Below are 55897 nucleotides of genomic sequence, written 5' to 3'. Positions count from 1 at the left end.
AGCTCCACGTCCTCCAGGGCGACCCGGGGAATGCCGACGCCCTTGCGGAACGGGATGAAGCGCAGCAGCTCCTCCATGGCCTGCGGGAGCATCTCGGGGCGGTCGTGCAGCATCGCGAGCTCGTCGGGCCTGGTGAGCAGCGTGTAGGCGATGTTCCCGATCTCGTACGTGGTGGTGTCCTGGCCCGTGATGAGCAGCACCATGGCCATCACGGTCAGTTCCTGCTCGTTGAGGATCTCGTCCCCGTCGCGAGCCGTGGCCAGCGCGCTGATCAGGTCGTCGCCCGGGTTCGCGCGCCGCTCGGCCGTCAACTTCTGGAAGTAGGCGCGGAGATCGGCCTTGGCGCGTACCGCGGCGTCCTTGTTCTCGACGGTGGTGTCCATCATGGTCCGGGCGTGGGCGCGCAGCTGTGCGCGGTCGGCCTCGGGAATGTCGAGGACCTCACAGATGGTGGTCAGAGGCAGCGGGGCCGCCAGATGCGCGAAGAGATCGGCGGGGGCTCCGTGCTCCTCCATCCGGTCCAGCAGCTCGTCCACGACATGCTGGGTACGCACCTTCATGCGCTCCATGTGACGAGGCGCGAAGCCCTTGGAGATCAGACTGCGCAGGCGGCTGCTGCCCGGCGGGTCCATCACGTTGATCGCTTCGTCCTGAACGATCGGCTCAGGGGTCATGCGCGGGAAGTTCCGGCCGATGATGGCGCTCCGGCTGAAGCGCCGGTCGGTGGTCACCGTGCGCACGTCGTCGTAGCCGGTGACGAGCCATGCCTCGCCGTCGCCGTGCGGCAGCCGGATGCGGGAGACGGGTTCTTCGGTCATCAAGTGCCTGAGCACCGGGTCGAATTCGAGGGCCTCGGCATAGTCGAACGGGCAGTACCGTGCGCCGGCGGCTGGTTCCATACGGAGCTCCAGAGGGGGATCTGACGGGTGGTTCGAGGAATCTGCGGGCTGGACGGGTCATGGGTGCCCGGTCACCCGCACAGGCACGCGCCACTCCGGGCCGATTGGTCCATATGCAGAACGGATTCGAGCGCCGGGGTCGCTGGACCGGCGCAATCGGTCCAGCGACCGCGTCCGGCCCGTCCGGCAGGTTCGGCGCGTTCGCCGGGATCGGAGTGAAGGGCCGGTCTCAGCCGGAAGGTACGACGTTGGTGGCGTCCACCGCGGGGCGCACCGCACGGGCGAGCTCGACGCCGTCGCCCACGGCCCAGAAGTGGGTGAAGAACAGGCGGGGGTCCTCCGCCAGGTGATGGTTGTGCAGTTCGACGAGCTTGATCCCGCCGCGCCGCAGTGCCTTCAGTACGTTCTGCACCTCATGGGCGAGCATGGCGCAGTCACCGCTGAGCGCGGCCCGGCCGCCGCCCAGCGGCTGGAAGTTGAACGCGCTGGTCGATCCCAGGCCGGCCGGCAGGATCAGATGGCCGTCCGCGATGGTCTCGCGGCGGACGAAGACGTTCTTGTAGATCCCGTCCTCGACGGAACCCTTGGCGCCCAGCTCCGCCTCCATTCCGGCGATGTCCAGGTCGACCGGGGTCGGCGGGCCCGGCGGCAGGGCGGGCGGGGTTCCGGTGCGGTCGAATCCGGCGCGCAGACCGCGGGCCAGGGCAACCGCGTCGTGACCGTGTGCGTGGACGTGGGTCCACCAGATGTCGGGGGTCTGGGCGAGCAGGTGCTTGTGGAGCGCGGTCTGCTCGATTCCGTGCGCCTGCCAGGCATCGGTCACCCACTGCAGTTCGTCCTCGGTGACCACCACGTCGCCCATCAGCATCGTGCTGCCGTCGGCGTAACGGACGAAGGCCACATGTGTGCCCAGCGCGAGCCCCGCTGTGACGACCACGCCGTCGGAGACCACGTGAAGGTCCCTCCGGGGGAAGCCCGTGTGGTAGGTCGTTCCGCGCAGCATGTTGCCGGTGCGGCCCAGCGCTCTCGCCACGCCCGCCCAGTCCGCCAGTCCGGTCGGCACCGGCCTGACCCGCCTGCCGTGCTTCGGCCCGGGCATCCCGTGGGGCACGGCGCGAGCGGCGGCCGGCCCTGCGGCGGTCAGCATCGGTGCGAGCGCGGCCGCGGCCAGTACGCGTCGCCGCGACGTGATCGCCCGTGTGTTCGTGCCCTGCTGTCGGTCTCCAGTCATCACTTGTTCGCCTCCATGGCGAGATGAAACCATGCGAAACATGGATGAAAGGATAAAAGCGGATACATCGTCAGCGGGTGGGGCTGGATGGACTAAGCGCGCTGTCCGGCCCGGTTCCGTACGGCCCGGCCGGATCTTCGGTGCACCGGCATCGAGCGGCGCCGCACTGCTCTCGGCAACAGTGCTGCCCCGACCGCGACCACCGCGCACACCCCGGCCGCCCCGAACGTCAGCGGCCACTGCACCGACATCGCCACCGGTGCGGACAGCGAGGCCAACGCGGCGGCGAGGCCCGCCAGGTTGACCGCGGTCACGGCCAGTCCGAGCAGCGTCCCGAGCCCGACCGCGAACAGGGTCTCCCCGGCCACCACCGCGAGGACCCGCGGCCGGGAGGCCCCGGCCAGCCGGAGCGCGTGCAGTTCCGAGGACCGTACGGACCCCGCCATCAGCATCGTGTTCGCGAGGGCGATCGCCGTGTACACCAGCGCGATCCCCAGGATCACGATCAGGCCGAGCCGGGTCTGCGCACTCGTACGCGGGTGTGTCGCGACCAGCCACTGCTCCGTCGACCGCACCTCGCCGCCGGTGTCGCGCAACTGTGCTGCGACAGCGGCCCGGTTCGCGCCCGGCGAGAGGCGTACGTCGATCCGGTCCACCGGAGCCGTCGGCGCGTTCGCCTTCGTGACATAGGCCCCGTTGTTCCCCGTCCCGCGCGCCAGCACCGCCGCGATCCGCAGCGCGACCGGCCGTCCGTCGCCGAGCCACACCCGTACCGTCGAGCCCACCGTGTGCTGTTCCCACTCCTCGTTCACCACGATCGAGCGGTCGTCAAGATCCCGGATGTCGCCCGCCACCACCGGCAGCCGCTCAACTGTCGCGAGGGCCTTCGCGTCGTCCACCGCCCGCGCCTCGGAAGTGATGAGGGCGGTGCCCTCCTCGCGTACGTAGACGGCTGTCGAGGCGGACGCGGACAGCGTTGCGCCACGCACCGGCCGTACTTTCAACTCCTTGCCCGTCACGACCAGATCGGCCCGGGTGTGCTCGCGCGCCTCGGCCGCCTTCGCCGCTGTCACCGTCATCGCGGAGCCGGCCAACGAACCCGCCAGCGCCACGGTGATCAGCACCGGAGCGGCCACCGCCGCCGTACGCCGCAGTGACGCCGACGTGTTCGCGGTCACGAGCATTCCGGTCGCCCCGGGCAGCCGGATCAGCCGGACCAATGGGCGTACCAGCAGCGGCGCGAGCAGGGCGGCGGCCGTGATCAGGAGCATCGGCTGAGTGGTGTACGTCTTCCGCTTCAGCAGCGCGGACGGGTCCGTGGCGAGGGACTTCGCCATGAGGAACGCGGCTCCCGCAAGCAGGGCGAGGCCCAGCAGACGACGGGCCGACGGCAGCACGCCCGCATCGACATCGGCCTCGCGCAGCGCCTCGGCCGGGCCGGTTCCGCCCGCCCGCCGCGAGGCCACCCAGACCCCCGCGAACGCCACGGCCAGGCCGGTCCAAAAAGCGGCGTGCAGCGGCCAGGCAACCGGGCGGATGGTGAACCAGGACGGCGCCATCCCTTCGTCGGCCAGCAGCCCGGCCGACAGTGGCGCGGCCCAGCGACCCAGCGCGCACCCGGCAGCCGAGGCGAGCGTGCCGACCACGGCCGCCTCCGTCAGCAGCAGTCGCCGCAGCTGGCCCGGTGTGGCGCCGGCCGTGCGCAGCAGCCCGAACTCGCGCCGACGCAGCGCCACCGCGAAGGCGAACGTCGATGCGACGACGAAGACCGAGACGAAGGCGGTGACGCCGCCCGCCGTGCCGAGCAGGGCGTTCACGGTCACCAGCCCCTCGGCGTCCCGCTCCGTGGCCGGGTCGGCGCGGCGGCGGCCGTCACCGGTGAGGACCAGGGCGCGGTCGCCGACGACGCGGCGCACCTCGGCGACGGGCGCGTCCACGCCTACGGCGTCCGGGCCGCGGTGCGCTCCGTTTCCGTCGTCCCGGGTCACCTGACCGAGCGCCCGGAGGTCGCGCAGGAGTGCGATATCCACAGGGTGTGGATGAGCGAGCCTTCGGCTGACCTTTGCTGTGGACGGCCCGCGCCGCACCTCCACGGTCAAGGTGTCGTCGCCCATCACCACCACCGGCGATCCGGCGAACCGCTGCGGCGCCCGGTCCGGGGCATCGAAGGTCGAGGCGAGGCCGAGGCCCATGGCCGCGACCAGCCCCACGCCCAGCGCGAGCGCGACGAAGGTACCGATGAGCGTGGTCCAGCGGGTACGCAGGGTGGCCAGGGCGACGGTCAGCACGACACCACCTCCGCACGGCCCGCGACGGTCAGCACGATGCCACCCCCGTACGGCCCGCGGCATCTGCCACGGCGGCCGCCGTGCGGCGTGCCGCGGTGCGTCCCGCCGCCATCCAGGCCGCGATCCGCTCGGCCGGCAGCCCGGTCAGATCGTCCGCCACCCGCCCGTCGACCAGGAAGACCACCCGGTCCGCACAGGCCGCGGCCATCGGGTCATGGGTGACCATCACGATCGTCTGTCCCTCCCGGTCCACCAGCTCCCGCAGCATCACCATCACCTCCTGGCTCGTCGCGGTGTCCAGTGCACCGGTCGGCTCGTCGCCGAAGAGCACCGCCGGCCGGGTGATCAGGGCCCGTGCCAGCGCCACCCGCTGCTGCTGTCCGCCGGACATTTCGGCCGGCCGGTGCCCCGCCCGGTCGGCGAGACCGACCCGGGCCAGGGATGCACACACCTCGGTACGGGACGGGCGGCGGCCCGCGAGCCGCAGCGGCAGCGCGACATTCTGGGCGGCGGTCAGCGAAGGGACCAGGTTGAACGCCTGGAAGACGAAGCCGATCCGGTCCCGGCGCAGCAGCGTCAGCCGGCGCTCGCTCAGCCCGGTCAGCTCCACCCCGCCCACCTCGACGGTGCCGGACGTCGGCCGGTCCAGTCCGGCCGCGCAGTGCAGCAGCGTGGACTTGCCGGAGCCGGACGGGCCCATGACGGCGGTGAAGGTGCCGGGGCGGACGGTGAGGTCGATGCCGTCGAGGGCGTCGACCTCACCATAGGTACGGCGTACGGAGCGGAGCCGTACGGCATCGGTGGCACTCGCGGATGCAGCGGACGCATGCGGGGAAGTCATGTCCTCGATCGAACCGTTTCCGCGCTCCGCGATCACGACCACCAGAGCCCGTCCCCGGGGTAGGGCCAGGCATACCCGGCCGCACCGCCCTGCCTACCCTGGCCTCATGGAACCGGTGATCGACCAGGCATTCGCGGCAGCCCTCTACTCCGAGGGCGACGCCGGTCTCGACACCGGAGCCTCCCTTCTGGCCGCCGATCCGACGGCCGACACGGAACTGTTCCGGCGCGGCGAGGAGTTCGTCCGCCGTGCCTGGGAGCGCGGCTGGCAGCCCGCCGATGTCGTACGCGTCGTCCGCCGCGAACTCGACGAGACCGCGGTCGGTCTCGCCGCCGGCCTGATCGCGTCGGAGACCGGACGGTACGAGCGGCTGCCGCCCCGCTGGCGGTCCCAGCTCGACGGGCTTCCCGCCGCGCCGCCCCGGAACCGGCCCGACCGGTTCTCCCACGCCTCCGCGCTCCTCGGCCTGTACCGGCTGCTGCTCGGGCTCCCCGCCATCGAACCGGTCGGTCCGCCGCCCGGCACTTCCCCGCACGGGCTCCACCTGCCGCCCGCGCACGACGAACCCCGGATGCTGACCCGGATCCGTGCCCTGCTCGCCAAGGCGGAGGCGACGGGCTTCCCCGAGGAGGCGGAGGCGCTCACCACCAAGGCGCAGGAGCTGATGGCCCGGCACTCCATCGACGAGGCCCTGCTCGCCGCCCGTACCCACAGCAAGGAGGCGCCGGGAGCGTGCAGGATCGGGGTCGATGCCCCGTACGAGACGGCGAAGGCGATCCTGCTCGACGCGGTCGCCTCCGCGAACCGCTGCCGTGCGGTGTGGAACAGTGACCTCGGCTTCTCCACGGTGGTCGGTTTCGAGCCGGACCTGGAGGCCGTGGAATTGCTGTACACCTCCCTGCTCGTCCAGGGCACGGCGGCGATGACGAAGGCGGAGGCGGGCCAGCGGGCCGGCGGACGCAAGCGGACCAAGACGTTCCGGCAGTCCTTCCTGATGGCGTACGCCCAGCGCCTGGGCAGCCGGCTCGCCGCCGACACCGCCCGCGTCACAGCTGCCGCCGAAGCCGAGACCGAATCCGAAGCCGCAGGGGTGGCGGCGCCCCATCTGCTCCCGGTCCTCGCCGCCCGCGACATGGCCGTCACGGACACCGCCGAGCGGATGTTCCCCGAGACCACGACCACGCGCGTCCGGGGCGCCACGGACCTCGACGGATGGACCCATGGAACGGCTGCCGCGGACCGGGCGAGGATGAGCGGGGCCCGGCCGGAGATCCACGGCAGGCGCGGGAACCGGTAGAAACCTAAGATTCCTTCTGAATTACGGCAACTCGGGCTTATCGGCGATTCCGGTTAGGCTCTGCGCATGGGCTGGCTCCGGGCGCTGAAGGAGACCGCCCGCTCGGGGCTGACGATCGAGCGGCGGCGCCTCGAACCGCTCATCGCGATCCGCGGTGCGGCCGGTCTCGCCCTCGTCATCGGGGTCGGCCTCGCGCTCTTCGGGCCGGTGGTCGCCGCGAGCTCCGCGTTCGGTGCGTTCCAGGCGGCCATCGCCACGTTTCAGCGCAGCTGGCGCCCCCGGCCGGTCCTCGCCCTGGTCTCCGGGGCGAGCCTCGCCGTATCGACATTCCTCGGCTATCTCGCCGGCCCCCGAGTGCCGCTGTTCGTGGCCCTGCTGGTGCTCTGGACGTTCCTCGCGGGCCTGGCCTGGGCGGCGGGACCGACGGGCGGCCTCATCGCGTCGTCCAACGTGGCGATCATGCTGGTGACGGTCACCCTGCCCACCTCCGTCGCGAACTCGGCCGTGCATGTCGTGATGATCCTTTTCGGCGGTGTGGTGCAGGCGGCGCTGATCGTCCTGTTCCCGGTACGGAGATGGGGCGCCCAGCGCGATGCCCTTGCCGACGCCCTGGCCGCCGAGGCCGACTACGCCCGCCGGCTGCGCCAGGACCCGCTCGCCGCCTTCGATCCGGTGCCGCTGATGACGGCCCGCAGCGCGGCCGCGGTCACCCCGCGGCAGGCCCGCCGCCGGCCGCCCGAGCTGCGTGGCTCCCGCGGTGTCGCCGAACGGATCAGACCGGTGCTCGCCTCGCTCGCGGACCCGGCGATGGGCGTCCCGTCCGAGGGGCCGGAGCGGGACCGGGTCCGCGAGCTCCTCACGGCCGCCGGATCCGTGCTCGACTCGGCGGCCCGGGCGATCCGCAACGGCGACCCGGTGAAGCTCTCCCCGCCCGCCGTCGCCGCGCTCAAGACCCCCGACACCGGCACTCTCCTCACCGGCCCGTCCCGCCGCGCCGCCGCCCGGCTCGGCGCGCTGCTCTCCGATGTCATCGAGACGGCCGAGGGCGAGGGGACGAAGGAGGAACGGGCCGAGGCCGAGGAGGCCGCCGAGACCATCAGGGCCGCCGGGGACGGGACCCCCGTCGCTCCGCACCGCCGCCGTCCCACCCTCCTGCGGCTGGTCCCCGTCGTCGGGAGGGCGGTGCGCGCCGAACTGCGTCCCGGTTCACCGATCCTGCGGCACGCCGTGAGGGTCTCCGTCGTCGTCGCCGTCGGCTATGTCATCGGTGCCGCGCTGCCGTTCGGTCACGGCTACTGGGCACCCATGGCGGCCGTCATGGTGATGCGACCGGAGTTCTCCCGGACGTACGGGCGTGCCGTGGCCCGCTTCGGCGGCACGATCGTCGGCGTTTCGCTCGCCACCGCGATCGCTCGGATCACCGACCCCGGTGTGACCTGGTCCGCGCTGCTCTCCGTGCTCTGCGCGCTGCTGATGTATCTGCTGATGCACACGGGGTACGTGGTCGGCCAGGCGTGTGTCTCCGCGTACGTCGTCTTCCTGCTCGCCATGGCGGGCGGCAATTGGTCGCAGACCGTACACGAACGAGTCTTCCTCACCCTTGTCGGCGGCCTCCTCGCGATGATTGCGTACGCCGTCTACCCGGCGTGGGAGACCCCGAGGCTTCGCGGCAGGCTCGGCGACTGGCTGCAGGCGGACGGGCAGTACGCGGCCGCGGTCGTCGGCCAGTACGCCGAACCGGCCGAGCGCGGCCGGGACGACGTCCGTTCCGCCCTGCTCGACACCCGCGAGGCCCGCGTCGCCTGGCAGGAGGCGCTGGCCACCGCTCAGCACGAACCGGTGCGCCACCGCGGTCTCTCCCGCGCCGCCGCCGAGGACACCCAGCACGCCCTCGCCCAGTTCGGCAGGGTCGCGATGCTGCTGGAGGCCCACCTCCCGTGCGGCGGCGCCACCCCCGTACCGGCTGCCGCGCGCCTGGCGCAAGCGCTGCGCCGGACCACCGCACAGGGCGCGAAGGAAGTGCGGGAGCGGCGCGTACCGGACTGGGCCGAGGTGCGCGAGGCGCTGGCGCAGTGGGACGCGCAGCAGCGGACGGGCGAAGGGGAGGCGGACCCGTTCGTACGGAACGGGGCCGGCCTCCTCCTCGAAGCCCTGGAGGAGTTCTCCCGGGGACTGGACGGGACGCCGAAGCCGAAACCTCCGTCGGATCAAGCCGATTGAGGGGACGGAGCGACGGGCCGTCAGGGGGTCGGTAGGTCCGGCAGGCCCGACGGGATCGCACCCGGTTCGGTCTTGGCCAGGGTGTCCTTCGTCCCGCCGTCCCAGGACACGACGACGGTCCTGCCGTCGTTGGACACGATGGACCCCATGGTGCGGTCGGTGTCGTCGTCGGCGCACTTCAGCGCCAGCATCACCTTGCCCATGTCCTTCACGGTGCCTGTGCAGGCACGCTGCTCGGTGACGAGCACGGCCTTCCCGGACGCGACGGACAGGACCACGGCCTTGCCGTCGGTCTTCCCTGCCCAGCCGCCCTCCAGCGCTGCGGCGTCGGCCTCGGGGCCGCCTCCGTCGCCGCCGGGAGCCCGACTGGACTTGGCGGCGTCGGGGCTGCCGTCCGGGTCGCTCTTCCTGCCGTCGCCGCCGCAGCCGGTCAGTGCTGCGGCGGTGACGAGTCCGGCGATGATTACGGCACCGGTACGTACGACTTTTCGCATGTGGAATTCCCCCTTGTCGGCAAAAGACCGCGCCAAGCTACCAGCGCGTGCCACCGGGATGGGCTGCCGAACTCGGGGTAGGCGGAGCCGAACAGGCGTCCTGTACGTCTATCTCTGCGTCCGGAACTGTAATCGTGGGAACACCCCGCGTGCACGTGCATCCGCTCATGCATCTGCTCATGCAGGGATAATTGAACAGAGCTATGATCCGAGACAGTTGACACTTGCACCTTGCAACTCGGGGAGCGTCCTGTGCACCACGTGTACAACGGCATGGCGGCCACAGAGCTTCGCGGAGTCGTCTGGCAGAAGAGCAGACACAGCAACTCCCAGGGATCCTGCGTGGAGTTCGCCAAACTGCCCGACGGAGATGTGGCGATGCGGAATTCACGCCACCCCGACGGGCCGGCCCTCGTCTATACGCCGGCCGAGATAGAGGCGCTGCTGCTCGGGGTGAAGGACGGGGAGTTCGACCACCTCATAGCGGGCGGCTGACCGCGTCCCGCAGGGCGCTGTCCGGCCACCCGTCGGCAGCCCACGCGGCCGCCGCACGGGTCACACGTCGTCGGACAGCCGGAACAGTGCCCAGACCACCTTGCCGCGCGGTGTCGCCGCGGTGTTCGGGTTGTCCGCTCCCAGCGGCGGAGAGGGGTGCCAGCCCCAGGAGTCGCTGAAGGACTCCACCAGGAAGAGGCCGCGGCCCGACTCCGCCGAGTCGGGAGCCTCGGAGGCCATGGGGCTCTCCTGACTGGGGTCGCGTACGGCGCACACCAGACGCGAGCTCCAGCGCATCAAGTGCAGCCGTACGGGAGGTTCCTGAGGCTCCGGTGCGGTGTCCGCGGGCAGGGCGTGCCGCAGCGCATTGGTCACGAGTTCGGAGACGACCAGTGCGACGTCGTCGAAGCGCTCGTCCAGCCCCCAGCCGCTCAGCGTCGCCCTGGTGAACTGCCGTGCCCCGCCTACGGATTCGTAGCGGGCGGGCAGGGTGCAGGTTGCCGATCCGGAGACGGCTGAGGGATCGATGGGGGGAAGCCCCTGCCGTAACGGCTCGAGCATCGTCGATCCATTCGTCCCCATGCGAGGCACTCCCGGGATTCGCGGCTGTATCGGTACTGCGGGGTACAGCGGCACAACACGAACGAGCACGCAGGTGCGCGAGGGCCATGGTTCCGAATGCGCAGGGCAGATGCAAGGGCAGATGCACGTGCACGCGCCTGACCTGTCCGAACCCGTGCCGGTTCTTGGTCATTTCTTCCTGCGTGTATTTTCGTAGCTTTCTGAGGGCCTTCTCATTTCCGTAATCGAATGAGTACGGGCTGAAGCGTTTTGATGGCAGAATCCGGCACTTGGGGTTCAGGGGGAGCCCCGGTGTCCAGGAAGCGATGGGGAGGATCGGACCAGTGGCGGCAGGCGAGTCGAGTGGATCTGTGGTGCGGCGCATCCTGCTGGGCTCGCAGCTCAGGCGGCTGCGCGACTCGCGCGGGATCACCCGCGAGGCGGCCGGCTACTCCATCCGGGCTTCCGAATCGAAGATCAGCCGCATGGAGTTGGGACGGGTGAGCTTCAAGGCCAGGGATGTCGAGGACCTGCTCACGCTCTACGGCGTCACGGACGAGGCGGAGCGCGACGCCCTGCTCGGCCTGGCCCGCGAGGCCAATGTGGCGGGCTGGTGGCACAGTTACGGAGATGTGCTGCCCGGGTGGTTCCAGACGTACATCGGTCTGGAGGGGGCGGCATCGCTCATCCGGGTCTACGAAGTCCAGTTCGTCCATGGCCTGTTGCAGACCGAGTCCTATGCGCACGCGGTCGTCAGCCGGGGCATGGGCGACGCCCCGGCCGTCGAGATCGACCGCCGGGTCGCGCTGCGGCTGGAGCGTCAGAAGGCCCTCGTCTCCGAACGCGCACCCCGTTTCCACGCCGTACTGGACGAGGCGGCGCTGCGCCGGCCGTACGGCGACCGTGAAGTGATGCGCGGACAATTGCGGCATCTGATCGAAATGTCGGAACAGCCCAACATCACTCTTCAAGTCATGCCCTTCAGTTTTGGCGGGCATGCAGGGGAGGGCGGTTCCTTTACGATGCTCCGATTCCCGGAATCCGATCTGTCGGACATTGTCTACCTGGAGCAGCTGACAAGTGCGCTCTATCTGGACAAGGCCGAAGAAGTCGCTCAGTACGAGAAGGCCATGGTGCGACTGCACGAGGACAGCCCCGGCCCCGAGGAGAGCCGCGATCTGCTCCGTGGTCTGCTCCAACTCATCTGATTCATCAGTACGATGACGGTTCGACGGGAGTCTGCACCTGAGTTAAGGGATCGCATGTCCTTCTTCTACGAGCTGGCCGACCAATACATCGACGGTGAGTGGCGGACCGGCACCGGCTCGTGGGACATCATTGATTTCAATCCCTATAACGGGGAGAAACTCGCCGCGATCACCATCGCGACCGCGCAGGAGGTCGACCTGGCCTACCGCGCCGCCGAGCGCGCCCAGCGGTCCTGGGCCACCACCGGCGCGTACGAGCGCCGCAGCGTCCTGGAACGCGCCCTGCGCATCACCGAGGAACTGCACGACGACATCGTCGAGGCGATTGTCGACGAGTTGGGCGGCACCCGCCTCAAGGCGGAGTACGAGGTGCGCGTCGCCAAGGAATTCCTGCGCGACGCGAGCCGGCACGCGCTACGCCCCTGGGGCCGCATCCTGCCCTCCCCGGTGGACGGCAAGGAGAACCGTCTCTTCCGGCAGCCCGTCGGCGTCATAGGGGTGATCAGCCCCTTCAACTTCCCCTTCCTGGTGACGATGAAGTCCGTCGCGCCGGCCCTCGCGCTCGGCAACGCGGTCGTCATCAAGCCCAACCAGAATGCCCCGGTCGTCGGCGGCGGGCTGATTGCCAAGATCTTCGAGGGCGCCGGGCTGCCCGCCGGACTGCTCAACATCCTGATCACCGATGTCGCCGAGATAGGGGACGCGTTCATCGAGCACCCCGTGCCCAAGGTGATCTCCTTCGCGGGCACGGACCGGGTCGGCCGCCACGTGGGCGCGATCGCGGCCGGACACTTCAAGCGGACGATCCTCGAACTCAGCGGCAACAGCGCCCTGGTGGTGATGGAGGACGCCGACATCGACTACGCGGTCGACGCGGCAGTCTTCAGCCGCTTCGTGTACCAGGGGCAGGTCTGCATGGCTGCCAACCGCATCCTGGTGGACCGCCGCGTCGAGCGGGAGTTCACCGAGAAGTTCACCGCCAGGGTGGCCGCGCTGCGCACCGGCGACCCGCGCGACCCGGAGACCCAGATCGGCCCGGTCATCAACACCTTCCAGGCCGACGCCCTGACCGCCCTGGTCGACCAGGCAGTCGCCGAGGGGGCCACCGCGCTCGTACGGGGCCGGACGCGCGGCAGTCTCGTCGAACCGACCGTGCTCACCGGGCTCCCCGAGGATTCCCCGCTGCTGTCCCAGGAGATATTCGGCCCGGTGGCGCTGCTGGTGACGTTCGACGGAGAGGACGATGCCGTACGGATCGCCAACGACACCCCGTACGGACTCAGCGGCGCCGTGCACACCCGCAGCACCGAACGCGGGGTGCGGTTCGCGCAGCGCGTCGTCAGCGGGATGTTCCACGTCAACGACTCCACCGTCCAGGACGATCCGCTGGTCGCCTTCGGGGGCGAGAAGTCCTCCGGGATCGGCCGGCTGAACGGCGAGGCGACCGTGGACGCCTTCACCACCCAGAAGTGGATGTCCATTCAGCACGGCCGGACCGCATTCCCCTTCTGACCACGATGGGTTGAGGACAGGAGCTGACCGCGAGGGTCCGTAGCTTGGTCGGTGTCAGGAAGAAACCGGCACGTTTCCCCAAGGCGGACATCATGGTCACTCACGTTCCCGCAGGAGCCCCCGGCGACGAGCGCGGCGCGCTCCTCTCCTTCGTCGAGGCGCAGCGCGGCGCGATCCGGCGCTCGCTCATCGGCCTGACCGAGGAGCAGGCGGCTAGCCGGCCCAGCGCCAGTGAACTCTCCCTCTCCGGGCTGCTCAAGCACGTCGCCGAGACCGAGCTGAACTGGCTGCGCCTCGCCCAGCAGCGCCCCAACGACAAGGCCCGCACCGAGGAGACCTGGGCGGACAGCTTCCGTCTCGTCGGGGACGAGACCGTCCCGCAGATGCTGGAGTTCTGGGCGAAGGTCGCGGCGGAGACCGAGGAGTTCATCCACTCGGTGGAGAGCATGAACGACACGTTCCCGCTGCCCGAGGCGCCCTGGTTCCCGAAGGACGGGAACTGCTCGATGCGCTGGCTGCTGGTCCATCTCGTCGAGGAGACCGCCCGGCACGCCGGGCACGCCGACATCATCCGGGAGTCCCTGGACGGTCGAACCGCGTTCGAGCTGGTCGCCGAGGCCGGGGGATACTCTAATCAAAGTTGAATAGAAAGGGTGCGTGACATGTCCGCGATCCGGCTGCTGGTCCTCTGCGCCGTGCGTCAGCACGGCCAAGCGCACGGCTATCAGGTCCGTAACGACCTGGAGTACTGGGGCGCTCACGAGTGGTCCAACGCCAAACCCGGGTCGGTGTACCACGCGCTGAAGCAGATGGCGAAGCAAGGGCTGCTGGTCGCCCATGAGACCGCCCCGAGTACGGCGGGCGGCCCGCCTCGTACCGAGTACGAGATCACCGAGCGGGGCAACGAGGAGTACCTCGCTCTGCTGCGCGCGGCGCTGACCTCGTACGACCAGAAGCTGGACGTGCTGTCGGCGGGCCTCGGTGGCATCGTCGACCTGGAGCGGTCCGAGGCGATCGCGCTGCTCAAGGAGCGGGTGGCCGGTCTCACGGCCTGGCGGGCCTCGGTCACCGAGTACTACACGCCGGAGGCCGGGCCCGAGTCGATCGGTCACATCGGCGAAATCATGAACATGTGGGTCCACTCGGCGGATGCCGGGGCCGAGTGGACGCGTGGGCTGATCGCCCGCATCGAGGGCGGGGCGTACGCCTTCGCGGGGGAGGGCGAACCCTTCGTCGGCGTGCTCGCCGAGGGGCAGGAGAACCCGTACGCGACGGGTGTCCACGACCCCGGCGACGACGAGTAATCAAGTTTGACGAATGGGGTCGGGGCGGTTACTTTCGATGCCACTAGTCAAGTTTGACTACGGGAGGGTGTGGCGATTTTGACCGACGCGATCGTTGTCGAAGGTGTGCACAAGCGATACGGGGAGAAGCGTGCCCTGGACGGCCTGGGCCTCACGGTCCGCCGCTCCACCGTCCATGCCGTGCTCGGCCCCAACGGCGCGGGCAAGACCACGGCCGTACGCATCCTGTCGACGCTGCTGCGGCACGACGAGGGGCGGGTCGAGGTGGCGGGGTTCGATGTACGGCAGCGGGCCGGAGAGGTCCGGCGCCGCATCGGGCTGCTCGGGCAGTACGCGGCGGTCGACGAGGAGCTCGGTGGTCGGCAGAACCTGGAGATGTTCGGCCGTCTGTACCACCTGGGCGTACGCCGAGCGGGTGCACGGGCGGACGAACTGCTGGCCCGCTTCGGGCTCGCGGACACCGGCCGCAAGCCGGTCAGGGAGTACAGCGGCGGCATGCGGCGACGGCTCGATCTCGCCGCCTCGCTGATCACCGACCCGGAGGTGCTCTTCCTGGACGAGCCGACCACCGGGCTCGACCCGCGCGGCCGGGCCGAGGTGTGGTCGGCGGTGCGCTCACTGGTGGGCGGCGGCACGACCGTACTGCTGACCACGCAGTATCTGGAGGAGGCCGATCAGTTGGCGGACCGGATCTCGGTGATCGACGCCGGGCGGGTGGCCGCCGAGGGGACGGCCGACGAGCTGAAGGCGATGGTGGCCGGGGACCGCATCGATGTCGTGGTCCGGGACGGTTCGCAACTGGCGGCCGCTGCACTGCTGTTGGGTGACGGCGCGGTCGTCGACGCGGACCGGCGGCTGATCGGGGCGCCGGCACCGGACCGGATGGCGACCCTGACCCGGACCGTGCGGGCGCTGGAGGAGGCGGGCATCGAGGCGGAGGACATCGCGGTGCGGCGCCCGACGCTGGACGAGGTCTTCCTCTCGCTGACCGACCGGAGGCCGGAGCGCGCGGAGGTGGCGGCGTGAGCGCGGTGAGCTGGGCGGTGTCCGACTCCTGGACGATGACGCGACGCGAACTGGCGCACTGGGCACGGCAGCCGGTGCGGATCGTCGTCGGCCTGGTCTTCCCCGTGATGCTGCTGCTGATGTTCAACTATCTGGTCGGCGGCGGGCAGGGCGTCGACGGCGACAACACCGAGTTCCTGGTGCCCGGCATGCTCGCGCTCACCATGGCCTTCGGCCTGGAGTCGACCATGCTCGCGGTCACCCAGGACCTCAACAAGGGCGTCATCGACCGGTTCCGTGCCATGCCGATGGTCTCCGGTTCGGTGCTGGTCGGCCGCAGTGTCGCGGACATGCTCCAGTCGGCCGCCGCGCTCGCGGTGATGACCGGTGTCGGATACGCGGTCGGCTGGCGCTGGCACCACGGCCCTGCCGCGGCGCTGGGGGCGCTGGGGCTGCTTCTGCTGCTGCGCTTCGCGATGCTGTGGATCGGCATCCAGTTGGCGCTGGTGGCCGGGAAGCCGGAGATGGTGCAGGCGGTACAGATCCTGGTCTGGCCGGTCGGCTTCCTCTCCAACGTCTTCGCCACCCCCGAGTCGATGCCGGGATGGCTGGGCGCGGCCGTCGAGTGGAACCCGATGTCGGCCACGGCCACGGCGGTACGCGGCCTGTTCGGCAACCCGGGCGGGCCCGGCGGCACCTGGGCGTCCGACCACGCCGAACTGCTGGCGGTGGCATGGCCGTTGGCATTGATCGCGGTGTTCTTCCCGCTGGCGGTGAGGAGGTTCGCCCGGATCGGCCGTTAGAAGGGTGCCCGCTCTCAGTGGTGGAAGGATGTCGCCGCCTGCTTGTCGTGGCTCAATGGGTGCGGCTGGCGGCGCAGGTCGGGCAGGATCAGCCGGAGGTCCTCGAGCAGCAGTTCGGCGAGGTCCGACGAGAAGCCGTTGCGGCACACCACCCGGAGCACCGACAGGTCCTGCCGGTTGGCGGGGAAGGTGTACGCGGGCACCAGCCAGCCCTGCTCACGCAGCCGGCGGGACACGTCGAAGACGTCGTACGCCTCCACGTCCGGCGCGGTCGTCAGCGCGAAGACGGGCAACTGGTCGCCCTGGGTGAGGAGCTGGAAGTCGCCGAGCTTCCCGATCTGCTGCGCCAGCGCGGTCGCGACGTCCCGGGAGGCCTGCTGAACGGCCCGGTAGCCCTCCCGGCCCAGCCGCAGGAAGGTGTAGTACTGCGCCACCACCTGGGCGCCGGGCCGGGAGAAGTTCAGCGCGAAGGTCGGCATGTCGCCGCCCAGGTAGTTGACCCGGAAGACCAGCTCCTCGGGCAGTTCGGCGGGCGAGCGCCACAGCGCCCAGCCGACCCCCGGGTAGACCAGGCCGTACTTGTGCCCGGAGGTGTTGATCGAGGAGACCCGGGGCAGCCGGAAGTCCCACACCAGGTCCTGGTCCAGGAACGGCGCCACCATCGCACCGGACGCCCCGTCCACATGGACGGGGATGTCCAGGCCGGTGCGCTCCTGAAGGGCGTCCAGGGCCGCGCAGAGCTCCGCGATCGGCTCGTAGGAACCGTCGAAGGTGGAGCCCAGGATGCCGACGACGCCGATGGTGTTCTCGTCGCAGAGATCGGCCGCGGCCTGCGGGTCGAGATGGAAGCGGTCGCCCTCCATCGGGACCAGCCGCGGCTCGACCTCCCAGAAGTTGCAGAACTTGTCCCAGCAGACCTGCACATTGATGCCCATGACCAGGTTCGGCCGGGCGGTCGCCGGGTAGCGGTCGGCGTTCCTGGCCGCCCAACGGCGTTTCAGGGCCAGGCCGGAGAGCATGCAGGCCTCGCTGGAACCGGTCGTCGAACAGCCCACGACGGTCGAGGGGTCGGGGGCGTTCCACAGATCGGCGAGCATCGCCACACACCGCCGCTCCAGCTCGGCGGTGCGCGGGTACTCGTCCTTGTCGATCATGTTCTTGTCGCGGCATTCGCCCATCAGCACCCCGGCCTGGGGCTCCATCCAGGTGGTGACGAAGGTGGCCAGGTTGAGCCGTGCGTTGCCGTCGAGCATCAGCTCGTCATGGACCAGGCCGTAGGCGATGGAGGGCGGCATCGGTCCGTCGGGAAGCCGGTGCCGGGGCGGCGCCGACTCCATTCCGGCGATCGGGTCGGCCTCTCCGTAGAACGGGTTGAGGGCGAGCCTGCGGCGCTTCTCGGACGGCTCCGTACCCTGGGGCGAACCTTTGTGGAGAGGCATCGGCGGACAGCCTTTCTCGGCTCTCGGCGGTCATCGTGACCCGCGACGGTCCTGTCGGTGTGCGGTGGTTCAGTTCTCGGCGGCGAGGCCGTCCTTGATGGCCCGGGTGAACTTCACGACCCGTTCGGCCTGGACCCGGGCGGCGGTCAGGGTCTGCACGCCGACCGGGATGTCGCCCTGCCCCGCGACGTGCGAAGTGCCGTACGGATTGCCGTCGACGAACTTCGACGGGTCCGTGTAGCCGGGGGCGACCAGGATGCCGCCGAAGTGGTGGATCGTGTGGTAGAGCGCGAGCAGCGTGGACTCCTGGCCGCCGTGCGCGGTACTGGTGGAGGTGAAGCCGCTGTAGACCTTGTCGGCGAGACGGCCCGCCTGCCAGAGGCTGCCGAGAGTGTCGATGAACTGTTTGAGCTGGGCGGTGACATTGCCGAACCGGGTCGGCGTACCGAAGATCACGGCGTCCGCCCAGATCATGTCGTCCTTCGACGCCTCGGCGATGTCCGCGGTCGCTTTCGCGTTGGCGGCCCAGGCCGGGTTGGAGTCGATGGCCGCCTGCGGGGCGAGCTCACCGGCCTTGCGCAGCCGCACCTCCGCACCGGCCTTCTCGGCGTCCTGCGCGATGGCCTTGGCCATCGCGGCGACGGTGCCGGTCGAGGAGTAGTAGATGACGGCGACGTTGACGGACGTGGGCATGGCGGAATCCTCCGGCAGGGCCTTACGGGATGTATCCATGTGAATCCATACGGATGTGACGATACGGAAAGCATGGGCATCCGGCGCGTCGAGCGACGGGGAGCGGGGGTCCGGCAAGAGGTCCGGTCCGGGCTCACCTCAGCGGCGTAGCTCACTATAACGATGTAAAAGCCGCATAACCTACCAAATAATGCCGGGGGTGGTGACGTTCGGGGCTTGTACCTCACGTCGCGTCAGGGTTCAGGCTCAGTACGTACCCGGAACGGAGAAGGGAGCGGGGAGTCGTGGACTACTCCGTGGGACAGGTCGCCGGATTCGCCGGAGTCACGGTGCGCACCCTGCATCACTACGACGGCATCGGACTGCTCTCGCCCGGCGGGCGCAGCCACGCGGGTCACCGCCGCTACGACGACGGTGACCTCGACCGGCTGCAGCAGATCCTGTTCTACCGGGAACTCGGTTTCCCGCTCGACGAGATCGCGGTACTGCTCGACGACCCGGACGCGGACCCGCAGGAGCATCTGCGGCGCCAGCACCGGCTGCTGTCCGACCGGATCGCCGAACTGCGAAAGATGGCCGCCGCCGTCGAAACAGCCATGGAGGCACGGAAGATGGGCATCAACCTCACGCCCGAGGAGAAGTTCGAGGTCTTCGGGGGCAAGGACCCCGAGGAGCACGCGGAGGAGGCCGAACGCCGTTGGGGCGGCACTGCCACGTACGCCGAGTCGCAGCGCCGGGTCGCCCGGTACACCAAGGACGACTGGAAGCGGATGCAGGCGGAGGTCGCCGACTGGAGTGCCGCCTACAACGCGCTCATGGAGGCCGGCGAACCGGCCACCGGGGAACGGGCGATGGACCTCGCCGAGGCTCACCGGCTCCACATCACCAAGTGGTTCTACGAGTGCACTCCCGAGATCCACCGGGGACTCGGTGAGATGTATGTGTCCGACCCGCAGTTCCGCGCGTACTACGAGTCGATGCGGCCGGGCCTGGCCGAGCACCTGCGGGACGCGATCGACGCCAACGCGGAGCGCCTGGCGTAGAGCTGTCATGGGGGTGGTGCGCGTCCCACCCCCATGGACCCGTCGCTCAGCTCCTGCTGATCACGGCGGCCGTGCCGTACGCGCACACCTCCGTGCCCACGTCGGCCGCCTCGGTCACATCGAAGCGCATCATCAGCACCGCGTTGGCACCCCGGGCCTTCGCCTGCTCGACGAGCCGTTCCATCGCCTGGTTACGGGTCTCGACGAGGGTCTTGGTCAGCCCCTTCAGTTCGCCGCCGATCATGGACTTCAGCCCGGCGCCGATCTGGCTGCCGAGGTGGCGGGAGCGCACGGTCAGGCCGAACACCTCACCGATCACCTGGGTCACCTGGTAGCCCGGTATGTCGTTCGTGGTGACGACCAGGACATCGGACTGGGCCGGCTGCCCGCCGCCGTATTCTTCAATGCCCATCGTGTGGTACCTCCTGGAGAAAGCTTTTGCCCCGGTTTGCCGGGGCGTACATCCTCGCACGGGCCACTGGAACCCGGGGACGTCATCCTGCGTTGATAGCTTTAGCGGCCACGCAGCCGCCATCGATCGATCCAGGAGCCCGGACCCTTGAATACGCTTGCGCTCGGACCGAGCTGGCTGGACCCGGACTATCTGATCAACACCTTCGGACTTCCCGGCGTCCTCCTCATTGTGTTCGCCGAGTCCGGACTGCTGATCGGTTTCTTCCTTCCCGGCGATTCCCTGTTGTTCACCACGGGTCTGCTGGTGACCACGGGCCAGCTGAAGTCTCCGCTCTGGCTGGTCTGCGTGCTGGTGGCGCTGGCGGCGATCATCGGCGACCAGGCGGGCTACCTCTTCGGCCGCAAGGTCGGGCCGTCGCTCTTCAAGCGCCCGGATTCCCGCCTCTTCAAGCAGGAGAACGTCGAGAAGGCCCACGAGTTCTTCGAGAAGTACGGACCGAAGTCGCTGATCCTGGCCCGCTTCGTGCCCATCGTGCGTACCTTCACGCCGATCATCGCCGGTGTGAGCCGGATGAACTACCGCTCGTTCATCACGTTCAACATCATCGGCGGTGTGCTCTGGGGCGTCGGGGTCACGCTGCTCGGCGCAGCCCTCGGCAAGATCGACTTCGTCCACGAGAACATCGAGGCGATGCTCATCCTGATCGTGCTCATCTCGGTGGTGCCGATCGCGATCGAGTTCCTGCGGGCCCGTTCCAAGTCGAAGAAGGAAGCGGCCGCGGGTGGCGACGAGGGCCATGGCCCGTCCGCCGGCCCGGCCTCCGGCCAGCGCGGCCGCCACGCCAAGCGCTGACCCGGAGCCGTACCGGCGGCAGCCTCAGAAGCCGCGCGTCCGCTTGGCCGCGCGGCGGTTCGCCCCGCCGACCGCCCCCGGCACCCGCATGAACAGCCGGGAGATCTCGCTTCCCAGATTCACCCCGATCGCGATGGCCAGCGCCGTCGCCACCGCGGTCGACAGCGAGGCGAGCCCGGTGTTCACGTTGCCCTGTGCCATGCCGAGCAGACCGAAGTACGTGGCGGAGCCGGGCAGCAGCGGGCCGATCGCCGCCGTGATGAACGGCAGCGACGAGGTGTACCGGTAGCGCGAGAGCAGCTGCCCGAACAGGCCCACCAGACCGGCCGCCGTCGCTGTCGCCGCCACCGGCGAGATGCCGCCGGTCCTGGCCATCGCCCCGTAGATCACCCAGGCCACGGCGCCGTTGAGGGTCACCGCCAGCACCGTGGACCGGTCCTGCTGGAGCAGGATCGCGAAGGCGAAACAGAGCGCCATCGATGCCAGGATCTGCACCACCGGCCGGTCGGGGGCGATGAGCCTGGCCTCGGGGTTCAGCTGGGCGCCCAGCTGAAGTCCCAGATACAGGACCAGCAGCACACCGACGACGATGCCGATGAACAAGTACATGACTTCGAGCAGACGCGCGGCCGCGGTGATGTAGTAACCGGTCAGCCCGTCCTGCACACCCGCGACCAGGGCCCGCCCCGGCAGCAGCGCGAACAGCCCACCGGTGATGACTGCGGACGGCCGTACGTCCGACCAGTGGGTGAGGGTCAGCGCCACGCCCATCGCGGCGGGCGGCATCGCGGCCACCACGAACTGGTAGAACTCCGGCAGTCCCCGCCCGGCGAAGAGCCAGGCGAGCCGGTCACCGAGCATCGCGCCGACCGCCGCCACCAGGAACACCAGCGGACCACCGCCGACCAGCACGGATGCCGCCCCCGCAAGACCGCCACCGGCCAGCGTCAGGACCCAGCCGGAGTACGGATGCCGGTTGCGCCGGATCTCCGCCAGGCGCCGGTAGGCCTCCTCCAGTGAGACCTCGACATCCTCGGTGGTGATGTCGTCGATGAGCCGGAAGACGGCGGCCAGCCGGGTGTAGTCGGTGCCACGACGGCGTACGGTACGGCTCGCCGTCACCGGGTCGTCGACCAGCGACGGCTGGTGCGAGATCGACAGCAGGGTGAAGGTGACCGTGGGCTCGCAGCGGTCCAGACCGTAGCTGCGGGTGACCGCGAACATCGCCGCCTCGACGTCCTCGGCGCCCTCACCACCGGCGAGCAGCAATTCCCCGATACGCAGCGTCAGGTCGAGCACGCGCGGCACCGCGGGCCCCGCCTCGTCGGACTTCTGCACCGGCTCGGGTGCCGGGCGCTCGGCGACCGGCATCCGCAGCATCGTGCGCATCCGGTCCTGCCAAGGGGCCTCCTTGGTCAGCCGGATCATCGGGCTGCCGTGCGCCGGAGTGAACGCGGGCGGCGGATGCTGGGCGCTGTACGTGCGCGGCGGGGCGAAGGCGGAGCCGATCGTCTCCGAGCCGGAGGCCGGACCGGAACCGGGTCCGGAGCCCGAAGCGGAACCTGTCCCCGACCCCTGGGGCTCGGTCGTCAGACCGGTCGGAATGGCGAACTCCGATGTCGGGTGGTCGTCGTCGGAGGCAGACGTGGGCCTCCCCACCCCGGCCGGCGGGACGAAGGCGCTGCGCGCCTCGTCCGACTGGGGCTTCTGGTCCTCCGGACCGCCCGGTTCCGCCACCACTCGACCTCGCTCCTCATCGGCTGCGCGTCTTCGGTTGCGCTTCTGCCCAGTATGGCCACGGGCAAGGGTGCGGATGCGAGGCGGGCGGAACCACGGACCGGACGGACACGCGGGCGGGCATACGAAACGGGCGGCACCCCGTGGGAAGGAGTGCCGCCCGTCTCCGGCACGGAACCGTAAACGGAACCGTGCGATGTACCTCGGCCGGAATCCGGCCGCGACCCTTGGGTCAGTGCGCGCCGCCCTGTGCCTCAAGGCGCTTGTAGGAGGCCTCGATCTCGGCCTCGGCCTCGGCGCGGCCGACCCAGTCGGCGCCCTCGACGGACTTGCCGGGCTCCAGGTCCTTGTAGACCTCGAAGAAGTGCTGGATCTCCAGGCGGTCGAACTCCGACACGTGGTGGATGTCGCGCAGGTGCTCCACCCGGGGGTCGGAAGCCGGCACGCACAGCAGCTTGTCGTCGCCGCCGGCCTCGTCCGTCATCCGGAACATGCCGATGGCGCGGCACTTGATGAGGCAGCCGGGGAAGGTCGGCTCGTCCAGGATGACCAGCGCGTCCAGCGGGTCACCGTCCTCGCCGAGGGTGTTCTCGACGAAGCCGTAGTCCGCCGGGTAGCTGGTCGAGGTGAAGAGTCGACGGTCCAGGCGGATCCGACCGGTCTCGTGGTCCACCTCGTACTTGTTCCGCGAACCCTTCGGGATCTCGATGGTGACGTCGAACTCCACGGGTGGCTCCTCCATGATCAAGACATACGACTGGTGATTAAGTGTCCCCCACGCAGATGTGTGCTCGCGAAAGGGGCTGGTCAACGGTGGACGAGCCGGTGAAAAGACCGTCGGTCAATCCGCTCGACAAGCTGAGCAGACTCGCCCGGCAGGCCAGCGTGATCAGGTTGAAGGGACTGGACGATCGGCAGTTCACGGCTGTCTCCGCCGGCCTCGGCCTGGCGCTCGCAGCCGGCGTCGTCCTTGCCGCCGGCCCCTGGGACTCGGGTCAGCGTAAGGCCGAGCAGGACTGGGCCGCCGCCCGGAGCCGCACAGGTGGCGTACATCACGAACCCGGCGCGCGGTCCGGACCGGAGCCCGCACCCAGCGCCCCGGCCGTCCTCGCGCCCCTCTCCTCCGTCGTCGACAACGCCGCCCCGGACGCCCGAGATGCCTCGGGCGGCGCAGCGGCCGCCCTCCGCGCCACCCTGGGTCCGCTGCTCAAGGCGCCGGCCCTCGGCACCGTGCGTACCGCCGTCGTCATCGACACCGCCACCGGCGAGCGGCTGTACGGCCAGGGTGCCGACACGCCCATGACACCCGCCTCCACCGTCAAGATCGCCACCGCGGTCGCCGCCCTGAGCGCGCTCGGCCCCGATCACCGCATCGCCACGACGGTCCGGGCGTCCCCCGACTCCCGCAGCATCGCCCTGGTCGGCGGCGGCGACCCCACCCTCGACAAGGCCGCCCTGCGCGCACTGGCCGCCGACACCGCCCGCACCCTGAAGCACCGGGGCGTAAGAACGGTCCGCCTCACGTACGACACCTCCCGCTACTCCGGCCCGGCACGGCACCCGATCGGCCCCAACGAGAACATCGCGCCCGTCAGCGCCCTGATGACCGACGAGGGCAGGCTCGACAGCACCGACAGCGGACCTGCCCCACGCAGCGACGACCCCGCCGGTGACGCCGCCCGGATCTTCGGCGAGCTGCTCGACGACGCCGGGATCGCCACCCGGTCCGGCCCGGCGCCCGGTCGGCCGGCCGCCAAGTCCCGGCCGGTCGCCGAACACCTCTCCGCCCCGCTCTCCGCACTGGTCGAACGGGCCCTGACCAACAGCGACAACGACATCGCCGAGGCACTCGCCCGGCAGACCGCCCTGGCCACGGGCGAACGGGCCGACTTCGACGGCGGCCGACGGGCCGTCACCGCACAGCTCAAGAAGCTCCACCTGCCGCTGAAAGGTGCGAACTTCGCCGACGGCAGCGGGCTGAACCGCAAGGACAAGGTCACCGCCGCACTGCTGGCCGGCCTCCTCGCCCGCGCCGCAGACCCGGACCACCCCGAACTGCGCCCCGTCCTCACCGGCCTCCCGGTGGCCGGGTTCAGCGGCACCCTCAGCGGCCGCTACACCCAGAAATCCGCAGGCACCGGCCTGATCCGCGCCAAGACCGGCACCCTCACCGGCGTGAACACCCTCGCCGGGACGGTCGTCGACAGGCAGGGCCGGCTGCTCGCCTTCGCCTTCCTGGCATCCGGTACGACAGCCCCGTCCGAGGCCCAGTCCTCCCTCGACGCCCTCGCCACCAGCCTCGCCGCCCGTACCCGATGAGCCGTTCAACACCACACCGCGGACGCACCCGAGCACGTACGGTTGACGCATGACGAGCATCGGTGGTGCCGAGATGGTCGACTGGAATCTCGCGGTCGCGACCGCGACCCGACTTGTGCGGCCGGGGCCCGAGATCAGCCGCGAGGGCGCCCGCGAGGTCGTCGCGGAGCTGCGCCGGCATGCCAAGGCCGCTGAGGAACACGTCCGTTCCTTCACCCGGATGATCCCCGAGGGGACCGAGCCGGAGGACACCCCGGTCCTGGTCGTGGACCGGGCCGGCTGGATCAAGGCCAATGTCGCGGGCTTCCGCGAACTGCTCCGCCCGCTCCTGGGGAAGATGCAGGACCGGCGGGGCAACGGACCGGGCGGCGCCGTGCTCGGCGCGGTCGGCGGCAAGGTGACCGGCGTCGAGGTGGGGATGCTGCTGTCGTTCCTGGCCTCCCGGGTCCTCGGCCAGTACGAGACGTTCGCCCCCGCCACCCGCGAGCTCCCGGCCTCGGCCGACGGCGGCGGCAGGCTGCTGCTCGTCGCCCCGAACATCGTCCATGTCGAGCGCGAACTCGAGGTCGACCCGCACGACTTCCGGCTCTGGGTCGCCCTCCACGAGGAGACCCATCGCACCCAGTTCACCGGTGTGCCCTGGCTCCGCGACCATCTGCAGGGCGAGATCCAGTCGTTCCTCGAAGAGACCGACGTCGACCCGATGACCGTGCTGGAACGGCTCCGCGAGGCCGCCCAGTCCCTGGCGGGGGGCCGTCCCGAGGGCGAGGACGGCGAGGACGGCGGCCGCAGCCTCGTCGAACTGGTCCAGACACCCGCCCAGCGCGAGATCCTCGGCCGGCTCACCGCCGTGATGTCCCTGCTCGAAGGCCATGCCGACTACGTGATGGACGGCGTCGGCCCCGAGGTCGTCTCCTCCGTCGGCGAGATCCGGGAGAAGTTCCAGCAGCGCAGGGCGCGCGGTGCGAGCCGTCTCGACCAGGCGCTGCGCAAGCTTCTCGGACTCGACGCCAAACTGCGCCAGTACCGCGACGGCGAGCGATTCGTCCGTGCCGTGGTCGACAAGGTCGGCATGGACGGCTTCAACCGGGTCTGGACCTCGCCGAACACCCTCCCGACCAAGGCGGAGATCGCGAAACCGACGGACTGGATCGCGAGGGTGCACCGTAAGGCAGAGTCCTGATCACGACGGGCCCGGCGGCGGACGACAGGACACGAACGCGCCGGTAATCACCCATCCGAGGGACCGTAGAGGCATGGGAAGGCGTGCAATGCTCGATGGACGGCTTGCCTCTGTCACCATCGACGCACTCTGAGTGACGGCACTCTTCCCGTTCCGGCACTCCGAGGCACCTCCCAAAACTTCACGAAGGGCACCGGACATGGGTCCCCATCCTGCGGTCGCGGCGATACGCCTGGCGGTCCGCCGCGTACTCCACGACGTACTCACCGAACACACCCGGAGCGCCGAGCACACCCGGCGCACCCCGCACCCCGAGCTCGCCGAAGCCGGTGCGGGCAGGCAACGCGCCGCACTCCCCGAACGCCCCGATACCCCGCTGGTGCTGGTGGCATGCTCCGGCGGCGCCGATTCCATGGCGCTCGCCTCCGCCCTCGCCTTCGAGGCCCGCAAACTCGACGTCCGGGCCGGCGGCATCACCGTCGACCACGGCCTTCAGGACGGATCCGACACCCGGGCCGCCGAGGTCGTCGACCGCCTCACCGCCATGCGCCTCGACCCGGTCGAGTCCGTCGCCGTGCAGGTCGGCCAGGAAGGCGGCCCGGAGGCCGCGGCCCGCGACGCCCGCTACGCCGCCCTGGACGCGGCGGCCGAGCGGCACGGAGCCGCCGCCGTCCTGCTCGGTCACACCCGTGACGACCAGGCGGAGACGGTGCTGCTGGGCCTCGCCCGCGGCTCCGGCATCCGCTCCCTCTCCGGCATGGCCGCCGCATCCGGCCCGGCCGGCCGCTACCGCCGCCCCTTCCTCCAGCTCGACCGGCAGACCGCCCGCAAGGCCTGCCTCGTCCAGTCCCTGCCCGTCTGGGACGACCCGCACAACATCGACCCCGCCTACACCCGCTCCCGGCTGCGCCACGAGGGCCTGCCCGCCCTGGAGAAGGCGCTGGGCAAAGGGGTCGTCGAGGCCCTGGCCCGTACCGCCCAGCTCTCCCGCGACGACGCAGACGCCCTGGACACCTGGGCCGCCGAGGCCGACCGCGCCGTGCGGGACGACGCGGGGCGGCTGGAGTGCGCCAAGCTGTACGCGCTGCCGCCCGCCGTGCGCCGCCGGGTACTGCGCCGGGCCGCCATGGAGGCGGGCTCCCCGGCCGGTTCGCTCTTCGCCCGGCACATCGAGGAAGTCGACCGTCTGATCACCGGCTGGCGCGGCCAGCGGGCCATCAACCTGCCGGGCCGGGTCGAAGCCATGCGACAGGGTGGCAGACTGGTGATTCGGCAGAGCTGAAGCACGAGCGGCTGACATGCAGGCGAGCGGCCGCGCAGGTCCGGGTCGATACCCCGGATCCGGCAGGCAAAGAAAGAGACGCGGGTGAACGAGAAGGACATGGGCACCGACCTTCAGTCGGTGCTCCTCACCAAGGAAGAGATCGACGCGAAGCTCGTCGAGCTGGCCGCGAAGATCGACGCGGAGTACGCGGGCAAGGACCTGCTCATCGTCGGCGTCCTCAAGGGCGCAGTGATGGTCATGGCGGACCTGGCGCGCGCGCTGTCCACCCCCGTCACCATGGACTGGATGGCCGTCTCGTCGTACGGCGCGGGCACCCAGTCCTCCGGAGTGGTCCGGATCCTCAAGGACCTGGACACTGACATCAAGGGCAAGCACGTCCTGATCGTCGAGGACATCATCGACTCGGGCCTGACGCTGTCCTGGCTGATGTCGAACCTCGGCTCGCGTGAGCCGGCGTCCCTGGAGATCTGCACCCTGCTGCGCAAGCCGGACGCGGCCAAGGTCGCGCTCGACTGCAAGTGGGTCGGCTTCGACATCCCCAACGAGTTCGTCGTCGGATACGGGCTGGATTACGCGGAGAAGTACCGCAATCTGCCCTTCGTCGGCACGCTCGCTCCGCACGTCTACGGGGGCTGACCGCCTCCCGGCACCTCTCGCCCGGCCGGGGTGCCCGGCCCGTCCGGGGCGGACGACGGGAACCTTTCACCGGATTCCCGCCGTTGAGCCTTTGAAGGCGGGTTTTGACAGACGTCCCCGGCAGCCGCAGGCGACAATGCTGGGGTACCGTCCGAAGAACAGTCTTTTCTCACAGCAGCATTTACCTACGGGCAGGAGGGACGGGGCGTCATCGCCCCGTATGGATGGACGTGAAGCGATACTTCCGTGGGCCGGTCATGTGGATCGTGCTGGCCGTCCTCGCCGTGGTCGTGTTGATGCAGGTCGTCGGCTCGTCGGGCGGCTACAAATCGGTGGACACCGGCAAGGTGATCCAGGCGATCAGCAAGGACCAGGTGGCGCAGGCCAAGCTGACCACCGGTGACGAACAGATCATCAAGATCGAGTTGAACAAGGGCCAGAAGCTTTCGGGCGAGTCCGGCAGCAAGTTCCAGGCGAGCTACATCGGCGACCAGGGTGTCCAGCTGGCCGACACGCTGCAGCAGAAGTTCGAGAGCGGCAAGATCGACAAGGGCTACACTGTCTCGCCGTCGAAGCAGTCCCCGTTCATCTCGATCCTCCTCTCGCTGCTGCCCTTCGTCCTGATCGTGGTCGTCTTCCTGTTCCTGATGAATCAGATGCAGGGCGGCGGATCCCGGGTCATGCAGTTCGGGAAGTCCAAGGCGAAGCTGATCACCAAGGACACCCCGAAGACGACGTTCGCCGATGTGGCGGGGTCGGACGAGGCCGTCGAGGAGCTCCAGGAGATCAAGGAGTTCCTCCAGGAGCCGGCGAAGTTCCAGGCCGTCGGCGCCAAGATCCCGAAGGGTGTCCTGCTCTACGGGCCTCCCGGTACGGGCAAGACGCTGCTCGCACGCGCCGTCGCGGGCGAGGCGGGCGTCCCGTTCTACTCGATCTCCGGTTCCGACTTCGTCGAGATGTTCGTCGGTGTCGGTGCCAGCCGGGTCCGTGACCTCTTCGAGCAGGCCAAGGCGAACGCTCCGGCGATCGTTTTCGTCGATGAGATCGACGCCGTCGGCCGGCACCGAGGTGCCGGAATGGGCGGCGGTCACGACGAGCGCGAGCAGACGCTGAACCAGCTGCTTGTCGAGATGGACGGCTTCGACGTGAAGGGCGGCGTCATCCTGATCGCCGCCACGAACCGGCCGGACATCCTCGACCCGGCGCTGCTGCGACCGGGCCGTTTCGACCGGCAGATCGCGGTCGACCGGCCGGACATGCAGGGCCGTCTCGAGATTCTCAAGGTGCACCAGAAGGGCAAGCCGGTCGCAAAGGACGTCGACCTCGGCGCCGTTGCCCGTCGTACGCCAGGCTTCACCGGTGCCGACCTGTCGAACGTGCTGAACGAAGCCGCGCTCCTCACGGCGCGCGGCAACCTGAAGCTGATCGACAACAAGATGCTCGACGAGGCCATCGACCGCGTCGTGGCGGGTCCGCAGAAGCGGACCCGGATCATGTCCGAGAAGGAGAAGAAGATCACCGCGTACCACGAGGGCGGACACGCCCTGGTCGCGGCGGCTTCCCCCCAGTCGGACCCGGTCCACAAGATCACGATCCTCTCCCGCGGCCGCGCCCTCGGTTACACGATGGTGCTCCCGGAGGAGGACAAGTACTCCACGACGCGCAACGAGATGCTCGACCAGCTGGCCTACATGCTGGGCGGGCGCGCGGCCGAGGAGCTGGTCTTCCACGACCCGACCACCGGCGCTGCGAACGACATCGAGAAGGCCACCGCAACGGCCCGCGCGATGGTCACGCAGTACGGCATGACGGAGCGGCTCGGCGCGATCAAGTTCGGCGGCGACAACACCGAGCCCTTCGTGGGCCGGGAGATGGGCCACCAGCGCGACTACTCGGAAGAGGTCGCGGCCCTCGTCGACGAAGAGGTCAAGAAGCTCATCGAGACCGCGCACAACGACGCGTGGGAGATCCTTGTCGAGAACCGCGACGTTCTGGACGCACTGGTTCTCCAGCTCCTCGAGAAGGAGACGCTCGGCAAGGAGGAGATCGCCGAGATCTTCGCCCCGATCGTGAAGCGCCCGTCCCGTCCGGCATGGACCGGTTCCGCCCGACGCACCCCGTCGACGCGGCCGCCGGTGCTCTCGCCGAAGGAGCTCGCCCTCACCAACGGCGCCGCCACGGCGAACGGCTCGGTCGTCCCCACGGACACCGTCCCGGCCACCGAGGTGATCCCGGAGGACCGTCCCGAGAGCTGAGGTCCCGCTACCCCGGTGTGGCACCTGTCACGGGAGCTGCACCGGGCCCGGAATGGATGCCGCGTCCCCGCAGGTTCTAGCCTGTGGGGGCGCGGCTTTTTCGTACGCCCGTGCGGAGGTATGTGCGGGTGACAGCACAGAGGAACGAGGCACAGATGACCGACCCGGTGACGTTGGACGGCCAGGGCTCGATCGGTGAGTTCGACGAGAAGCGGGCCGAGGCGGCCGTACGCGAACTCCTCTTCGCCGTGGGCGAGGATCCGGACCGTGAGGGACTGCGCGAGACGCCGGGGCGGGTGGCACGGGCGTACAAGGAGATATTCGCGGGCCTCTACCAGGAGCCCCAGGATGTGCTGACGACCACGTTCGACCTCGGCCACGACGAGATGGTGCTGGTCAAGGACATCGAGGTGTTCTCCACCTGCGAACACCACCTGGTGCCGTTCCGGGGTGTCGCGCATGTCGGGTACATCCCTGCGACCAGCGGCAAGATCACCGGTCTGTCGAAGCTGGCCCGCCTCGTCGATGTCTTCGCCCGGCGCCCGCAGGTCCAGGAGCGGCTCACCACGCAGATCGCCGATTCGCTCATGGAGATTCTGGAGCCGCGCGGGGTCGTTGTCGTCGTCGAGTGCGAGCACATGTGCATGTCGATGCGCGGTATCCGCAAGCCCGGTGCGAAGACGCTGACCTCGGCGGTACGCGGCCAGCTCCGCGACCCCGCGACGCGCGCCGAGGCCATGAGCCTGATCATGGCGCGCTGAGCTCCGGAGCGGCTGTGAGGGAAGAGCTCGGTGACCGCTACGCGGCCGCCGAGCTCTTGTCGTTGTCCTCGTCCTCCGGGAGCTTGCAGATGCGCTCCAGCCAGAGGGCCGCGGCAACCACCGCGATGCCGGCCAGGACCGCGAAGCCCGCGTAGATCGCCTGGTCGCGGCGGGCCGGGATGTCGAGGGAGCCGAGCAGGAAGACACCCGTGCCGCCGTACATGCCGGAGACCAGGGAGACGACGAGCGCGCTGGCCTGGCCGAAGACGACTGCGCGGGCCGCCATCAGTGGCTCGACGCCCTTGGCTCCCGGCCGGCGCTCACGCTGGGCGCGCAGCCGGGAACGGATGGAGAGCGCCGTCGCGAGCAGGATGGCGGCGATCACAGCGAGCACGATCGGCGCGGCAAGGGGAACGCTCGGCAGACTGCCCAGGGAGTCCCAGAGGCGGGCACCACCCCAGGAGAGCACTCCGGCCGCGGCGAAGAGGCCGACCAGTACCCCGAGCCGTAGTTGCTTCACCGAGTGATCCGCCCTTCGCCGCCGGTGGTGCGTGTCACGGTGGTCCGTGTAGCCACCGTGCAACCAGTGATCCGTTTCCGTTGAGCCTAACGACTATTCGGGCAGACGGAGTTCCAGGTCGGCCCGGGGCAGTACCCCCTCCCGGCCGACACCGGCCAGCAACTCCGCGACCGGGCCGGAGCCGGGCAGCTGGGCCTCGGGGTCGACGTCGTGCCACGGGGCGAGCACGAAGGCGCGCTCATGGGCGCGGGGGTGAGGGAGGGTGAGCGCCGGGTCGTCGGAGACGACATCCGCGTACGCCACGATGTCGACGTCGATGGTGCGCGGGCCCCAGCGTTCCTCACGGACCCGGTCGAAGGCCTCTTCGATGGCCTGGCCGCGTTCCAGGAGGGAGGACGGCGGGAGCGTCGTCTTCACGACGATCACCGCGTTGAAGTACGAGGGCTGGGAGCCGGGAGCGACGCCCCAGGGCTCCGTCTCGTACACCGGGGAGACTGCTTTGACCCGCAGACCGGGGGTGTCCTCCAGGGCGTCTATGGCGCTCTGGAGGGTCTCCAGGCGGTTGCCCAGATTGGAGCCCAGGGAGATCACGGCGCGTTTGGGGTTGGAGAGGGTGATGTCCGCGGCGTCCACCTGCTCGACCACGGAGGCGGGAACCGGCTGTACGGTCGGGTCGCTCTGCCCCTCGGTAGAAAATGCAGTCATACTCGGCTCCGGGTGATGGTGATGGTCACATCGTCGAAGGGGACGGTGATCGGCGCATCCGGCTTGTGCACCACCACCTCCACCTCCTCGACTCCTTCGTGCTTGAGGCACTTCTGGGCGATGCGCTCCGCGAGCGTTTCGATCAGATCGACCGGTTCCCCCTGCACCACGTCGACGACCTCCTCCGCGACGACGCCGTAGTGCACGGTCTTCGTCAGGTCGTCGGCGGCTGCCGCGGGGCGGGTGTCGAGGCCGAGCACCAGGTCCACGATGAACGTCTGGCCCTCTTCCCGTTCTCGAGGGAAGACGCCATGGTGTCCACGGGCCTTGAGGCCGCGCAGCGCGACACGATCCACGCGAATCACTCCTGCTGTCGTTGGGCGTAGAGACACGGGGCCGCGTGCGGACGGCTGGGTGCCCTGTTTCGAATCTACCTGCGAGCACCGACAGTGCCCGCCCGCGGGGGCTATGGACAGGACCTTGCGGGGCTGGTAGCCGCTTCTACCCGCGGTTCCGGATTCCAACCCCCCGTCGGGCGGATGCCCCGGTCAGGGGGATGTGTCCTCCTCCTCGTCCTCATCGGATTCGGTGAGGACGGGCGAGCCGTGGTGGGACCAGAGCTTCCAGCCGTCCGGTGTGCGCCGGAACACATTGGTGGCCACGACGAGTTGGCCGACCAGCGGTCCGAGCGCGTTGCCGTCCTCCGCGGGGCCGCCGCTGAGGATGTTCTCCGTGCAGGTCACCAGGGCCGTGTCGCCGGTCATCGAGACCCCGACATCGGTCAGGAAGAACTGGATGTACTCGGTGTTCGCCATGATCAGGGCGTAACTGCGCAACACCTCGCCGCGGCCGGTGAGCACCGGCCAGCCGGGGTGGACGCAGGAGACGGTGAGGTCCTCGCCCGGCAGCCAGAGCCCGGAGAGGTCGTCGAAGTCGCCGCGCTCCATCGCCTCGTAGAAGGCGGTGTTGGCCTGCTCGACGGCCGCGATGTCGGCGGCCGCCTCCGCGTGCTCGTCGCGGGGCCGGCTCACGCGGCTCCCTCGACGGCGCGGGCGACCCGTACCGCGTCGGCCGTGGCCCGTACCTCGTGGACACGGACGGCCCAGGCACCGGCGCGGGCGGAGAGCGCGGAGATCGCCGCAGTGGCGGCGTCGCGTTCGCGAGCGGGCGGCGGTGCGGCGCCCTCGTCGGCCAGCACATGGCCGAGGAAGCGCTTGCGGGAGGCGGCTACCAGCAGCGGGCGGCCCAGGGCGCGCAGCTCGTCGAGGTGGGCGACCAGCGCGAGGTCGTGGCCGGCGTCCTTGGCGAAGCCGAGCCCGGGGTCGATCACGATCCGTTCCGGGGCGACACCCCCCGCGATCACGGCGTCCATCCGCTCCCGCAGCTCCGCGACGACCTCGGCGACGACGTCCCCGTACACCGCCCGGCTGTTCATGGACTCGCTGAAGCCGCGCCAGTGCATCACGACGAACGGCGTGCCGGCCGCGGCGACGACCTCGACCATGTCCGGGTCGGCGAGGCCGCCGCTCACATCGTTGACCAGGGCGGCTCCGGCCGCGACCGATTCCTCGGCGACACGGGCCCGCATGGTGTCCACGGAGACCGTGACCCCTTCGGACGCCAGGCCCTTGACCACCGGGACCACACGCCGCAGCTCCTCCGACGCGTCCACCCGGCTGGCACCGGGGCGGGTCGACTCACCGCCGACATCGATCAGGTCGGCGCCCTCGGCGACCAGGTCGAGGCCATGTTTGATCGCGGCCGTGGCGTCGAACCAGCGGCCGCCGTCGGAGAAGGAGTCCGGGGTCACATTGACGACACCCATGACCGCACAGCGGTCCCACTCCGGCAGGCCTTGGACCGTGCCTCGTCCACGCAAGGTACTCATGCGACCAGCGTAGGCCCCGTACGGTGTGCTGTTACGCCGCGCGGGCGTGGTGCTCCTGGCCCGGCGCCGGGGTGTGGGCGCAGGGGCGCGGCCGGCGTCGCGGGAATCGGCGGGCGAGGGGGCGGGGCAGCGCGAGGTTCACAAAGCCCTCGGCCTGCATGGCCGCGAAGGAGATGCGCGGCAGGTCACGGGCGGCGCGGTAGACGACGAAGCGGGGCTCCCAGCGGGGCCGGAACTTGGCGTTGAACTTGTACAGAGACTCGATCTGGAACCAGCGCGACAGAAAGATCAGCAGTCCGCGCCAGGTCCGCAGCACTGGTCCCGCACCCAGCTTCTCGCCGCGGGCGAGTGCCGAGCGGAACATCGCGAAGTTCAGCGAGACGCGTTCGACGGAGAGCTGGGAGGCGGCCTGCAGGGCGGCGACGATCAGCAGTTCGTTCATGCCCGGGTCGGCGGAGCGGTCGCGGCGCATCAGATCGAGGGACATGCCGTCCCTGCCCCACGGGACGAAGTGGAGTACGGCCTTCAGGTCGCCGTACGGGGAGTCGGCGGTGTGCTCGTCGGCCTTGTGGGCGGTGGCGATGATGCAGTCCCCGTCGGCCGGGTCACCCATCCGGCCGAGCGCCATGGAGAAGCCGCGCTCGTTGTCGGTGCCGCGCCAGTCGGCGGCGGCCCGCCGGATGCGGGCCAGCTCGGCCTCGCCGATGTCGCGGATGCGCCGGACCTGGGTCTCGTAGCCAAGACGTTCAATGCGCTTCACCATCTGGCGTACGTTGCGCATCGCGCGCCCGGCGAGCGAGAAATCCGCGACATCCACCACCGCCTCGTCGCCGAGTTCCAGTGCGTCGAGTCCGGTCTCGCGGGTCCAGACCTCGCCGCCGGTCTCGCTGCAGCCCATTACGGCGGGGGTCCAGGAGTGGGCCTTGGCCTCGTCCATGAAGCGCTCGATGGCGCCGGGCCAGGCCTCCACGTCGCCTATCGGGTCGCCGCTCGCCAGCATCACCCCGGACACGACGCGGTAGCAGACGGCTGCCTTGCCACTGGGGGAGAAGACGACGCCCTTGTCGCGGCGGAGCGCGAAGTGGCCGAGCGAGTCGCGGCCGCCGTGCTTCTCCAGCAGGGCGCGCAGCCGGGCCTCGTCGTCCTCGGTGAGGCGGGCGGCCGGGTGCTCGGGGCGGAAGGCGAGATAGATGGTGGTGACGGCGGTCAGCAGACCGAGGGCGCCGAGCGAGCACGCCACGGTCCAGGAGGTGACTCCGGCGTACTCGACGGGGCCCTCGAAGCCGAACAGGCCGTACAGCACGTGCTGGAGCCGGTCGGCGATGCTGGGGTTCCCCACGACCCGGCCGGGGTGGACGCTGACGATGATCAGGCCCAGGCCCAGCGAACCCGCTCCGAGGAGCACGAAATTGGCCAGGGCCCGCCAGCGGCTCCTCGGGTCGGGGAGCGCGGCGAATTCACCGCGATGGCGAACCAGCAGCAGGCAGAGCGTCAGCGAGACGAGCGTGCCGATGACCGAGTGCCGGTAGACGAACTGCGCCAGCGCACCGGCGGGCAGCAGCACGACGGCCGCCCGCCAGGCCCGCCGCTTGCGCCGCTTGAGCCCGTGGGCGAGAAGCAGCAGCAGGACGCCCGCACTCAGGGAGAGGGCGGCGGCGAACGGCCCGAGGGCGCCGGGGAGCACCTCGGCGAGCGTGTGCATCCGGCTGTGCCGGAAGCGCGGGAACACGCCCGCGGCGACATCGATCAGGCCGACGACGGCGCAGGCGGTACCGACCAGCGTCGGTACGGATTCGGGACGCGGGCCGCGTACGAACTTACGTACAGGACTCGGAACCGATCCCGATTTATCCCCATCTAGCGTGACAGACATCGCTTCCCGTGGTTCCGCGAGAGATTCTTGAGTCCTTCGGCCGAGGCCTTCCGGACGATGTGCGATCTGTAGGACGAGGCTTCCGAGGTAAGGGTTCACCCGCCTGCCGGAAAATTCCCGACAAGAAAGCTCACCCCCCATGGGTCTTACCAGCAAGACATTTCTGGCCGCGGCGATCGTGCTGGCCGTGGTGTTCTTCGCCGCCACGGTCTGGCTCTGGCCGCGGTTGGCCCGGCGCAGCGTGTCCGCGGTGTTCGGCAGGGTCGGCCTGCTGCTGGCGACTCAGCTGACGGTCTTCGTCTCCGTCGGTCTGGTGGCCAACAACTCGTTCCTCTTCTACGGCTCCTGGGCCGATCTGTTCGGCCAGAAGCAGGATCTGGGCGTGGTCACGGACCGGGCGGCCGGAACGCTGGCATCGAAGAACATCGTGCGGGTCGGGATACAGCGGCCGGACGTGCCGGGTGGTGCGCGGCCCACGATGGGCGGCCGGATCGACAAGGTCGTGATAGCGGGGCGGAAGTCGAAGATCGAGAGTTCGGCGTATGTGTACCTCCCGCCGGAGTACTTCCAGGCGGCGTTCGCCCGCCGGAAGTTCCCCGCGGTCGTCGTCCTCACCGGCTACCCGGGTGTCGCGGAGAACCTGCTGAAGGGCCTTCACTACCCGCGGACGGCGCACGAGCGGGTGAAGGCCGGCCGGGCGCAGCCGATGATCCTGGTGATGCTGCGGCCGACAGTGGCGCCGCCGCGGGACACCGAGTGTGTGGACATAAAAGGCGGACCGAAGACCGAGACGTTCTTCGCCGAGGATCTGCCGCGGGCGATCTCGGATACGTACCGGGTCGGCAAACTGGCCCGTAACTGGGGCATCATGGGCAATTCGACCGGCGGCTACTGTGCGCTGAAGATCGGGCTCCACCATCCGGACCGGTTCGCCGCGAGCGCCGGGCTCTCCGCGTACTACAAGGCGGCCGAGGACCCGACGACCGGCGACCTCTTCCACGGCGACCAGGGGGCGCGCGACCGCTCCGATCTGATGTGGAGCCTGGACAATCTGCCGCAGCCCGACTCGTCCTTCCTCGTCACGACCTCCAAGCGCGGCGAGGGGAACTACCACACCACGCAGCAGTTCATCGCCAAGGTGAAGCCGCCCGCCCAGGTCTCGTCGATCGTGCTCGACAGCGGCGGGCACAACTTCAACACCTGGCGCCGGGAGATCCCTTCGGCGCTGGACTGGATGAGCAGCCGGCTGAGCGAGAACTGAGTCGGGCCCGGTCCGGGGCCCGCTTCCCGGCTCCCGTTCACCGGCTCACCGTGCGACGCTCTCCACCGTCTCGACGGCCACCTCGGCACGCGGGACGTCCTGGGCGTCCGCGTCGATCGAGCGGCGCAGCGCCTCATGGAGCCGGGCCGGGGTGAGTACGCCGAGGAAGCGGCCGTTGCTCTCCTTGTCGATGACGGCGATCCAGCCCGCGTCGTGCTGGAGCATGGTGGCGAACGCCTGCTTGAGCGGGGCGCCGACGGGCAGCCACGCCTCCATCCTGCGGGCGTGGGCGCGCACTGTGTCCTTGGTCCCGGTGGTGAGGCCGTCGGCCGGGATCCAGCCGTGCAGATTGTTCTCTCCGTCCAGCACGACGGCCCAGCGCGCTCCTTCGGCCCGCAGCCGCTCGGTCGCCCTCGTCAGGGAGTCGTCGAGGTGGACGACCGGTGGCTGGTCCAGGTCGCCCTCCTCGATGGGGGTCACGGAGAGCCGCTTGAGGCCCCGGTCGGCGCCGACGAAGTCCGCGACATAGGGGGTGGCGGGGGCGCCCAGTACGGTTGCCGGGGAGTCGAACTGCTCGATGGAGCCCTGTCCGTAGACGGCGATCCGGTCACCGAGCCGGACCGCTTCCTCGATGTCGTGCGTGACGAACAGCACGGTTTTGCGGACCTGTGCCTGGAGTTTCAGGAATTCGTTCTGCAGCCGTTCCCGTACAACTGGGTCGACCGCGCCGAAGGGTTCGTCCATCAGGAGCACCGGCGGATCCGCGGCCAGTGCCCGTGCCACGCCCACGCGTTGACGCTGGCCGCCGGAGAGCTGTTCCGGATAGCGGTCGCCATAAACGGAAGGATCAAGTCCGACAAGGTCGAGGAGTTCCGCCGCGCGCTCACGGCCCTTTCCTCGTTTCCAGCCGAGGAGATGAGGAACGGTCGCCGTGTTATCCAGGACCGTTCGGTGCGGGAAGAGACCCACCTGCTGGATCACATAGCCGATACGGCGGCGCAGCCGGACGGGGTCGATGGCGGATATGTCGTCCCCGTCGAGGAATATCCGGCCCTCGGTCGGTTCGATCAACCGGTTCACCATCTTCATGGTGGTCGTCTTGCCGCAGCCCGACGGTCCGACGAGCGTGACCAGTTCACCCTCGGCGACCTCGAAGGAAAGGTCGTCGACGGCGGTGGTGCCGTCCGCGTACCGCTTGGTGACATGCTCGAAACGGATCATGGTTCCCCATTGTCGCGCGTGTTCTGTGAAGGACATGTTGCTGGAATACAACGGCCTCGGCGATTGTCAGTGGTCGAGGATAGGGTCACTGGAACATCGGTACGAGGCGGTAATCGGAGGGGGGACGGATGGCTGCCGCACAGAACTGCATGGTGACGAACGACTGGATCTGTGGGGAGTATCTCCGTTCCCGCAGCCAGGAGTTGACCGATGCGACGGTCCAGCACATCTGGATCACCGCGGTCTCGGTGCTGATCGGACTCCTGGTGGCCTTTCCGCTGGCGCTGCTCGCCCGCCGCAGCCGCCGCTTCGCCGGACCGGTCCTCGGGCTGACGACGGTGCTCTACACCGTGCCTTCGCTCGCCATGTTCTCGCTGCTGCTGCCACTGTTCGGACTTTCCGCGGCGCTGGTCGTCACCGGCCTGGTGTTGTATTCGCTGACCATTCTCGTACGGAACATCCTGGCGGGCCTCGAAGCGGTCCCGCAGGAGGCGAAGGAGGCGGCCGAGGGATTGGGGTACGGGCCGGTCCGGCTGATGTGGGAGGTCGAACTCCCCCTTGCCCTGCCCGCGGTGATGGCCGGGGTGCGGATCGCGACGGTCTCGACGATCGCACTGACGACGGTCGGATCGATCATCGGCAGAGGCGGCCTCGGCAATCTCATAGGGGACGCTCTGCCCAGCTTCTTCAAGGCCCAGGTGCTCACCGCCTCGGTCCTGTGCGTACTGCTCGCGGTCGTCGCCGATCTGCTGCTGCTGGTCCTCCAGCGGCTGTTGACCCCCTGGACCCGAATACGCACCGCTCACGCAGGCGCGGGTGCGGTCGCGGGCGCCACGGCAAAGGTGGTCTGACCATGGGAGTTCTTGGCGAGGCCTGGACCTGGCTCACCACCGGCGCCAACTGGTCGGGGGAGAACGGGGCGGCCCACCGGCTCGGCGAGCATCTGTACGTCAGCGGCGTCGCGCTCGCCCTGGCCTGCGCCGTGGCCCTGCCGATCGCGCTCTGCCTCGGGCACATCGGGAAGGGGGGCGCGCTGGCCGTCAACATCTCCAATGTGGGGCGGGCGATCCCGGTCTTCGCGGTGCTCGCCCTCTTCATGGTCTCGCCGCTGCGCAATGCCGGATATGTGCCGACGATCACCGCGCTGGTGCTGTTCGCCGTGCCGCCGCTGCTCACCAACGCCTATGTCGGGATGACGGAGGTCGACCGGTCGGTGACCGAGGCGGCGCGGGGCATGGGAATGTCCGGAGGTCAGCTCTTCGTGCGGGTCGAACTCCCGCTGGCCTACCCGATGATCATGACCGGGCTGCGCTCGGCCGCGGTCCAGGTGGTCGCCACGGCGACGATCGCCGCGATGGTCGGCCAAGGCGGTCTCGGCCGGATCATCACCGCCGGGTTCAACACGTACAACACACCGCAGGTGGTCGCGGGGGCGCTGCTGGTCGCCGTGCTCGCCCTGCTGGTGGAGGCGGTGCTGGTGGGCCTGGACCGGATGCTGTCACCGCTGCGCCGCCGCAGGACGGCATGACGGCGCGGTACGACCGCCCGTAGGGCCCACTTCATCGCACCCCCTCGATCCCCGGATCCCATCTCAAACAGATCCTGTTGCTGTGGACGGAGAACAACTCATGAGCAAGACCTCGCGAATAGCGGGCGCAGTCATCGGCATGGTCGCGCTGGCCGGCTCGCTCGCCGCCTGCGGTGGCGACAGCCTGGAGAAGGACAAGGGGGGCTCGGCACCCTCCGGCGGCTCCGGCAAGAAGGGCTCGCTCGTCGTCGGGGCGGCCTCCTTCACCGAGTCCAAGGTGCTCGCGGAGCTGTACGCACAGATCCTGGGCGACGCCGGATACAGCGCCTCGGTCACCACGGTGGCCAACCGGGAACTGTACGAACCGTCCCTGGAGAAGGGGGAGATCGATGTCGTCCCCGAATATGCCGCGACGATCGCCGAATTCCTCAATGCCAAGGTGAACGGGGCGAAGGAGGCCGAGAAGAAGCCGGTCGCCTCCGGTGATGCGGCCGCCACGGTCGCGGCGCTGGAGAAGCTCGCCACCCCGCGCGGGCTGAAGGTACTCCCGGCCGGCGAGGCCGTCGACCAGAACGCCTTCGCGGTGACCAAGGAATTCGCCACCGAGAACAAGCTCAGGACGCTTTCGGATCTCGGCAGGTCGAAGGCCGAAGTGAAGATCGCGGCCGGCGACGAGTGCGAGGTGCGGCCGTTCTGCGCACCGGGTCTGAAGAAGACGTACGGAATCGATGTCACCGGTATCGACCCCAAGGGAGTCGGTACGCCGCAGTCCAAGCAGGCCGTGAAGGACGGCAAGGACCAACTGGTTCTCACCACCACCACGGACGCGGTGCTGGACAGCTACGGCCTGGTGTTCCTGGAGGACGACAAGAAGCTCCAGAACGCGGACAACGTTCTGCCGGTCGTCAATGCCAAGGACGCGGGTTCCCAGGACATTGCCGACGCACTCGGCAAGCTCACCAAGGCCCTCACGACCGAGGATCTGGCGGAACTGAACCGCAAGGTCGACGCCGAGCGCGCAAAGCCCGCCGATGTGGCCAAGGACTATCTGCAGTCGAAGAGCCTCATCAAGAAGTAGGGATTGGGGGGATCGGGGGCCGTCAGGTAACCGGCCGGGAACAGATTGGCGGGCGGCCCCCCAAGCGCCCCGTACGCACTGTAAATTTCAGGCCATGCCACGTGGACGTCATCGCCATTCGCCACCTCTGCACAGAATCCTTCCGTCTTCGGCCGTCGTCGGAGTCTCGGTCGTCTGTGCCGCAGGCGCCTGGCTGCTCGCCGAGCCCCTGATCCTGCGCGGCCTGGTGGCCGCCGCGGCGGCCGCTGCCGTGACCGGCGCGTATCTGATGCGCAGCTGGGACCGGGAAGCGGGCCGTCGTGTCGCGGAGTTGGCGCGTGCCCGTGCCGGCGACGAATGGCGGGCCGAGGAGCGCGTGGCCGAGCTCGAGGCCGACCTGGAGGAGTCGCGGGAGCTGCGTGTACGGCTGGAGACGAAGCTGCGCCGCAAGCGGGTGGAGCTTGCCGGCCTGCGCGGGGAGCACGCCGCGCTGCTGCGGCGGTACGCCAACGCCGAGACCGAGCGGGCCAGCGCGCTGGAGGGCCGCAGGCAACTCGCGCTCGAAGCCGCCGCGCCCCGGGAGCTGCCCGCCGCACGCAGCACACCGACACCGGCCGCCTATCTGCGTGCTGCCCAGGCGCTGGAGGACCTCTCGCGCAACGGGGCGTTTCAGGAGGCGCGCCGTACCGCCGAGCAGGCCAGGAAGCGGGATCTCGCGGAGCGGGCCCGGGAGGCGGAGGAGCGGCAGGGGAAGCACGCGGCGGCCGCGGACGCGTCCGCGGCGCAGCACCTCCGCCCGCCGGCCGTCCTTCCCGCGACCCGGCCGTCTCCCGCGCTGCCCGCGGCGCGCACCGTGCCGGCCGCCAGCGCCGTCGCTCCGTACGCGGCGTCCCGCCGTCATCTGGTGCCGCAGGGCAGCTTCGACTTCTTCGGTACGCAGAAGGCGCGCGCCGCGATCGAGTCGGTGCAGAACGAGGACCTCGCGGACGTGGTGGGCGAGGAGGCACTGGCCGCGCACCGCACCGGCACGGCCGAGAACCGGGCCGTCGGCAAGGTCATCGACCTGACCGCGCACGACGAGACCGAGCAGCTGGACGTGGTGGAGCTGCGCAGCGCGATCTCGTAGGCGCGCGCAGGCGCTGCGCGAGTCGGCCTGGGTGGCGGCCTACTTGTCGATGTCGCCGACGACGAAGAAGAGCGAGCCCAGGATCGCTACCATGTCGGCGACCAGCGTGCCCGGCAGGAGCTCGGTGAGTGCCTGGATGTTGTTGTACGAGGCGGATCGGAGCTTCAGCCGGTACGGGGTCTTCTCGCCCTTGGACACCAGGTAGTAGCCGTTGATGCCGAGCGGGTTCTCGGTCCAGGCGTAGGTGTGGCCCTCGGGGGCCTTCAGCACCTTGGGCAGCCGCTGGTTGATCGGGCCGGGCGCGAGGCCGGCCATCCGGTCCAGGCAGGCGTCCGCCAGATCCAGGGCGTTGTGTGTCTGCTCCAGCAGACATTCGAAGCGGGCCAGGCAGTCGCCCTCGGTGCGGGTGACGACCTTGAGGGTGTCCTGGAGCTCCCCGTACGCGAGATACGGCTCGTCGCGGCGCAGATCGAAGTCGACCCCGGAGGCGCGGGCGATGGGACCGGACACCCCGTACGCGTGCACGGTCTCGGCGGACAGCACGCCGACGCCGCGGGTACGACCCCGGAAGATCTCGTTGCCGAGCACCAGGTCGTCGTACACGTCCATCCGGGACCGGACCGAGGCGACGGCGTCCCGGGCGCGGCCGAGCCAGCCCGCCGGGAGGTCCTCCTTGAGGCCGCCGACCCGGTTGAACATGTAGTGCATCCGGCCGCCGGAGACCTCTTCCATCACGGCCTGGAGCTCCTCGCGCTCGCGGAAGGCGTAGAACACCGGGGTGATCCCGCCGAGTTCGAGCGGGTACGAACCGAGGAACATCAGATGGTTCAGGACCCGGTTCAGCTCGGCGAGCAGGGTGCGCGTCCAGACCGCGCGCTCCGGGACCTCCATGCCGAGCATGCGCTCGACGGCCATCACGACGCCCAGCTCGTTGGAGAACGCCGACAGCCAGTCGTGGCGGTTGGCGAGCATCACGATCTGCCGGTAGTCGCGGGCCTCGAACAGCTTCTCCGCGCCGCGGTGCATGTAACCGATGACCGGTTCGGCGTGCTGGATGCGTTCGCCGTCGAGGACGATGCGCAGACGGAGCACGCCGTGGGTGGAGGGGTGCTGGGGGCCGATGTTGAGCACCATGTCGGTGCTCTCCGCTGCGCCGCCGATGCCGACTGTCGTCTCCGTCATACAGCCAGTATTCCCTGAGCGTCCGGGGCTCCGCCGCGGGCCCCGCGGCTCAAGCGCCGGCGGGGCCGGTCCGACCGGGGCCCTGCCCCGGGCCCGCTCCTCAATCGTCGGCGGGGCTGGATTTCGCTCCGCGCCTCAATCGCCGGCGGGGCCGATTTTTCGGTGCAGCAGCCAGCCGAAGTCGCCCAGGCCGCCCCGGGCCGTCAGTTCCGCTGCCTCGCCCGCCGAGGCGAGGGCCCGTACGTAGCCGGCCGGGTCGGTCGTCGCCAGGGCCAGTGGTGGGCGCTCGCCGTCGATGCCGAGGTGGTGCAAGGCCTCGCGTTGCGTCAGAACCTCGGGCGGTGCGCCGGCCCCGGCGTCCACCGCCGCCGCGCACGCGTCCAGCGCCACGTGCGAGGTGAGGTCGCAGCTGCCGTCCGGCACCGGCCGCACCTCGCGGCCGGACCGGAAGCCGGTCAGCGTGCCGAAGGGAGGCCGTGCCTCCCTCACATGGGCGTAGTCCACCGCCACCGCGAGCCCCCCGGACAGCGTGGACACCGCCCGCGCCCAGGCTTCGTCGCGCGGTCGGCCGATCTCCGCACGGCTGCCCGGTCCGGCCGACGGCCACCAGCGGCGCAGCCACTCGGCGTCCGCCCCGGTCACCGGTTCGCCCAGCCGTTCCGTACCGTCCGCCGTCCGGACGAGGACATACCGGTCGACACCGTCCGCGTCGGTCTCGGCGACGTCGGTCGGGACGTTGTCCAGCCACTCGTTGGCGAAGAGCAGACCGTGCGTCCCCGGCGGTGGTTCGGCGCACCACTGGATCCTCGGGTCCAGAGCGGCCGGGCGGGCGGCGATCTCCACGGCGTACGCCCGTACGGCGAGACCGTCGGCGCCCACGGCCGGGAGCGCCGCCAGCACCCCCGTCAGCAGTTCGCCCCGCCCCGCCCCCAGATCCACCAGGTCGACCGAGTCCGTGCCCAGCTCCCGCGCCGTCCTCACCAGCAGCCGGGCGACGGCGGAGGCGAACAGCGGGGAAACGTGGACGGAGGTACGGAAGTGGCCCGCCGGTCCTTCGGGGCTCCGGTAGAACCCCCCGTCTCCGTACAAAGCGGTCTCTGTCGCCTCCTGCCACCCACGCCACTCATCCGTCACGTTTCCAAGTCTCCACCTTGGGGAGTACGGTCCCAGCAGCTGGATCGGCCCTTCGGCTGACCCATGCACCTCCCGCCTGTCCCTACGCTGGGTTACGTGCAGCGCCTCTACGACTTCATCCGCAGACACCCGACGGGCGTCGACAGCTTCTGGGCTGTCTGCCTCCTCGGGCTCTCCGGCCTGTCCATGGTGGCGCATGCGGACAGCGCCGGTGAGCGGCTCGCCGCCCTGCCGATCGTCGTCGGCCTCTGCACCGTCGTCGCGTTGCGCCGGCACGCGCCGGAGAAGATGCTGCTGCTCACCGTCGCGATGGGCGTCGCGCAACTGGCGCTCGGGGTCAAGCCGGGCATCGCGAACTTCGCGATGCTGGTGATCGTCTTCACCGTGGCCACCCGGGGGGAGCGCTGGGCGTCCCGGCTCGCACTGGTCTGCAGCCTGGGTGCGGCCGGTATCTCCCAACTGCGCTGGCCGCAGGACGTCCCGCAGACCAGTTGGCCCCAGCAGGTCTTCATCGTCATCGTGATGACCGTGCCGTTCGTGCTCGCCTGGGTGCTCGGCGACTCGATGCGGACCCGGCGCGCCTACTTCAGCCAGCTGGAGGAGCGCGCAGCCCGGTTGGAGCGGGAGCGCGAGGCGCAGTCGAAGGTCGCGGTGGCCGCCGAGCGGGCCCGTATCGCCCGCGAACTCCACGACGTCGTCGCGCACAACGTCTCCGTGATGGTGGTGCAGGCCGACGGTGCGGCGTACGTCATGGACGCGGCCCCGGACCAGGCCCGGCAGGCCCTGGAGACCATCTCCAGCACCGGCAGGCAGGCCCTCGCCGAGATGCGGCGGCTGCTCGGGGTGCTGCGGACCGGCGACAGTCAGGAGAGCGGGGAGTACGTCCCGCAGCCCGATGTCGGGCAGATCGAGGACCTGATCGAGCAGGTCAGACAGACCGGACTGGTCGTCGACTTCAAGATCGAGGGCACGCCGCGCCCGCTGCCCAGCGGGGTCGAGCTGACCGCGTACCGCATCGTGCAGGAGGCCCTGACCAACACCCGCAAGCACGGCGGCCCGGACGCCGGGGCCAGTGTGCGGCTGGTCTACTTCGACGACGGGCTCGGGCTGCTGGTCGAGGACGACGGGCGGGGCGCGGCGCACGAGCTGTACGAGGACGGCGGCGCCGACGGCGCGGGCCACGGAATGATCGGTATGCGCGAGAGGGTCGGCATGGTCGGCGGCACGCTGGATGCCGGGCCGCGGCCCGGCGGCGGGTTCCGGATCAGCGCACTGCTGCCGCTCAAGCCGGCCCATTAGGTCTTCGGATTTTTTGCAGGACAGATTTGCAGGACAGATGGGAGACAGGACACCTCATGGCCATCCGCGTGATGCTCGTCGACGACCAGGTGCTGCTGCGCACCGGCTTCCGGATGGTGCTTGCCGCCCAGCCGGACATGGAGGTCGTGGCCGAGGCCGGCGACGGCGCGGAGGCGATCGAGATCCTGCGTTCCACCGCCGTCGATGTGGTGCTGATGGATGTCCGGATGCCGAGGCTGGACGGCGTCGAGGCCACCCGGCGCATCTGTGCGCAGCCGGATGCGCCCAAGGTGCTCATCCTGACCACGTTCGACCTCGACGAGTACGCCTTCTCCGGGCTGAAGGCCGGGGCCAGCGGCTTCATGCTCAAGGACGTGCCGCCCGCCGAACTGCTCGCCGCCATCCGCTCCGTGCACAGCGGCGACGCCGTCGTCGCCCCGTCCACCACCCGTCGGCTGCTCGACCGCTTCTCACCGCTGCTGCCGAGCGGCAACAGCGAACCGCAGCACAAGGGCATCGGCAAGCTCACCGAACGCGAACGCGAAGTGATGCTGCTGGTCGCGCAGGGTCTGTCGAACGGCGAGATCGCGGCCCGCCTGGTGCTCTCCGAGGCGACCGTGAAGACGCACGTGGGCCGCATCCTCACCAAGCTGAGCCTGCGCGACCGGGTGCAGGTCGTCGTCCTCGCGTACGAGACGGGGCTGGTCCGGGCCGGCGGCGGCGGAGTGGGCTGACCCGTGGGCGCGCTGCTCTGGATCAACGGACCGTTCGGCGGCGGCAAGACGCAAACGGCGTACGAGCTGAATCGGCGGCTGCCCGGCAGCGTGGTCTGCGACCCCGAGCACGTCGGGTTTGGGCTGCACCGGATGCTGCCGCCCGGACTGCGCGGTGACTTCCAGGATCTGACGGCCTGGCGCGACGGCGTTCGCGAGGTGCTGGAACTGGCGTTGCGGGGTCATCCGGGGCCGGTGATCGTTCCGATGACGCTCGTCGACCCCGGCTACTTCGCCGAGATCATCGGGCGGCTGCGCGACGACGGGCACACGGTGCACCACTTCGCGCTGCTCGCCGAGCGGGCCACGGTGCTGCGCCGGCTGTCCGAACGCGGGCTCGGGCGCGGGCTGAAGCGGGAGAGTTTCGCCGTACGGAAGCTGGATCACTGCCTGGAGCGGCTCGTGGAGCCGGAGTTCGCCGAGCACCTCCGTACCGACCGGCTGACGATCCCGCAGGTCGCCGACCGGATCGCCGGATCGGCGGGGCTGACCGCGTTGCCGGACAGGGACAGCGCGCTGCGGCACCGGGTGCGGCGTACCTGGACGGGCATCAAGCACATCCGCTTCGACTGAACCGGCACGGCTCAGCGCAGGATGCCCTCCAGGAAGTCGCTGCCGAGCCGTGCCACCACGGTCAGGTCCAGCTGATGCAGTACATACCGGCCGCGCCGCCGGGTGGTGACCAGGCCGGCCTTCTTCAGCACAGCGAGATGCCGGGAGACCTCGGGCGCCGTGATGCCGTACGTGTCGGCGAGTTCACCGGTCGTGTGCGCGGAACGGGCGAGATGGCGGCACAGGCGCATCCGCATCGGGTGGGCCAGCGCCTCCATGCGCAGCTGGAGCAGCTCCACGGAGGCGGGGGAGGGCAGCTCGGGGTGGTGCACCGGGTAGTGGATCACCGGACGCCAGCCCGGCGCGTGCAGCAGATTCAGGTGCGGCCAGCCGAAGGTGGACGGGATGAGGGTGAGCCCGGGGCCGACGGCGGGGTCGGCCGCGTCGGTCCGGCCCTCGGTCAGCTTGTCGGCACTGATCCGGGTCCCGGCCTCATCGATCGACAGGGCCGGGGACACCGCGCCCACCGCCTCGCCGAGCCCCTTGCGCCGCAGCAGATCCGTCTTGTGCCGGGCGTCGGCGACCAGCTGGACCTGCACGCGCCGCCAGGTGTCGGCGAAGAACGCCTGGTCGCACTCCTCGAACAGGCGCCGGACCCAGCGGCGCACAGAGGTGGGGTCGGTCAGCAGCTGCTCGGTGAACTCCACCTGCCGGGGGCCGCGCGCCGCCGCCATGTCCAGGGCGCGGGCTCGCATCGTCGCGTCGCTGAGCGGCGAGGGCGCGCCCGTCCCGTACAGGCTGTGACAGGTGAATTCCAGTGCGGCGGAGACGAACCGCTCGTCGTCCAGCCGGTCGAGGATGTCCAGGTCCTCGGCGAGGTTCGCCCCCGTTCTGCCGTTGCCGCCACGGACCCCGGCAAACGGCATGAAGACGTCGGAGAACGTGTGGCGCCACAGGAAGTCGGCCTCGTGCAGCCGGTCGGCGAGATCGGGCTCCAGTGCGCTCGCGGTCGCCGTCGCCCAGCCGTGCAGGCCCGGGTGGTGCCCCGGCTCGGAGAGGGCGTGCAGGGCCAGCCCCAGCTCGGCGAGGGGGGAGGTCTCGAAAACGATGCGCTCGGGCGCCAGCCCCGCGATGTCGATGTGCACGCTCACCCCTCCATAGTGCGGGGTGTGCGCAGCAGGCCACGCGCCGTTTGACGGTGGTCGTCAATCGACGGGCGGGAGAGCCGGGGCCGCCCCACGCTGAGGCCATGGACGCCATTCAGCAGCACATGATCGACAGCTATCGCGCGGCTCAGCGGGGGGAAGCGCCGCCGCCACCGCCGGGCCGGCACGACGGGTCCGTGCTGCGGGCCATCCGTGACCACTGGCGCCGCACACGGCCCGCCCGGCCCGGCGGATCCGGTCCGTCCGGGGCCTGAGGACGCAACCGTCCGGGCGGGGCCCCGGGGCAAACGTGTCCGGTGCTCCCGGTCCGCCTGGCACCCCCCCCGGCTAAGCCAGCCGCTTCACGAACTCTTCCACCGCGGCCCGTACATCCGCCGCCGTCCACTCCAGCCCTTCCCGCCCCACCGTGACCTCGGTGAACGACACCCCGGGCGGCCCGGAAGCCGCGGGGTGCCAGACGCGGAAGAGCGCCACGCCCGTCTCCTCCGCCTGCCGCACCGACGCTTCCGCCAGGACATCCGCCTCGTACGGCAGCCACACCTGGAACTGGTGCGTGTGCGGCGGCTCAGGATGCACCCGGAACCAACCGATGCCCGCCGCCGAGAAGCCCTCGGCCATCGCCCCGGCCACCACCTTCGCCTGTGCCACGTACGACGGCAGCTGCGGCAGCTCCTGCTCCAGGCCGATCAGGGCGGCGAGTGCCGCAGGGAACTGCTGGAAGATCTGCCCGCCGTACCGGTGACGCCAGGTGCGGGCCTCCTCGATCAGCGACTCGGGACCGGCCAGGGCGGCCCCGGAGATTCCGCCGAGGGTCTTGTAGAACGACACGTACACACTGTCCGCGAGCGCCGCGATCTCCGGCAGCTCCCGCCCGAAATGGGGGGCGCATTCCCACAGCCGTGCGCCGTCGACGTGCACCACTGCATCGCGTTCCCGTGCGGCCGCCACCACGGCCTCCAGCTCCTCCCACGTCGGCAGGACGAAACCGGCATCGCGCAACGGCAGTTCCAGCATCATCGTGCCGAACGGCTCGGCGAAGTCACGGATCTCCTGCGCCGTGGGCAGCCGGGGCTCGGACGTCGGATGGACGGTACGCAGCCCGCTCACCGCCTCGAGCGCGCCGCGCTCGTGCGCCTCGGGGTGCGCCAGGGGATGCAGCGCCACCGTGGAATTGCCGGTCCGCCCGGCCCAGCACCGCAGCGCGACCTGCTGGGCCATCGTCCCCGTCGGGAAGAACGCGGCGGCCTCCATGCCCAGCAGCTCCGCGATCCGCCCCTCCAGCTCGGCGACGACGCCGTCGCCGTAGATGTCCACAGGGCGGTCCGGATCGGTGACCGACCCGGCCCCCGCCGCCAGCGCGGCCAGCCGTTCACCGAGCGAGCGGTACACGGGCGGCCTCATCAGGACCCTCTCGGCCGCGCGCCAGGCATGTGTCCTGCGCAGCCGCTGCGCGTCCTCCTTCGGCCGCTCCGGTTCCTGAGCGTCGCTCCGCGCGCCGTCCTGCGCCTGCTGCTGTTGTGCCTGCTCGGCCTTGTCCGCCATGTCTGTCATGGGACGATCATCACGCAGAGTGCAGCTCGGGCCCGAACGATTTCCGGGTTCACCCGGACCTCGGGCCGCGCCCCTGCCCGGACTTTTCCCACAGGCTGTGGACAGCCAGGAGTCAGGACGAAACGCTGGCGTAGCATGCAGAGAAATCGTCCGGTACCCCCCGCGGACTGGAACGGAAGGCACCGCCGCGTGAATGCAACAGTCCCCAAGGAGCCCCTCGACGCGAGGGACCGCCCCGCCCGCCTCACGGTCGGCGTCGTCGGCGCGGGCCGCGTCGGCCCTGCTCTCGCCGCGTCCCTGCAGCTCGCAGGGCACCGACCGGTTGCCGTGTCGGGTGTCTCCGACGCGTCCGTGCGCAGGGCTGCCGCCCTCCTCCCCGACGTACCGCTGGTGCCACCCGCCGAAGTCCTCGCGCGCGCCGAGCTGGTGCTGCTGACCGTTCCCGACGATGCCCTGCCCGGCCTGGTCGAGGGCCTCGCCGAGACCGGCGCCGTGCGGCCGGGACAGCTGATCGTCCACACGTCGGGGCGTTACGGGACCAAGGTGCTGGACCCGGCTCTGCGGGCCGGCGCCCTGCCGCTCGCCCTGCACCCGGCGATGACGTTCACCGGCACCTCGGTCGACGTCCAGCGGCTGGCCGGCTGTTCCTTCGGCGTGACCGCCCCCGAGGAGCTGAGGCTCGCGGCCGAGGCGCTGGTCATCGAGATGGGCGGCGAGCCCGAATGGATCGCGGAGGAGTCCCGCCCGCTCTACCACGCGGCGCTCGCCCTCGGCGCGAACCACCTGGTCACCCTGGTCGCCCAGTCGATGGAGCTGTTGCGTACGGCCGGGGTCGCCGCCCCCGACCGGATGCTCGGCCCCCTCCTGGGTGCCGCGCTCGACAATGCCCTGCGCTCCGGCGATGCCGCGCTGACCGGCCCAGTGGCTCGCGGTGACGCGGGCACGGTCGCCGCGCACATCGGCGAGCTGCGCAGACACGCTCCGCAGGCCGTGGCCGGGTATGTCGCGATGGCCCGCGCCACCGCCGACCGCGCGCTCGCCCACGGCATGCTCAAGCCGGAGCTGGCCGAGGACCTGCTCGGAGTCCTGGCGGACGGCGCCGGCACGACGGGCGGCCCCGGATCACAGGAGTCCCGATGACAAACAGGACCGGCGGGCCCGGCACGTCCGGTACGCCCCACACCGCCGCCCCGCCCCGCACGCCCGGCACCGCCCCCGCGGCCACCCTTCTCCGTACGGCCGCCGAACTCGCCGCGTTCGCCCCCTTCAAGGGACAGCGGGCCGTGGTCATGACCATGGGAGCCCTGCACGAGGGCCACGCCACCCTGATCCGTACCGCACGTGCGGCCGCGGGCACGGACGGCCAGGTCGTCGTCACCGTCTTCGTCAACCCGCTCCAGTTCGGCGAGGCCGCCGACCTGGAGCGCTACCCCCGTACCCTCGACGCCGATCTCGCCGTGGCCGGTGCCGCCGGGGCGGACGCGGTCTTCGCGCCGTCCGTCGACGAGGTCTACCCCGGCGGTGAACCGCAGGTCCGGATCTCGGCGGGCCCCATGGGCGAGCGGCTCGAAGGAGCCTCCCGCCCCGGGCACTTCGACGGGATGCTGACCGTCGTCGCCAAAATGCTGCACCTCACCCACCCCGATGCCGCGTTCTTCGGGCAGAAGGACGCCCAGCAACTGGCGCTGATCCGCCGCATGGTGCGCGATCTGAACTTCCCCGTGGAGATCGTCGGTGTGGAGACGGTCCGCGAACCGGACGGCCTCGCGCTCTCCAGCCGCAACCGCTTCCTGGACATCGAGGAACGGCACACCGCCCTCGCCGTGTCCCGGGCCCTGTTCGCCGCGCGGGACAGGCTCGCCGCCCAGCAGGCGCTGCACGCCCGCGCGCAGACCACCGCGGCGACCACCGGCAGGGCCGCCGCGCTCACCGCGCTCGGTGAGACCCGCGCGGCCGCCGACACCCAGGCGGTGGCGCTGGCCCGCCCCGTGGACGGACCCGCGGCGGTACGCGCCGCCGCGCAGTTGATCCTCGACGACGCGGCCGCCGAACAGCCGCCGCTCGCCCTGGACTACCTCGCGCTCGTGGACCCGGCCGACTTCACCGAGATCCCCGACGACCGCACCACCGGTGACGCGATCCTCGCCATCGCCGCGAAGGTCGGCAAGACCCGCCTGATCGACAACATCCCGCTGACCTTCGGAGCCACCACGTGACCGGAATACGGCTGACCGCCCCCGCCCCCGGCTGGTCCATCGACGCGGACGTCGTGGTGGTCGGCTCCGGCGTGGCCGGTCTCACCACCGCGCTGCGCTGCGCAGCCGCGGGCCTCGCCACCGTCGTGGTCACCAAGGCGCGCCTCGACGACGGCTCCACCCGCTGGGCGCAGGGCGGCATCGCGGCTGCCCTCGGCGACGGCGACACCCCCGAGCAGCATCTGGACGACACCCTGGTCGCGGGCGTGGGCCTGTGCGACGAGGCCGCGGTACGGACCCTGGTCACCGACGGCCCCGACGCCGTACGCCGGCTGATCGAGACCGGCGCCCACTTCGACACCACGGACAGCGGCGACATCGCGCTGACCCGCGAGGGCGGCCACCACCGCCGCCGTATCGCCCACGCGGGCGGTGACGCGACGGGCGCCGAGATCTCCCGCGCCCTGGTCGGAGCGGTCCGCGAAGCCGCGCTGCACACCGTCGAGAACGCTCTCGTCCTGGACCTTCTCACGGACGCCGAAGGCCGTACCGCGGGCGTCACCCTGCACGTCATGGGCGAGGGCCAGCACGACGGCGTCGGCGCGGTCCGCGCCCCCGCGGTGGTCCTCGCCACGGGCGGCATGGGCCAGGTCTTCTCCGCCACCACCAACCCGGCGGTCTCCACGGGTGACGGCGTGGCCCTGGCGCTGCGGGCCGGCGCGGAGGTCTCCGACCTCGAATTCGTCCAGTTCCATCCGACGGTCCTCTTCCTCGGCGCCGGCTCCGAGGGCCAGCAGCCCCTGGTGTCGGAGGCGGTACGGGGCGAGGGCGCCCATCTGGTCGACGCGTCCGGCACGCGCTTCATGGCCGACCAGCACGAACTGGCGGAGCTGGCCCCGCGCGACATCGTGGCCAAGGCCATCACCCGTCGGATGCAGCTGCACGGCACCGAGCACATGTATCTCGACGCCCGCCACTTCGGCGCCGCGATGTGGGAACAGCGCTTCCCCACCATCCTGGCGGCCTGCCGCGCCCACGGCATCGACCCCGTCACCGAACCCATCCCGGTCGCCCCCGCCGCGCACTACGCCTCCGGCGGCATCCGCACCGACCTGCGGGGACGTACGACCGTGCCCGGCCTGTACGCCTGCGGCGAGGTCGCCTGCACCGGCGTGCACGGTGCGAACCGGCTGGCGTCCAACTCCCTCCTGGAGGGCCTCGTCTTCGCCGAGCGCATCGCGGCGGACATCGTCGAGGACCGGCCCGGCGCGGGCGCCGCGACAGCCGGTACCGTTCCCGCCCCGTCGCCGCTGCTCGCCCCCGAGGCACGCGCCACGATCCAGCGGATCATGACCCGGGGCGCCGGAGTCCTGCGCTCCGCCGAGAGCCTGGCCGCCGCCGCAGAGGAGCTGGAGGCCCTGCACAACAGCGCTGCCGAGGCCGCCGGGGCTGCCGAGCCCAAGGTCGCGGTGCCCGGTGTCGAGGCGTGGGAGGCCACCAACCTGCTCCTCGTCTCGCGTGTCCTGGTCGCCGCCGCCCGCCGACGCGAGGAGACCCGCGGCTGCCACTGGCGCGAGGACCGGCCCGAGCGCGACGACGAGAACTGGCGCCGCCACCTCGTCGTCCGGCTCACCCCGGAGCGTCAACCGGTCCTCCGTCGGACGGAGACCGAGGCATTCGGGCCCGTACGCCCGACGCAGGCACCAGACTGCGCAGCAGCACCACTGATTCACCCCGCCGACGTCATCGAGGAGCCGTAACCGTGAGCACGCCCGAAGAGAATCCGCGCCCCACACCCGTGGACGTACCGCTGATCCAGATCGGCGCGCCCGCACCGTCCGCGGGCGGCTGCGGGGACGGCTGCGGCTGCGGCGGGGACGAGTTCTACGAGCTCGACCCCCTGGAGTGCGGCCTCGACCCCGACCTCGCCCAGCTCCTCGCCGACGCGGGCCTGGACCCGGTCCAGGTCGAGGACGTCGCGCACGTCGCCATCGAGGAGGACCTCGACGGCGGTGTCGACGTCACCACCGTCGCAACCGTTTCCGAGGACGCCGTGGCCACCGGCGACTTCACCGCCCGTGAGGCGGGCGTCGTGGCCGGTCTGCGCATCGCCGAGGCCGTCCTGTCCATCGTCTGCACGGACGAGTTCGCGGTCGAGCGCCACGTCGAGGACGGCGACCGCGTCGCCCCCGGCCAGAAGCTGCTGACCGTCACCACCCGCACCCGCGACCTGCTCACCGGCGAGCGCAGCGCACTCAACCTGCTGTGCAGGCTCTCCGGCATCGCGACCGCCACCCGCGCCTGGGCCGATGCGCTCGAAGGCACGAAGGCCAAGGTCCGCGACACCCGTAAGACCACCCCGGGCCTGCGCGCCATGGAGAAGTACGCGGTGCGCTGCGGCGGCGGCGTCAACCACCGCATGTCGCTGTCGGACGCGGCGCTGGTCAAGGACAACCACGTCGTCGCGGCGGGCGGCGTGGCCGAGGCCTTCAAGCGCGTACGCGATGAATTCCCGGACGTACCGATCGAGGTCGAGGTCGACACCCTGCAGCAGGTCCGCGAGGTCATCGACGCGGGCGCCGACCTGATCCTGCTGGACAACTTCACCCCGCTGCAGACGGCCGAGGCGGTTGCCCTGGTCGGCGGCCGCGCGGTCCTGGAGTCCTCCGGCCGGCTCTCCCTCGACACCGCACGCGCCTATGCGGAAGCAGGCGTCGACTATCTGGCGGTCGGCGCGCTCACCCACTCCTCGCCGATCCTCGACATCGGCCTGGACTTCCGCGACACCGACGGGGCCGGCGTCTGATGCTGCTCACCATCGACGTCGGCAACACCCACACCGTCCTCGGCCTGTTCGACGGTGAGGAGATCGTCGAGCACTGGCGGATCTCCACCGACGCCCGCCGCACCGCGGACGAGCTCGCGGTGCTGCTCCAGGGCCTGATGGGCATGCACCCGCTGCTCGGCGAGGAACTGGGCGACGGCATCGAGGGCATCGCGATCTGCTCCACGGTCCCGGCCGTCCTGCACGAGTTGCGCGAGGTGACCCGCCGCTACTACGGCGACGTCCCCGCGGTCCTCGTCGAGCCGGGCATCAAGACCGGGGTGCCGATCCTGATGGACAACCCGAAGGAGGTCGGCGCGGACCGCATCATCAACGCGGTCGCCGCCGTCGACCTGTACGGCGGTCCGGCGATCGTCGTCGACTTCGGCACGGCCACCACCTTCGACGCGGTCTCCGCCCGCGGCGAGTACAGCGGCGGTGTCATCGCCCCCGGCATCGAGATCTCGGTCGAGGCACTGGGCGTCAAGGGCGCCCAGCTCCGCAAGATCGAGCTGGCCCGGCCGCGCAGTGTGATCGGCAAGAACACGGTCGAGGCGATGCAGTCGGGCATCATCTACGGCTTCGCGGGCCAGGTCGACGGTGTCGTCGCACGGATGAAGAAGGAGCTGGCGGCCGACCCCGACGACGTCACCGTCATCGCGACGGGCGGCCTTGCGCCGATGGTGTTGGGCGAGTCCTCCGTCATCGACGAGCACGAGCCCTGGCTCACCCTCATCGGTCTGCGTCTGGTGTACGAGCGGAATGTGTCCCGGATGTAGCGGATACGGAGCGTACCTGCGGGAACGGTTCGGCGGAACGGGGGCCGCCGCCGCGCCGTCAACGGCCAGCTAAGCCGATTTTGTCCATTTAGCACGTATTGTCGCGTCATGCCCACGCCTTACGGATCACGCGGCGGTATGGCGTTCAGCGCGGACGAGCTGCGTGTGCTCCGACGCGCCCTCGCCATCGCCCTTCACCCCACGCCCCTGCCCGACGAGGACGTCCAGGACTGCCTGCGGCTGGCAGGCGCTGTGGACGAGGCGGTCGGCGAGGCGGGACGGCTGCGCACGTTCCTCCTCGCCGACCTCGTCCGCTACCGCAGCGCCCTCCCCGGCTCCGCCAGCGGCTATCTGGAGCTTCTCCAGGACGCCCTGGCGGGCGGATACGACCCCCGTCCCGACGACCTCGCCGCGCTGCGCGCCCTGCGCCACGGACCGGTGGCCGCAGCGCTCCTGGAGCGTTGTCAGGCGCTCGCGGAGCGGTCGG

At 70.4% G+C, this 55897-nt stretch carries 53 protein-coding genes and 1 pseudogene (1 of these 54 cut by a window edge); 32 read left to right on the top strand and 22 right to left on the bottom strand.

The genetic code is table 11. The features are described from left to right. The 4 genes from GA0115254_RS03145 to GA0115254_RS03130 form a co-directional block, all read right to left on the bottom strand. On the bottom strand, positions 1-899 hold the 5' portion of the coding sequence (locus tag GA0115254_RS03145; RefSeq protein ID WP_093893710.1) for a cytochrome P450. Its footprint begins 307 nt before the window's first position; 899 of the gene's 1206 nt are visible here — the first part of the coding sequence; it begins with the start codon at positions 897-899; its stop codon lies off the left edge, out of view. Positions 900-1128: 229 nt separating this feature from the next. Next, on the bottom strand, positions 1129-2130 hold the full coding sequence (locus GA0115254_RS03140; protein ID WP_093893709.1) for a DUF1259 domain-containing protein: 1002 nt from the start codon (positions 2128-2130) through the stop codon (positions 1129-1131). Positions 2131-2222: 92 nt separating this feature from the next. Continuing rightward, positions 2223-4418, bottom strand: a complete 2196-nt coding sequence (locus GA0115254_RS03135) for an ABC transporter permease (protein ID WP_176739956.1) — start codon at positions 4416-4418, stop codon at positions 2223-2225. A gap of 28 nt (positions 4419-4446) precedes the next feature. Next, entirely contained in the window at positions 4447-5259 is an 813-nt protein-coding gene (locus GA0115254_RS03130) for an ABC transporter ATP-binding protein (RefSeq protein ID WP_093893747.1), read from the bottom strand. A 106-nt stretch (positions 5260-5365) separates the two neighbouring features. Here GA0115254_RS03130 and GA0115254_RS03125 point away from each other — a divergent pair, with 106 nt between their 5' ends. Both GA0115254_RS03125 and GA0115254_RS03120 read left to right on the top strand, forming a co-directional pair. Beyond that, a complete protein-coding gene (locus GA0115254_RS03125) occupies positions 5366-6556 on the top strand; it encodes a DUF2786 domain-containing protein (RefSeq protein ID WP_093893707.1) in 1191 nt (396 codons plus the stop codon). A gap of 66 nt (positions 6557-6622) precedes the next feature. Continuing rightward, positions 6623-8776: an FUSC family protein gene (locus GA0115254_RS03120; protein ID WP_093893706.1), complete on the top strand. Its 2154-nt coding sequence runs from the start codon at positions 6623-6625 to the stop codon at positions 8774-8776. A 20-nt stretch (positions 8777-8796) separates the two neighbouring features. Here the strand turns inward: GA0115254_RS03120 and GA0115254_RS03115 are convergent, their stop codons facing one another. Beyond that, complete coding sequence (locus tag GA0115254_RS03115; RefSeq protein ID WP_093893705.1) at positions 8797-9270, bottom strand: hypothetical protein; 474 nt, start codon at positions 9268-9270, stop codon at positions 8797-8799. 252 nt (positions 9271-9522) lie between these two features. On the opposite strand from GA0115254_RS03115, the gene GA0115254_RS03110 reads away from it, so the two are divergent. After that, on the top strand, positions 9523-9765 hold the full coding sequence (locus GA0115254_RS03110; protein WP_037690973.1) for a DUF397 domain-containing protein: 243 nt from the start codon (positions 9523-9525) through the stop codon (positions 9763-9765). Positions 9766-9825: 60 nt separating this feature from the next. On the opposite strand, the gene GA0115254_RS03105 is transcribed toward GA0115254_RS03110, so the two are convergent. Further along, positions 9826-10326 (bottom strand): ATP-binding protein, encoded by a 501-nt coding sequence (locus GA0115254_RS03105; protein WP_093893704.1) that lies wholly within the window; start codon positions 10324-10326, stop codon positions 9826-9828. Between the two features lie 326 nt (positions 10327-10652). On the opposite strand from GA0115254_RS03105, the gene GA0115254_RS03100 reads away from it, so the two are divergent. The 6 genes from GA0115254_RS03100 (at position 10653) to GA0115254_RS03075 (ending at position 16158) form a co-directional block, all read left to right on the top strand. After that, entirely contained in the window at positions 10653-11534 is an 882-nt protein-coding gene (locus GA0115254_RS03100; RefSeq protein WP_093893703.1) for a helix-turn-helix domain-containing protein, read from the top strand. A gap of 54 nt (positions 11535-11588) precedes the next feature. After that, positions 11589-13046, top strand: coding sequence for an aldehyde dehydrogenase family protein (locus tag GA0115254_RS03095; protein ID WP_093893702.1), 1458 nt, complete (start codon positions 11589-11591; stop codon positions 13044-13046). Between the two features lie 92 nt (positions 13047-13138). Continuing rightward, positions 13139-13690, top strand: coding sequence for a DinB family protein (locus GA0115254_RS03090; RefSeq protein WP_093893746.1), 552 nt, complete (start codon positions 13139-13141; stop codon positions 13688-13690). Positions 13691-13708: 18 nt separating this feature from the next. Next, positions 13709-14350, top strand: a complete 642-nt coding sequence (locus GA0115254_RS03085) for a PadR family transcriptional regulator (RefSeq protein WP_093893701.1) — start codon at positions 13709-13711, stop codon at positions 14348-14350. Positions 14351-14428: 78 nt separating this feature from the next. Then, on the top strand, positions 14429-15376 hold the full coding sequence (locus tag GA0115254_RS03080) for an ATP-binding cassette domain-containing protein (protein ID WP_093893700.1): 948 nt from the start codon (positions 14429-14431) through the stop codon (positions 15374-15376). Between the two features lie 35 nt (positions 15377-15411). Then, entirely contained in the window at positions 15412-16158 is a 747-nt protein-coding gene (locus tag GA0115254_RS03075; protein ID WP_093893745.1) for an ABC transporter permease, read from the top strand. A gap of 14 nt (positions 16159-16172) precedes the next feature. On the opposite strand, the gene GA0115254_RS03070 is transcribed toward GA0115254_RS03075, so the two are convergent. Continuing rightward, entirely contained in the window at positions 16173-17597 is a 1425-nt protein-coding gene (locus GA0115254_RS03070) for a glutamate decarboxylase (RefSeq protein ID WP_093893699.1), read from the bottom strand. Positions 17598-17666: 69 nt separating this feature from the next. After that, positions 17667-18290, bottom strand: a complete 624-nt coding sequence (gene wrbA, locus GA0115254_RS03065; protein ID WP_093893698.1) for an NAD(P)H:quinone oxidoreductase — start codon at positions 18288-18290, stop codon at positions 17667-17669. 284 nt (positions 18291-18574) lie between these two features. Here wrbA and GA0115254_RS03060 point away from each other — a divergent pair, with 284 nt between their 5' ends. Then, positions 18575-19333 (top strand): MerR family transcriptional regulator, encoded by a 759-nt coding sequence (locus GA0115254_RS03060; RefSeq protein WP_093893697.1) that lies wholly within the window; start codon positions 18575-18577, stop codon positions 19331-19333. A 46-nt stretch (positions 19334-19379) separates the two neighbouring features. Here the strand turns inward: GA0115254_RS03060 and GA0115254_RS03055 are convergent, their stop codons facing one another. Beyond that, a complete protein-coding gene (locus tag GA0115254_RS03055; RefSeq protein WP_093893696.1) occupies positions 19380-19745 on the bottom strand; it encodes a YbjQ family protein in 366 nt (121 codons plus the stop codon). 147 nt (positions 19746-19892) lie between these two features. Here GA0115254_RS03055 and GA0115254_RS03050 point away from each other — a divergent pair, with 147 nt between their 5' ends. Further along, positions 19893-20600 carry a DedA family protein gene (locus GA0115254_RS03050; RefSeq protein WP_093893695.1) on the top strand — a complete coding sequence of 236 codons (708 nt, stop codon included), beginning with the start codon at positions 19893-19895 and terminating at the stop codon, positions 20598-20600. Between the two features lie 24 nt (positions 20601-20624). Here GA0115254_RS03050 and GA0115254_RS03045 read toward each other — a convergent pair whose 3' ends face one another. Next, entirely contained in the window at positions 20625-22340 is a 1716-nt protein-coding gene (locus tag GA0115254_RS03045) for a threonine/serine exporter family protein (protein ID WP_093893694.1), read from the bottom strand. A 229-nt stretch (positions 22341-22569) separates the two neighbouring features. Further along, the gene (locus GA0115254_RS03040; protein WP_003968257.1) at positions 22570-23064 is read right to left on the bottom strand and encodes an inorganic diphosphatase; all 495 of its coding nucleotides are present in this window, start codon (positions 23062-23064) and stop codon (positions 22570-22572) included. Between the two features lie 86 nt (positions 23065-23150). Between GA0115254_RS03040 and dacB the strand changes: the two genes are divergently transcribed. The 6 genes from dacB to folE all read left to right on the top strand — a co-directional run bounded on the left by dacB (position 23151) and on the right by folE (position 30776). Beyond that, a complete protein-coding gene (dacB, locus tag GA0115254_RS03035; protein ID WP_256102370.1) occupies positions 23151-24656 on the top strand; it encodes a D-alanyl-D-alanine carboxypeptidase/D-alanyl-D-alanine endopeptidase in 1506 nt (501 codons plus the stop codon). Between the two features lie 49 nt (positions 24657-24705). Then, on the top strand, positions 24706-25839 hold the full coding sequence (locus GA0115254_RS03030; protein WP_093893693.1) for a zinc-dependent metalloprotease: 1134 nt from the start codon (positions 24706-24708) through the stop codon (positions 25837-25839). Between the two features lie 199 nt (positions 25840-26038). Further along, a complete protein-coding gene (gene tilS, locus GA0115254_RS03025; protein WP_093893692.1) occupies positions 26039-27121 on the top strand; it encodes a tRNA lysidine(34) synthetase TilS in 1083 nt (360 codons plus the stop codon). 99 nt (positions 27122-27220) lie between these two features. Next, the gene (gene hpt / locus GA0115254_RS03020) at positions 27221-27760 is read left to right on the top strand and encodes a hypoxanthine phosphoribosyltransferase (protein ID WP_072487175.1); all 540 of its coding nucleotides are present in this window, start codon (positions 27221-27223) and stop codon (positions 27758-27760) included. 224 nt (positions 27761-27984) lie between these two features. Then, positions 27985-30015 (top strand): ATP-dependent zinc metalloprotease FtsH, encoded by a 2031-nt coding sequence (gene ftsH / locus GA0115254_RS03015; protein WP_093893691.1) that lies wholly within the window; start codon positions 27985-27987, stop codon positions 30013-30015. A gap of 155 nt (positions 30016-30170) precedes the next feature. Beyond that, positions 30171-30776 (top strand): GTP cyclohydrolase I FolE, encoded by a 606-nt coding sequence (gene folE / locus GA0115254_RS03010; protein WP_093893690.1) that lies wholly within the window; start codon positions 30171-30173, stop codon positions 30774-30776. Between the two features lie 37 nt (positions 30777-30813). Here the strand turns inward: folE and GA0115254_RS03005 are convergent, their stop codons facing one another. The 6 genes from GA0115254_RS03005 to GA0115254_RS02980 all read right to left on the bottom strand — a co-directional run bounded on the left by GA0115254_RS03005 (position 30814) and on the right by GA0115254_RS02980 (position 35762). Further along, positions 30814-31296: a DUF3180 domain-containing protein gene (locus tag GA0115254_RS03005; protein WP_093893743.1), complete on the bottom strand. Its 483-nt coding sequence runs from the start codon at positions 31294-31296 to the stop codon at positions 30814-30816. A gap of 93 nt (positions 31297-31389) precedes the next feature. Then, positions 31390-32001: a 2-amino-4-hydroxy-6-hydroxymethyldihydropteridine diphosphokinase gene (gene folK / locus GA0115254_RS03000; RefSeq protein ID WP_093893689.1), complete on the bottom strand. Its 612-nt coding sequence runs from the start codon at positions 31999-32001 to the stop codon at positions 31390-31392. After that, on the bottom strand, positions 31998-32357 hold the full coding sequence (folB, locus tag GA0115254_RS02995) for a dihydroneopterin aldolase (RefSeq protein WP_093893688.1): 360 nt from the start codon (positions 32355-32357) through the stop codon (positions 31998-32000). The genes folK and folB overlap by 4 nt, the downstream gene beginning before the upstream one ends. A gap of 192 nt (positions 32358-32549) precedes the next feature. Beyond that, positions 32550-33032, bottom strand: a complete 483-nt coding sequence (locus GA0115254_RS02990; RefSeq protein WP_093893687.1) for a nuclear transport factor 2 family protein — start codon at positions 33030-33032, stop codon at positions 32550-32552. Beyond that, the gene (gene folP / locus GA0115254_RS02985; RefSeq protein ID WP_256102374.1) at positions 33029-33826 is read right to left on the bottom strand and encodes a dihydropteroate synthase; all 798 of its coding nucleotides are present in this window, start codon (positions 33824-33826) and stop codon (positions 33029-33031) included. The genes GA0115254_RS02990 and folP overlap by 4 nt, the downstream gene beginning before the upstream one ends. A gap of 94 nt (positions 33827-33920) precedes the next feature. Further along, positions 33921-35762, bottom strand: coding sequence for a phosphatidylglycerol lysyltransferase domain-containing protein (locus GA0115254_RS02980; RefSeq protein ID WP_093893685.1), 1842 nt, complete (start codon positions 35760-35762; stop codon positions 33921-33923). 139 nt (positions 35763-35901) lie between these two features. On the opposite strand from GA0115254_RS02980, the gene GA0115254_RS02975 reads away from it, so the two are divergent. Next, positions 35902-37023 (top strand): alpha/beta hydrolase, encoded by a 1122-nt coding sequence (locus GA0115254_RS02975; RefSeq protein ID WP_093893684.1) that lies wholly within the window; start codon positions 35902-35904, stop codon positions 37021-37023. Between the two features lie 45 nt (positions 37024-37068). Here the strand turns inward: GA0115254_RS02975 and GA0115254_RS02970 are convergent, their stop codons facing one another. Continuing rightward, on the bottom strand, positions 37069-38244 hold the full coding sequence (locus tag GA0115254_RS02970) for an ABC transporter ATP-binding protein (protein WP_093893683.1): 1176 nt from the start codon (positions 38242-38244) through the stop codon (positions 37069-37071). A gap of 128 nt (positions 38245-38372) precedes the next feature. On the opposite strand from GA0115254_RS02970, the gene GA0115254_RS02965 reads away from it, so the two are divergent. The 4 genes from GA0115254_RS02965 (at position 38373) to GA0115254_RS02950 (ending at position 41955) form a co-directional block, all read left to right on the top strand. After that, positions 38373-39095 carry an ABC transporter permease gene (locus GA0115254_RS02965; RefSeq protein ID WP_093893682.1) on the top strand — a complete coding sequence of 241 codons (723 nt, stop codon included), beginning with the start codon at positions 38373-38375 and terminating at the stop codon, positions 39093-39095. A 2-nt stretch (positions 39096-39097) separates the two neighbouring features. Next, positions 39098-39772: an ABC transporter permease gene (locus GA0115254_RS02960; protein ID WP_093893681.1), complete on the top strand. Its 675-nt coding sequence runs from the start codon at positions 39098-39100 to the stop codon at positions 39770-39772. Positions 39773-39872: 100 nt separating this feature from the next. Next, positions 39873-40850, top strand: coding sequence for an ABC transporter substrate-binding protein (locus tag GA0115254_RS02955; RefSeq protein WP_093893680.1), 978 nt, complete (start codon positions 39873-39875; stop codon positions 40848-40850). Positions 40851-40944: 94 nt separating this feature from the next. Then, positions 40945-41955, top strand: coding sequence for a hypothetical protein (locus GA0115254_RS02950; RefSeq protein ID WP_176739955.1), 1011 nt, complete (start codon positions 40945-40947; stop codon positions 41953-41955). A gap of 39 nt (positions 41956-41994) precedes the next feature. Here GA0115254_RS02950 and GA0115254_RS02945 read toward each other — a convergent pair whose 3' ends face one another. Both GA0115254_RS02945 and GA0115254_RS02940 read right to left on the bottom strand, forming a co-directional pair. Continuing rightward, positions 41995-43137: an NADH-quinone oxidoreductase subunit D gene (locus GA0115254_RS02945; protein ID WP_093893679.1), complete on the bottom strand. Its 1143-nt coding sequence runs from the start codon at positions 43135-43137 to the stop codon at positions 41995-41997. Between the two features lie 135 nt (positions 43138-43272). Beyond that, positions 43273-44271: an SAM-dependent methyltransferase gene (locus GA0115254_RS02940; protein WP_093893678.1), complete on the bottom strand. Its 999-nt coding sequence runs from the start codon at positions 44269-44271 to the stop codon at positions 43273-43275. A 96-nt stretch (positions 44272-44367) separates the two neighbouring features. Between GA0115254_RS02940 and GA0115254_RS02935 the strand changes: the two genes are divergently transcribed. Genes GA0115254_RS02935 through GA0115254_RS02925 form a run of 3 tightly spaced genes read left to right on the top strand, consistent with a single transcriptional unit; the run spans position 44368 to position 46916 of the window. Then, positions 44368-45570: a sensor histidine kinase gene (locus GA0115254_RS02935; protein ID WP_093893741.1), complete on the top strand. Its 1203-nt coding sequence runs from the start codon at positions 44368-44370 to the stop codon at positions 45568-45570. A 56-nt stretch (positions 45571-45626) separates the two neighbouring features. Further along, positions 45627-46304 (top strand): response regulator, encoded by a 678-nt coding sequence (locus GA0115254_RS02930; RefSeq protein ID WP_093893677.1) that lies wholly within the window; start codon positions 45627-45629, stop codon positions 46302-46304. Positions 46305-46307: 3 nt separating this feature from the next. After that, complete coding sequence (locus tag GA0115254_RS02925; RefSeq protein ID WP_176739954.1) at positions 46308-46916, top strand: AAA family ATPase; 609 nt, start codon at positions 46308-46310, stop codon at positions 46914-46916. Positions 46917-46927: 11 nt separating this feature from the next. On the opposite strand, the gene GA0115254_RS02920 is transcribed toward GA0115254_RS02925, so the two are convergent. Next, positions 46928-48040 carry a DUF5937 family protein gene (locus GA0115254_RS02920; protein WP_093893739.1) on the bottom strand — a complete coding sequence of 371 codons (1113 nt, stop codon included), beginning with the start codon at positions 48038-48040 and terminating at the stop codon, positions 46928-46930. A 104-nt stretch (positions 48041-48144) separates the two neighbouring features. Between GA0115254_RS02920 and GA0115254_RS44165 the strand changes: the two genes are divergently transcribed. Beyond that, a complete protein-coding gene (locus GA0115254_RS44165) occupies positions 48145-48315 on the top strand; it encodes a hypothetical protein (protein ID WP_176739953.1) in 171 nt (56 codons plus the stop codon). Between the two features lie 73 nt (positions 48316-48388). Here the strand turns inward: GA0115254_RS44165 and GA0115254_RS02915 are convergent, their stop codons facing one another. Continuing rightward, complete coding sequence (locus tag GA0115254_RS02915; protein ID WP_370740818.1) at positions 48389-49603, bottom strand: threonine aldolase family protein; 1215 nt, start codon at positions 49601-49603, stop codon at positions 48389-48391. A 198-nt stretch (positions 49604-49801) separates the two neighbouring features. On the opposite strand from GA0115254_RS02915, the gene GA0115254_RS02910 reads away from it, so the two are divergent. From GA0115254_RS02910 to GA0115254_RS02885, 6 genes and pseudogenes are all read left to right on the top strand, one after another. Then, on the top strand, positions 49802-50752 hold the full coding sequence (locus GA0115254_RS02910) for a Rossmann-like and DUF2520 domain-containing protein (RefSeq protein WP_093893675.1): 951 nt from the start codon (positions 49802-49804) through the stop codon (positions 50750-50752). After that, complete coding sequence (gene panC / locus GA0115254_RS02905; protein ID WP_093893674.1) at positions 50749-51828, top strand: pantoate--beta-alanine ligase; 1080 nt, start codon at positions 50749-50751, stop codon at positions 51826-51828. Before GA0115254_RS02910 ends, panC begins: the two co-directional genes overlap by 4 nt. Then, positions 51825-53567: an L-aspartate oxidase gene (locus GA0115254_RS02900; RefSeq protein ID WP_093893673.1), complete on the top strand. Its 1743-nt coding sequence runs from the start codon at positions 51825-51827 to the stop codon at positions 53565-53567. The genes panC and GA0115254_RS02900 overlap by 4 nt, the downstream gene beginning before the upstream one ends. Before the next feature lie 2 nt (positions 53568-53569). Beyond that, positions 53570-54613, top strand: a complete 1044-nt coding sequence (gene nadC / locus GA0115254_RS02895) for a carboxylating nicotinate-nucleotide diphosphorylase (protein WP_093893672.1) — start codon at positions 53570-53572, stop codon at positions 54611-54613. Beyond that, positions 54613-55410 (top strand): type III pantothenate kinase, encoded by a 798-nt coding sequence (locus tag GA0115254_RS02890; RefSeq protein WP_093893671.1) that lies wholly within the window; start codon positions 54613-54615, stop codon positions 55408-55410. Before nadC ends, GA0115254_RS02890 begins: the two co-directional genes overlap by 1 nt. 138 nt (positions 55411-55548) lie before the next feature. Further along, positions 55549-55897, top strand: a pseudogene (locus GA0115254_RS02885) (hypothetical protein); the annotation flags it as partial.

The organism is Streptomyces sp. Ncost-T10-10d (assembly GCF_900091955.1).
Classification (GTDB): Bacteria; Actinomycetota; Actinomycetes; order Streptomycetales; family Streptomycetaceae; genus Streptomyces.
This window is presented reverse-complemented; position numbering and strand designations above follow the sequence as displayed.

Excerpts from the sequence above, each read along its gene's own strand:
- GA0115254_RS02930 (WP_093893677.1), top strand. The coding sequence starts at position 45,627 with ATGGCCATCCGCGTGATGCTCGTCGACGACCAGGTGCTGCTGCGCACC.
- GA0115254_RS03030 (WP_093893693.1), top strand. The coding sequence starts at position 24,706 with ATGACGAGCATCGGTGGTGCCGAGATGGTCGACTGGAATCTCGCGGTC.
- GA0115254_RS03055 (WP_093893696.1), bottom strand. The coding sequence starts at position 19,745 with ATGGGCATTGAAGAATACGGCGGCGGGCAGCCGGCCCAGTCCGATGTC.
- GA0115254_RS03120 (WP_093893706.1), top strand. The coding sequence starts at position 6,623 with ATGGGCTGGCTCCGGGCGCTGAAGGAGACCGCCCGCTCGGGGCTGACG.
- tilS (WP_093893692.1), top strand. The coding sequence starts at position 26,039 with ATGGGTCCCCATCCTGCGGTCGCGGCGATACGCCTGGCGGTCCGCCGC.
- GA0115254_RS03075 (WP_093893745.1), top strand. The coding sequence starts at position 15,412 with ATGACGCGACGCGAACTGGCGCACTGGGCACGGCAGCCGGTGCGGATC.
- GA0115254_RS02980 (WP_093893685.1), bottom strand. The coding sequence starts at position 35,762 with ATGTCTGTCACGCTAGATGGGGATAAATCGGGATCGGTTCCGAGTCCT.
- GA0115254_RS03105 (WP_093893704.1), bottom strand. The coding sequence starts at position 10,326 with ATGCTCGAGCCGTTACGGCAGGGGCTTCCCCCCATCGATCCCTCAGCC.
- GA0115254_RS02955 (WP_093893680.1), top strand. The coding sequence starts at position 39,873 with ATGAGCAAGACCTCGCGAATAGCGGGCGCAGTCATCGGCATGGTCGCG.
- GA0115254_RS02975 (WP_093893684.1), top strand. The coding sequence starts at position 35,902 with ATGGGTCTTACCAGCAAGACATTTCTGGCCGCGGCGATCGTGCTGGCC.
- GA0115254_RS02890 (WP_093893671.1), top strand. The coding sequence starts at position 54,613 with ATGCTGCTCACCATCGACGTCGGCAACACCCACACCGTCCTCGGCCTG.
- ftsH (WP_093893691.1), top strand. The coding sequence starts at position 27,985 with ATGGACGTGAAGCGATACTTCCGTGGGCCGGTCATGTGGATCGTGCTG.
- GA0115254_RS02970 (WP_093893683.1), bottom strand. The coding sequence starts at position 38,244 with ATGATCCGTTTCGAGCATGTCACCAAGCGGTACGCGGACGGCACCACC.
- GA0115254_RS03095 (WP_093893702.1), top strand. The coding sequence starts at position 11,589 with ATGTCCTTCTTCTACGAGCTGGCCGACCAATACATCGACGGTGAGTGG.
- wrbA (WP_093893698.1), bottom strand. The coding sequence starts at position 18,290 with ATGCCCACGTCCGTCAACGTCGCCGTCATCTACTACTCCTCGACCGGC.
- GA0115254_RS02915 (WP_370740818.1), bottom strand. The coding sequence starts at position 49,603 with ATGGCGGACAAGGCCGAGCAGGCACAACAGCAGCAGGCGCAGGACGGC.
- GA0115254_RS03125 (WP_093893707.1), top strand. The coding sequence starts at position 5,366 with ATGGAACCGGTGATCGACCAGGCATTCGCGGCAGCCCTCTACTCCGAG.
- GA0115254_RS03085 (WP_093893701.1), top strand. The coding sequence starts at position 13,709 with ATGTCCGCGATCCGGCTGCTGGTCCTCTGCGCCGTGCGTCAGCACGGC.
- GA0115254_RS44165 (WP_176739953.1), top strand. The coding sequence starts at position 48,145 with ATGGACGCCATTCAGCAGCACATGATCGACAGCTATCGCGCGGCTCAG.
- GA0115254_RS03130 (WP_093893747.1), bottom strand. The coding sequence starts at position 5,259 with ATGACTTCCCCGCATGCGTCCGCTGCATCCGCGAGTGCCACCGATGCC.
- GA0115254_RS03115 (WP_093893705.1), bottom strand. The coding sequence starts at position 9,270 with ATGCGAAAAGTCGTACGTACCGGTGCCGTAATCATCGCCGGACTCGTC.
- GA0115254_RS02960 (WP_093893681.1), top strand. The coding sequence starts at position 39,098 with ATGGGAGTTCTTGGCGAGGCCTGGACCTGGCTCACCACCGGCGCCAAC.
- hpt (WP_072487175.1), top strand. The coding sequence starts at position 27,221 with ATGGGCACCGACCTTCAGTCGGTGCTCCTCACCAAGGAAGAGATCGAC.
- panC (WP_093893674.1), top strand. The coding sequence starts at position 50,749 with ATGACAAACAGGACCGGCGGGCCCGGCACGTCCGGTACGCCCCACACC.
- GA0115254_RS03070 (WP_093893699.1), bottom strand. The coding sequence starts at position 17,597 with ATGCCTCTCCACAAAGGTTCGCCCCAGGGTACGGAGCCGTCCGAGAAG.
- GA0115254_RS03140 (WP_093893709.1), bottom strand. The coding sequence starts at position 2,130 with ATGACTGGAGACCGACAGCAGGGCACGAACACACGGGCGATCACGTCG.
- GA0115254_RS02950 (WP_176739955.1), top strand. The coding sequence starts at position 40,945 with ATGCCACGTGGACGTCATCGCCATTCGCCACCTCTGCACAGAATCCTT.
- folP (WP_256102374.1), bottom strand. The coding sequence starts at position 33,826 with ATGGGTGTCGTCAATGTGACCCCGGACTCCTTCTCCGACGGCGGCCGC.
- GA0115254_RS02945 (WP_093893679.1), bottom strand. The coding sequence starts at position 43,137 with ATGACGGAGACGACAGTCGGCATCGGCGGCGCAGCGGAGAGCACCGAC.
- folE (WP_093893690.1), top strand. The coding sequence starts at position 30,171 with ATGACCGACCCGGTGACGTTGGACGGCCAGGGCTCGATCGGTGAGTTC.
- GA0115254_RS03090 (WP_093893746.1), top strand. The coding sequence starts at position 13,139 with ATGGTCACTCACGTTCCCGCAGGAGCCCCCGGCGACGAGCGCGGCGCG.
- GA0115254_RS02965 (WP_093893682.1), top strand. The coding sequence starts at position 38,373 with ATGGCTGCCGCACAGAACTGCATGGTGACGAACGACTGGATCTGTGGG.
- folK (WP_093893689.1), bottom strand. The coding sequence starts at position 32,001 with ATGACTGCATTTTCTACCGAGGGGCAGAGCGACCCGACCGTACAGCCG.
- GA0115254_RS03100 (WP_093893703.1), top strand. The coding sequence starts at position 10,653 with ATGGGGAGGATCGGACCAGTGGCGGCAGGCGAGTCGAGTGGATCTGTG.